Below are 55,750 nucleotides of genomic sequence, written 5' to 3'. Positions count from 1 at the left end.
CTTCGCCCGCGCGGCCGAGCGGTGTCGTGGCGCCGAGGCGGGCCGCACGGCCCGGCTGGCCGCCGCTCGCGTGAATGTCGGTCTCGATCAGGCCGGGTCGGACCGCGTTGACGCGTACGCCGTGCGCGCCGAGTTCCTTCGCGAGACCGATCGTCAGCGAGTCGACCGCGCCTTTCGACCCCGCATAGTCGACGTATTCGTTCGGCGAGCCGAGCCGGGAGGCGATCGACGAGACGTTGACGATCGCGCCGCCGCGGCCGCCGCGGTCGGTGGAGAGCCGGCGCGCGGCTTCGCGCGCACACAGATACGCGCCGAGCACGTTGGTGTCGAACATCCGCCGCAGCCGGTCGGCCGGCATGTCGGCGAGCGGCATCGACGGCGCGACGATGCCCGCGTTGTTGACGAGCGCGTCGACGCGGCCGAATGCGGCCGTGACGGTGTCGAACATCGCGACGACATCGGCTTCGTTCGCGACGTCGCCCGCGACGACGCACGCCCGGCCGCCCGCGTCGCGGACGGCCTGCGCGGTGAGTTCGGCCGCCGCCGCGTCGCGCGCGTAGTTGATGCCAACGTCCCAGCCGCGCTCGGCCGCGAGCACGGCGGTCGCGCGGCCGATGCCGCGGCTCGCGCCGGTGATGAGGACGGCCTTGCGCTCGGACGGTGCGGTCATCGCGTGCGGGTTCCGGTGACGGTTACTTGGCCGCGTCGGGCGCCCACTTGTCGCGGGCGGGCGGCTGGTAGCGGCGCAGTCGCTCGATCAGCTCGACGGGTTCCAATTCGACGCACAGTGCGTCGAAATAGGCCGGACGCATGAAGCCCTCGTCGACCGTATGGCGCAGCAGCGCGATCAGCGGATCGTAGAACGAATCGATGTTGTAGAGCGCGACGGGCTTGCGGTGATAGCCGAGCTGCGCCCACGTGTAGACCTCGAAGAGCTCCTCGAGCGTGCCGGCGCCGCCGGGCATCGCGACGAACGCATCGGACAGGTCGGCCATCATTTTCTTGCGGTGGTGCATGTCGGGCACGACGTGCAGTTCCGACAGCCCCGTATGGCCGACTTCCTTGTCGACGAGCAGTTCGGGGATCACGCCGACCGCACGGCCGCCGGCCGCCATCACTTCGTCGGCGATCACGCCCATCAGGCCGACCCGGCCGCCGCCGTAGACGAGCGTGAGGCCTGCGTCGACGAGCGCGCGGCCGAATGCGCGCGCGGCGTCGGTATAGACGGGCCGCACGCCGGACGACGAGCCGCAGTAAACACAAACAGCCTTCATTGCTTGGCATCCTTGGCGGGTGCCTGCCCGGTGACGACGGGGCTGTCGGCGGGGCGCGGCGAGCCGTCGCGCGGCGGCAGGTAGTCGGTGAACTGGCGCTTCGGCAGCTTGCCGGAAACCAGGTCGTCGAACAGCTGGCGCGAACGGCCGCGCAGGTACGGCGCCATCACGGAGATCACGTGCATGCTGACCTGGTGCAGTTCCTCGCGGATCGCGTCCTGGTCGTTGTATTTGCGCGGATGCATCACGTACTGATACGACAGCCAGTACGTCGAAATGACGGCCATGTTGGTGGCGATGACCTCGATCTCGGCGGGCGTCGCGACCATCTCGGCGTCGGACACGAGCAGCTCGCACATGTCGCGCGCGAAGCGCACCTTGTGGCTGATGATCTGCTTGAAGTGCGTCTCGAGCGTGCGGTTGCGGGCGAGCAGGTCGTTGAGGTCGCGATACAGGAACCGGTAGGTCCACATGAAATCGGCCATGTACTGCAGGTACGACCAGGTTTCGTCGATCGTCGGACGGTGATCTTCGGGAAAGCGCAGCCGCCGTTCGATCTGCTGCTCGAACTGCGCGAAGATGCTGTTGATGATGTCGTCCTTGTTGCGGAAATGGTAGTACAGGTTGCCTGGACTGATTTCCATTTCCTCGGCGATCGTCGTGGTCGTGACGTTCGGCTCGCCGATCTCGTTGAAGAGTTTCAACGACAACTCGAGAATCCGTTCGCGGGTGCGGCGGGGAGGTTTCGCTTCCATGTCGTCCGGCCCTGTGTGTGCCGGACTGGCGGGCGCTGCAATCGATGCTGCGTGATTCGTCCGGCGCGGGTTGCTGTTCTATGTCTAGCGGACGATTATAAACCGGGGTTTCGCCACATCGGGGCATTTCGTGATCGCCGCCCCGCGCAGCGCATGGTGCAGCGCCGCACGCGGGCGGTGCGCCAGGTACCCGCAGGGCAGTTCTCTAGAAGCCGAGCCAGCGTGCGACGACTGGGCCGAGCACGAAGCCCCACGTCGTCACGCACGCGAACAGCGCGACGGTCACGGCTGCGCTGCCGAGATCCTTCGCGCGCTTCGAGAGTTCGTGACGCTCGAGCGAGATGCGGTCGATCGCGGCCTCGACGCTCGAGTTCAGCAGCTCGACGATCAGCACGAGCAGCACCGACGCGATCAGCAGCGCACGCGATGCCGCCGGCACCGGTGCGAACGCGCCGATCGGGAGCATCAGCGCAGCGAGCGTGAGCTCCTGGCGAAACGCGCTCTCCTCGCGAATCGCCACGCGAAAGCCGTTCAGCGAATGCTTGAGGGCGTACCAGGCGCGCGTGATGCCGCGATGGCGCTTGTACGGGTTCGGCGGCAGCGGCGCGAGCCGATCGTCGGGGCCGAGCGGCTCGTGCGCGTGCACGTCCGCGTCGGCGTGCGGCTCTTCCTCGTCGAACGGGCGGTGCCGTTGCGGCGTTGCGTCGGGGGGCGGGATTTTGTCGTTCAGGTCTCGTTTCAAACGGCGGCACCTTCTGCTGGCGAGTACGCGGTCTTCGGCAGCGGCTTCAGATGCGACGCGAACTGCTCGGATGCCGCGCGCCACGAGAAGCGTTCGGCCCACGCGCGCGCAGTGGTGCGTTCGATCTTAAGCGCCTCGAGGCAGGCTTCCTGCAGGTCTTCGTGCATCGCGCCGGCGTCGCCTTCGCCGAGCACGTCGATCGGGCCCGTCACGGGATACGCGGCTACCGGCGTGCCGCAGGCGAGCGCCTCGAGCAGCACGAGGCCGAACGTGTCGGTGCGACTCGGGAACACGAACACGTCGGCCGCAGCATACACCTTGGCGAGCTCGGCCTGTGACAGCACGCCGAGATAGTTTGCTTCCGGATAGCGCGACTTCAGCTCAGCGAGCGCGGGCCCTTCGCCCGCGACCCATTTCGAGCCGGGCAGGTCGAGGCGCAGGAATGCCTCGACGTTCTTCTCGATCGCGACGCGGCCCACGTACAGGAAGATCGGCCGCGCGGTGTTGAGCACCTTCGATTCCATCGGCCGGAACACGTCGAGATCGACGCCGCGCGTCCACAGCACGACGTTCGTGAAGCCGAATTTCTCGAGGTCCTGCTTGACGACCGGCGTCGGCGCCATCACCGCGAGCGACGGGCCGTGGAACCAGTGCAGGAAGCGGTAGGTCGCGGCGAGCGGGATGCCGAAGCGCGCCTGCACGTATTCCGGAAAGCGCGTGTGGTACGCGGTCGTGTACGGCAGCTTGCGCGATCGCGCGTAGCGTCGCGCGGCGAGGCCGAGCGGGCCTTCGGTCGCGATGTGCAGCGCGTCGGGGGCGAACGCATCGATTCGCGCGCGCAGCTTGCGGTACGGCAGGATCGACAGGCGGATCTCCGGGTAGGTCGGGCAGGGCACCGTACGGAATTCCAGCGGCGTCAGCAGTTCGACGCGGTGGCCGAGCGCGGTGAGTTCGCGCGACGTGCTCTTCAGCGTGCGCACGACGCCGTTGACCTGCGGTTCCCACGCGTCGGTGACGATCATGATCTTCATCGCGGCTTTGTCCTGTAAGTAGGGGGGTGTCAGGCAGTGGCCTTGGCCTTGCGCGACGTGGTCTCCGTCGGTGCGGTGCGCATCACCGTCCAGTAGACGATCTTCAGTTCGCCTTCCATCGTTTCGACGAGTGCGGACAGGCTTTCGACCCAGTCGCCGTCGTTGCAGTACAGCACGCCGTCGATGTCGCGGATCTCCGCCTTGTGGATGTGGCCGCACACGACGCCGTCGCAGCCGCGGCGGCGCGCCTCGTCGGTCATCACGGTCTCGAACTGGGAGATGAAGTTGACGGCGTTCTTGACCTGGTGCTTCAGGTACTGCGACAGCGACCAGTACTGGAAGCCGAGCCGGCTGCGGATCCGGTTGAACCAGCGGTTGAGCACGAGGATCAGCGTGTAGAGCGTGTCGCCGAGGTACGCGAGCCATTTCGCGTGCTGGATCACGCCGTCGAACAGATCGCCGTGCACGATCCACAAACGTTTGCCCGCGAGCGTCGTGTGGAACGCCTCGCCGCGCACCTGGATGTCGCCGAACGCGAGATCGCAGAACTGCCGCGCGCCTTCGTCGTGGTTGCCGGGGATGTAGACGACCTGCGTCCCCTTGCGTGCCTTGCGCAGGATCTTCTGCACGACGTCGTTGTGCGCCTGCGGCCAGTACCAGCCCTTCTTCAGCTGCCAGCCGTCGATGATGTCGCCGACGAGGTACAGGTACTCCGAATCGTTGTGGCGCAGGAAGTCGAGCAGGTACGGCGCCTGGCAGCCGCTCGAGCCGAGGTGGATGTCGGACAGCCAGATGGTGCGGTAGCGGTGGGCCGACGAGTCGGGGTCGTCATGCTGCGCGGCGTGCCCGGCAGGCGGGTCTTGCGATACTAGCCCATCGGTTGCGGCAGAACCGGACAGGAATGCTGTGGCGGCGCGGGCGCCGATGGGGTGACGGAACAGGGAGGTCGCGGACGTTTTCTGGCCCATGCATGACTCGCGCCGGTTGACATTACCGGCATTCCGCCATGCGGGCGTGACTGTGCCATGACAGTCACGAGACGTTCTTATTACGACCGCTGCAGGGTGTTTAGCAGTGAATGACCGGGCGTTGCGTAATGTGCCGTACGGAACGGCTCGCCATTGTCGGGCAAGGCTGCCGGGCCGGGCGGAAGTCGCCTCGGCGAGGTGTTTTCATCAGGCGAATGCCGTGCGTCAGCGCGGTATCGCGACGACGCGCGTGCGGGCGATCCGGTCGTGCGGAAACTGGCGCTCGGCATGCAGTCGCGCGGCGCCTGCCCATACGGCGATCCATGCGGCGGTGAGCGCGAGCGTGACGGGTACCGACAGGCCGAGGAGTGGATGCAGCGCGAGCGGCGGCAGGAACCACAGCCAGCCGAGCACATAGCGGACGAGCGCGTGGCCCGCGCTCAGCGGCCGGCCGCTCGACGATTCGAGCCGCAGCCGCCAGGTCTTCATCGGCAGCGTTTGGCCGCCGTGGGTCCAGAACCAGACGAAGTACGCGCCGACCACGAGCGCGATCCAGGCGGCGAGCAGATTGTGATGGACGAGGCCGTTGCGTTGCTGCGTCGCGAGGCTGAACGCGAGCCCGGCGAAGAACACCACGCCGAACAGCAGCACACCTTCGTAGAGCAGCGCGGCGAGACGCCGTCGCACGGACGGCGCGGCGGTCGGAGTTTCAGGTGCGTGGGCGTTCGCCACGGGCGCTCAGGAGCCCTTGAACAGCGAGGGCGCGTCGGCGGGCGACACCGGCGCCACGGCAGCCGGCGCGGATGCGGTGCCGGCCGTCGACGATGCGGGTACCGGCGGCGCGACGGCAGCCGAGACGGGCGCCGGTACGGTGGCCGGGCCGCTTGCTGGGTGTTCGTGCGAATTGACGAGGCGGCGCACGTCCCGGTCGGCGACGGTCGGCGGCGCACTGACGACGCTCGGCCGGCGGCGGCGCTCGGCGGCCGCGAGCCGTTCCTTCTGCTCTTCCGGGAGTTGCTGGTATGCCTTCCACGCCCGCTCGCGCGCCTGTGCGGAAAGCTCCTTCGCACTCTGGTAGTTCTCGCGCGCGACGCGGCGCTGCTCGGGCGTCATCTTGGCCCATTCGGTCATCCGGTCCTGCAGGCGCTTCTGGTCATCGGGCGTCAACTTCGCGAAACGCGATGCGATCTTCAGCCATTTACGCTTGCGGGCATCGCTGAAGCCGTCCCACTGGTCGGCGAACGGCGCGAGCGCCGCGTGCTGCGCCGGCGTGAGGCGCGCCCACGACAACGGGCCGGTAGCGGCCGGCAGCGGCAGGGGTAGGGGCAGCGGGGGGAGTTCGGTGCTCAGCCCGGTCGCGGCCGATGCTGGCGCGGCAGGGCTGCTGACCGCGGCGGCGGTCGTCGCGGGGGCCGGGTGGAATCGTGGGTAAGTGGCGACGTAGGAAACGGCGATCGCGATTACGCATCCGAAAAATACGGCCAGGCCGCGCTTCTGACTCACCCGTGCGATCCCCTCGTTATTGTCTGTTAGTGAGCGCGCGACAGATACGCGTTGAACCCGTGATCGAGATACGCATTGAGCGGCAGGTCGTCGCTGAGCATCGCCGCGTCGATGTCGGCGAGTTCGGCGGTGCGCTGCATGTCTTCCCAGTAGGCGATGCCGACGAGCCCCGCGAGCAGCAGCGCCAGCGGCCACGCGCGCAGCAGGCGGCGCGCGAGCGACGCCTGCGGGCGGCTCGCGGGCGCCGTGCCGTACGCACCGGCCGCGCCGGCGAAGGCCGGCACGAACACCGGCACGGTCGCGGCTTCGGGCTTCTTGCGCGCGAGCGCGGCCCGGCGGGCGACGGCCAGACGGTCGGTGGTCGCGGCAGGCAGGTCGGCCGCGCACTCGTCCAGCGCGCGGCGCACCTTCAACGCGAATTCGTGTTCTCGATTTGCGGGAGCGGAGCTCATAGCGTGATTCCTTTGGCCTTGAGCGCATGCGCCAGCGTGTGGGTGGCCCGTGAGCAGTGCGTCTTCACGCTGCCCTCGGAGCACCCCATCGCGGCGGCAGTCTCGGCGACATCCATATCTTCCCAATAACGCATCAGGAACGCTTCCCGTTGACGCGCCGGAAGCTTCTGGATTTCTTCGTCGATCAGGGCCAGAACCTGCTCTCGTTCGAGGCGGTGCTCGCTGCTTTCGACGCCCGCGTTGTCGTCCGCGGATTCGAGTGTTTCGAGCGGGTCGAAGTCGTCGTCGTCGCCGCTGTTCAGCGACGAGAAGAGCGTGACCCACGTGTTGCGGACTTTCTGCCGACGGAACCAGTCGTGGATCGCGTTCTGCAGGATCCGCTGAAAAAGCAGCGGCAACTCGGCCGCCGGCCGGTCGCCGTACTTCTCCGCAAGCTTGATCATCGCGTCCTGCACGATGTCGAGCGACGCATCGTCGTCACGCACGGCGTACGCAGCCTGCTTGAACGCGCGCCTTTCGACGCCCGCCAGAAAGTCGGCGAGTTCCTTGTCTGATGCCATTCCGTGAAGGTATGCGCTGCGGGCCGCTGCGTGGTGTAAAAGGGCGAAAAATTTCGTAAAACCCGCGGATGCTATCAAATTTTCGCGCCGCTTGGCACCGGGTTGGCCGCCGCACGTTGCGCGCGAGCCGCGGCGGCGGGTGCCGGGCGGCGCCCATGATGCGCTGCGGGATATTTTGCTTGACGACCCCCTCGCGACCCGCTATCGTCAATGATTCGCAACATGAAGTGATGGTCTCATTTGAGGCTGGCCCAAGAAGCCTGCCCTTCAAACTGGACGCGCCGCTTGAACCCGAGCCACAAGCCCGGCAGAGAGCACCCGATCAATTTTTTGCCGAAAATTCGAAAGGTCAAAATGAACATGCCCAGCGCGGAATTCTCCACGTCGGAACCCCTTTCCCCTCCCGATAGCGACTCCATCGGCGGTACCGTGCTCATGAAGGCACTGGCCGATGAAAACGTCGAATTCATCTGGGGCTACCCCGGCGGCTCGGTACTTTACATCTACGACGAGCTTTACAAGCAGGACAAGATTCAGCACGTGCTGGTGCGCCATGAACAAGCGGCCGTGCACGCAGCCGATGCGTATGCGCGTTCCACCGGCAATGTCGGCGTCTGCCTCGTGACGTCGGGCCCCGGTGTCACCAACGCGGTGACCGGCATCGCCACGGCGTACATGGATTCGATCCCGATGGTCGTGATCAGCGGCCAGGTGCCCACGGCCGCGATCGGCCAGGATGCCTTCCAGGAGTGCGACACCGTCGGCATCACGCGTCCGTGCGTGAAGCACAACTTCCTCGTGAAGGACGTGCGCGACCTCGCGGAAACCGTCAAGAAGGCGTTCTATATCGCCCGCACCGGCCGTCCGGGCCCGGTGCTGATCGACATCCCGAAGGACATCTCGAAGACGCCGTGCGAATACGAGCCCGTCAAGAGCGTGTCGCTGCGTTCGTACAACCCGGTCACGAAGGGCCATTCGGGCCAGATCCGCAAGGCCGTGTCGCTGCTGCTGACGGCGAAGCGTCCGTACATCTACACGGGTGGCGGCATCATCCTCGCCGACGCGTCGCGCGAACTGAACCAGTTCGCGGATCTCCTCGGCTACCCGGTCACGAACACGCTGATGGGCCTGGGCGGCTATCGCGCGTCGGACAAGAAATTCCTCGGCATGCTCGGCATGCACGGCACCTACGAAGCGAACATGGCGATGCAGCACTGCGACGTGCTGATCGCGATCGGTGCCCGCTTCGACGACCGCGTGATCGGCGACCCGGCGCACTTCGCGTCGCGTCCGCGCAAGATCATCCACATCGACATCGACCCGTCGTCGATCTCGAAGCGTGTGAAGGTCGACATCCCGATCGTCGGCGACGTGAAGGAGGTGCTGAAGGAGCTGATCGAGCAGCTGCAGACGGCCGAGCATGGCCCCGACACCGAGGCGCTCGCGCAATGGTGGAAGGACATCGAGGGCTGGCGCTCGAAGGATTGCCTGAAGTACGACCGCGAGAGCGAGATCATCAAGCCGCAGTACGTGGTCGAGAAGGCGTGGGAGCTGACGGACGGCAATGCGTTCGTGTGCTCGGACGTCGGCCAGCACCAGATGTGGGCGGCGCAGTTCTACCGTTTCAACAAGCCGCGTCGCTGGATCAACTCCGGCGGCCTCGGCACGATGGGCTTCGGCCTGCCGGCAGCGATGGGCGTCAAGATGGCGCACCCGGACGACGACGTGCTGTGCATCACGGGCGAAGGCTCGATCCAGATGTGCATCCAGGAACTGTCGACCTGCCTGCAGTACGACACGCCCGTGAAGATCATTTCGCTGAACAACCGCTATCTCGGCATGGTTCGCCAGTGGCAGCAGATCGAATACAGCAAGCGCTATTCGCATTCGTACATGGATGCGCTGCCTGATTTCGTGAAGCTCGCCGAAGCGTACGGCCATGTCGGCTTGCGGATCGAAAAGACCTCGGATGTGGAGCCGGCGCTGAAGGAAGCGTTGCGCCTGAAGGACCGCACCGTGTTTCTCGACTTCCAGACCGATCCGACCGAAAACGTCTGGCCGATGGTACAGGCCGGCAAGGGCATCACCGAGATGCTGCTCGGATCGGAAGATCTGTAACGGCGCGACGCGCGCCTGAGCCCGATGCGGCCGCCTTCACGAAGGGCGGCGCGGCACGCGGCAGCGCGCGGCGCGAGAGAATCGACACGGACACATTCTGGAAGAAGCGAACATGAGACACATCATTTCCGTCCTGCTGGAGAACGAACCGGGCGCGCTGTCGCGCGTGGTCGGTCTGTTTTCCGCACGCGGCTACAACATCGAAACCTTGACGGTGGCGCCGACCGAAGACCAATCGCTGTCGCGGCTCACCATCGTTTCCATTGGCTCCGACGACGTGATCGAACAGATCACGAAGCATCTGAACCGCCTGATCGAGGTGGTGAAAGTGGTGGACCTGACCGACGGTGCACACATCGAACGCGAGCTGATGCTGATCAAGGTACGTGCAGTGGGCAAGGAGCGCGAAGAAATGAAGCGGATGGCGGACATTTTCCGCGGCCGCATCATCGACGTGACCGAAAAGACCTACACGATCGAATTGACGGGCGCGAGCGACAAGCTCGACGCATTCATCCAGGGGCTGGACGCGGGCGCGATCTTAGAGACCGTGCGCACCGGCAGCTCCGGCATCGGACGCGGCGAGCGCATCCTGAAGGTGTGATGCCAGACAGGCACGCCGGGTGCGCCGTCATGTCCCGGCCCGCAGTACTCCATCCGAACGAATTGTTGAATTTTTGAATTAGCGAAGGAACCATCATGAACGTTTTCTACGACAAAGACGCTGACCTCTCCCTCATCAAGGGCAAGCAAGTCACGATCATCGGCTACGGCTCGCAAGGCCATGCACACGCGCTGAACCTGAAGGACAGCGGCGTGAACGTGACGGTCGGCCTGCGCAAGGGCGGCGCGTCGTGGAGCAAGGCCGAAAACGCAGGCCTGTCGGTCAAGGAAGTCGCGGAAGCGGTGAAGAGCGCCGACGTCGTGATGATGCTGCTGCCGGACGAGCAGATCGCCGACGTGTACGCGAAGGAAGTCCACGCGAACATCAAGCAGGGCGCGGCGCTGGCATTCGCGCACGGCTTCAACGTCCACTACGGCGCGGTGATCCCGCGCGCCGACCTCGACGTGATCATGATCGCGCCGAAGGCACCGGGCCACACGGTTCGCGGCACGTACTCGCAAGGTGGCGGCGTGCCGCACCTGATCGCGGTTGCGCAGAACAAGTCGGGCGCGGCACGCGACATCGCGCTGTCGTACGCGGCAGCGAACGGCGGCGGCCGTGCGGGCATCATCGAAACCAACTTCCGTGAAGAAACCGAAACCGACCTGTTCGGCGAGCAGGCCGTGCTGTGCGGCGGTACCGTCGAGCTGATCAAGGCCGGCTTCGAGACGCTGGTCGAAGCAGGCTACGCGCCGGAAATGGCGTACTTCGAGTGCCTGCACGAACTGAAGCTGATCGTCGACCTGATCTACGAAGGCGGCATCGCGAACATGAACTACTCGATCTCGAACAACGCCGAGTACGGCGAGTACGTGACGGGCCCGCGCATCGTCACGGAAGAGACGAAGAAGGCGATGAAGCAGTGCCTGACCGACATCCAGACGGGCGAGTACGCGAAGAGCTTCATTCTCGAGAACAAGGCAGGCGCACCGACGCTGCAGTCGCGCCGCCGCCTGACGGCCGAGCACCAGATCGAGCAAGTCGGCTCGAAGCTGCGCGCGATGATGCCGTGGATCGCGAAGAACAAGCTCGTCGACCAGTCGAAGAACTAAGCACCGCGTGCTGTTCCGGCCCTTCGAATAGAGGGCCGGTACCAAAAAGCCGCCCGAAGGCAGCAGTGCCCCGGGCGGCTTTTGCTATCCTACGGGCTTTGCAATTCACCGAACACAGAACGAATCCATGAACTATCCTCATCCGATCATCGCGCGCGAAGGCTGGCCGTTCATCGCGATTGCAGCCGTCATCGCGCTGTTGATCCATGCTGTCGGGGGCTTCGGCTTCGCGTGGCCGTTCTGGCTGCTGCTCGTCTTCGTCGTCCAGTTCTTCCGCGACCCGCAGCGTCCGATCCCGGCGCAGCCGAACGCGGTGCTGTGCCCGGCGGACGGCCGCATCGTCGCGGTCGAGACCACGCAGGACCCGTACGCGAACCGCGAAGCGCTGAAGATCAGCGTGTTCATGAATGTCTTCAACGTCCATTCGCAGCGTTCGCCGGTCGATGGCGCGATCTCCAAGGTCGAATACTTCCCGGGCGCGTTCCTGAACGCGGCGATCGACAAGGCGTCGACCGAGAACGAGCGTAATGCGGTCGTGATCCAGACGGCGAGCGGCAAGACCGTGACCGCGGTGCAGATCGCCGGCCTCGTTGCGCGCCGGATCCTCTGCTACGTGCGCGCGGGCGAACCGCTGTCGCGCGGCCAGCGCTACGGTTTCATCCGCTTCGGTTCGCGCGTCGACGTGTACCTGCCGCTCGGCAGCCGCGCGAAGGTGTCGATCGGCGAGAAGGTCTACGCGTCGTCGACGATCCTCGCCGAACTCGAACAGTAAGCGGCGAGGCGCACGATGGCCGCATTCAAACCGCGTCGGCCGCGCAACGGCGCCGGCCAGACGCCACGCCCGTTCCGGCGCAACAAGGTGATGGCACAGGATCCGGTGCCTATCGAGAGCCGCCGCGCCGCGCGCCAGCGGTTCCTGAAGACGCGCGGCATCTACCTGCTGCCGAACGCGTTCACGACCGCCGCGCTGTTCTGCGGCTTCTTCGCGGTCGTGCAGGCGATGAACGTGCGCTTCGAGATCGCCGCGATCGCGATTTTCGTCGCGATGGTGCTCGACGGAATGGACGGACGCGTGGCACGCATGACGCATACGCAGAGCGCGTTCGGCGAGCAGTTCGACAGCCTGTCGGACATGGTGTCGTTCGGCGTCGCGCCCGCGCTCGTGATGTACGAGTGGGTGCTGAAGGATCTCGGCCGCTGGGGCTGGCTCGCCGCGTTCGTGTACTGCTCGGGCGCCGCGCTGCGCCTTGCGCGCTTCAATACGAACATCGGCGTCGTCGACAAGCGCTTCTTCCAGGGGCTGCCGAGCCCGGCCGCGGCCGCACTGATCGCGGGCTTCGTGTGGCTTGCCACTGACAACCGCGTGCCGATGAAGCTCGGCTGGCTGCCGTGGGTCGCGTTCGTGCTGACGATCTACGCGGGCGTGACGATGGTGTCGAACGCGCCGTTCTACAGCGGCAAGGCGCTCGACGTGCGGCACCGCGTGCCGTTCGCGGCGATCCTGCTGGTCGTCGTCGCGTTCGTGCTCGTGTCGTCCGATCCGCCGCTGATGCTGTTCTGCCTGTTCGTGCTGTACGGGCTGTCCGGCTACGTGTTCTGGGGCTACATGGCCATCCGCGGGCGCGCGAATCCGGCACGCTCGTCGCAGCGCGATCACTGACGCACGCGCATGCTTTGCCCGGAAACGGCGGCCCCAGGGTCGCCGTTTTCATTTGTCCCTGGTTCGGCCCGTGCGGCCGGAAACCCCGGGTGCCGTCCGATTGCGCACCCAACGGAATGCCGCTATAGTCTTTGGCATGACTGCATTTTCCCGCCTCTCCCTCCTTCTAGCCGGTGCGCCGCTACGCGCGCTAGCTTCGGCGCGCCTGCCGCGCTGACCGTTCTCGCCCCCCGTCAAGCTTCGTCTGTTGTCGAGCGTCGCCAGCGGTGGCGCGATCTCGTTACGTTTGACTTCCGTATAAAGAGCCCTGGAGCCCCCCATGACAGACAAGCTGATCATTTTCGATACGACGTTGCGTGACGGCGAACAATCGCCCGGTGCGTCGATGACGAAGGAAGAGAAAATCCGCATCGCGAAGCACCTCGAGCGGATGAAGGTCGACGTGATCGAGGCCGGCTTCGCAGCCAGCTCGAACGGCGATTTCGACGCGATCCACACGATCGCCGGTCTCGTGAAGGACAGCACGATCTGCTCGCTGGCGCGCGCCAACGACAAGGACATCCAGCGCGCCGCTGATGCGCTGAAGCCGGCCAACAGCGCGCGGATCCACACGTTCATCGCGACGTCGCCGCTGCACATGGAGAAGAAGCTGCGGATGACGCCCGACCAGGTGTTCGAGCAGGCGCGTCTCGCGGTGCGTTTCGCGCGCAAGTTCACCGACAACGTCGAATTCTCGCCGGAAGACGGCAGCCGCTCGGATCTCGACTTCCTGTGCCGCGTGCTGGAAGCCGTGATCGCGGAAGGCGCGACGACGATCAACATTGCGGACACGGTCGGCTACGGCGTGCCGGAGCTGTACGGCAACCTCGTGAAGACGCTGCGGGAGCGCATTCCGAACTCGGACAAGGCGATCTTCTCGGTGCATTGCCACAACGATCTCGGGATGGCGGTGGCGAACTCGCTCGCCGGCGTGAAGATCGGCGGTGCGCGCCAGATCGAGTGCACGATCAACGGCCTCGGCGAGCGCGCGGGCAACACGTCGCTCGAAGAAATCGTGATGGCCGTGAAGACCCGCAAGGACTACTTCGGCCTCGACGTCGGCATCGACACGACGCAGATCGTACCGACGTCGAAGCTCGTGTCGCAGATCACCGGCTTCGTCGTGCAGCCGAACAAGGCGGTGGTCGGCGCGAACGCGTTCGCGCATGCGTCGGGCATTCACCAGGACGGCGTGCTGAAGGCGCGCGACACCTACGAGATCATGCGCGCGGAAGACGTGGGCTGGACCGCGAACAAGATCGTGCTCGGCAAGCTGTCGGGCCGCAACGCGTTCAAGCAGCGCCTGCAGGAGCTCGGCGTGGCGCTCGACAGCGAGAGCGAACTCAATGCCGCGTTCATGCGCTTCAAGGATCTGGCCGATCGCAAGGCCGAGATCTTCGACGAAGACATCATCGCGATCGTGTCCGAGGAATCGGCGCTCGCGCACGAGCAGGAGCACTTCAAGTTCGTGTCGCTGTCGCAGCGTTCGGAGACGGGCGAGCAACCGCAGGCGAAAATCGTGTTCGCGGTCGAAGGCAAGGAAGTGACCGGTGAAGCGCGCGGCAACGGCCCGGTCGATGCTACGTTCAATGCGATCGAGGGCGAAGTCGGCAGCGGGTCCGAGCTGCTGCTGTATTCGGTGAACGCGATCACGACCGGCACGCAGGCGCAGGGCGAAGTGACCGTCCGGCTGTCGAAGAGCGGGCGGATCGTCAACGGCGTCGGCACCGATCCGGACATCGTCGCCGCATCCGCGAAGGCGTACATCTCCGCACTGAACAAGCTGCATTCGAAGGACGACAAGGTCAATCCGCAGCGCTCATAAGCGCAGCGCGCTGCGCGTCACCGAAACGCCCCGTGCGGCCCTGCGCCGCCGGGGCGTTTTTTCATTTACCCACTCATCCACTGCTCATTCGGCGGCCGGCGCGCGGAACAGCCAGCGGCGCGCGGCCGTGCGCGGCGCCGGGCTGCGCCGCCGGAACTCGACCGCGATGCCGCGTCTCGGCGCATCGGCGACGAACGCATCGAGCAGCTCGAGCACGTCGTGATCGATATAGTCGGCACGCGTCGCGTCGATGATCACCGCGGCCCGGTCGGGAATGTGCCGCAGGTGATGCTTGACCTGCACCTTGCCGAGAAACGACACGTCCTTGCGGAACGACAGCAGGAAGTGATCGTCGTGCTGCGCGAGCGTGACGGGGCTCTTCAGGTTCGCGACGGCGACCGCCAGCACGCTGCACGCGAGGCCGAGCGCGATGCCGAACAGCAGGTCGACCGCGAGCACGCCGGCGATCGTCGCGGCGAACGGCACGAATGCGGCCGGCCCCTGTTTCATCACCGAGCGGAACAGCGCCGGTTTCGCGAGCTTGAAGCCGGTGTGGATCAGGATCGCGGCCAGGCTCGCGAGCGGGGTCAGGTTGATCAGGCCGGTGAGCGCGAACACGCTCGCGAGCAGCAGCATCCCGTGCACGATCGCCGACATCCGGCTTTGCGCGCCCGCATTGACGTTCACCGAGCTGCGCACGATCACCGACGTGATCGGCAATCCGCCGACCGCGCCCGCGACGAGATTGCCGACGCCCTGGGCCTTGAGTTCGCGGTCAGGCTGGGTCGGCCGGCGCTTCGGGTCGATCTGCTCGACCGCTTCGAGGCTCAGCAGCGTCTCGAGGCTTGCGACGACCGCGAGCGTGATCGCAACCCGCCACACGTCAGGATTGACGAGCTGCGCGAAGTTCGGGCCGAGTTCCGCATGCTTGAGCGACGCCGCGAAGGCCGCGAACGATCCGAGTTCGGGCAGTGTCACGCGATGGGCGGCGCCCGGCGCAACGGACGGTGCGACGACGCTCAACACGAGCGTGGCGCCGATCCCCAGCACGACCACCGCAAGCGGGGCCGGCACCGCGCGCACCAGCGCGAAGCGGCGCAGCACGGGCGTGTCCCACGCGACCAGCAGCGCGAGCGAGGCGAGCGCGGTGGCCGTCGCGGCCCACGCGACCGGCAGGCCCGGCCAGTTCGCAAACGATTGCGCCGCCGAGCCGCCGATACCGAAGGCGAACGGAATCTGCTTCACGATCAGCAGCAGGCCGATCGCGGCGAGCATGCCCTTGATGACGGGCGACGGCACATAGGCGGCGAAGCGGCCGGCGCGCAGCATGCCGAACCCGAACTGCAGCACGCCGGACAGCAGCACCGCGAGCAGGAACGCGGAGAAGCTGCCGAGTTGCGCGATGCCTTCGACGACGATCACGACGAGGCCGGCGGCCGGCCCGCTGACGGACAGCGACGAGCCGCTCAGCAGCGCGACGACGATGCCGCCGACGATCCCGGACACGAGCCCGGCGAACGGTTCGACGCCGGATGCATTGGCGATGCCGAGACACAGCGGCAGCGCGACGAGGAACACGACGACGCCGGCGACGATGTCGCGCGGCAGGGTGGACAGGCGCTCGTTCAGTTTCATGGTTGGGGCGATTTCATTGGCTTGGGGGCGGGGTAGGTCAGCCGAGCGCGCCGGCCGTCGCGGCCTGCACGGGTTCGACGTCGGCGGGCGGCGTGGTGTAGCCGGAATCGAGTTCCTGCAGGCGGCCGTCGGCGAGCGAAAAGATCCAGCCGTGCACGAGCGGCGGTCGTTCGCGGCCCTGCACGATCGGGGACGCGCGCAGCAGCCTCACCTGTTCGAGCACGTTGAGTTCGGCGAGGCGGTCGGCGGCGGCCGTGTCGTCAAGCCCGTCCAGCGTGTCGCGATGGCGCCGCGCGAGCGCACAGAGCGGCGCGATGCGGCGCGCGACGTGCGGCAGGTCGGACGGCGGCGGCAGCAGCGACGCGCGTACGCCGCCGCATCCGTAGTGCCCGCACACGATCACGTGGTCGACCTGCAGCACGCGCACCGCGTACTCGAGGACGCTGGCGGAATTGTCGTCGTCGGGATGGAACAGGTTCGCGATGTTGCGATGGACGAACAGCTCGCCGGGCGCGCAGTGCGTGATGGTCTCGGCCGGCACGCGGCTGTCGGCGCAGCCGATCCACAGCACGCGCGGATTCTGGCCGCGCGCGAGCGCGTCGAAGAAGCCGGGCGTGTATTCACGCGTTTCGCGGGCCCAGGCGATGTTGGCAACCAGCATGCTCTTGGGGCGATTCATGAGGACTCCTTTGTGATAAAGGCAAACGAATATCGGCAAAAATGTCGCAATGGCATTCTTTCTAAATTGAAAGGTTGGTTTTCGACTGATATTAGGGGTATGCCCTAGCACTTCGGGGGTGCTGAAACAATTTGTTTCAAATTGATTTGGCGTAGTGCATGGCGTGCACCAATTCGCCGCATGACATGCGCTGCGCATGCCTGTTTCCGCGCAAAGGCCCGCATGACGGGGATGTCAGCGAGGTGCCATCGGAATGTCATCGAACGGAAAAGATTTCCGTCGCATTTTCCGAATTAATCGGGAAGCGGAAAAAAGGAAATGGCCATTCACGCAATGATTCGTGAATGGCCATGCTGAAAATTGCGCGTAAATGCGTAATCGGTCAGAACAGGTTGCGGCGGTCGGGGTCGTGCAGCGGGTCGGGCGTTTTCTGCGTGATGCGCAGGATGCCCTGCGGATCGAAGTAGAAGCTGTACATCATGTACCAGACGTTGTCCTCGAGATACCGGTAAGTCCACACCTCGCGCTTCATCAGCGGGAAGTAGGACGTCTCGACGGGGCGTCCGAAGTTCACGAGGACGTCGGTCTTCGTCCACTTGCCGATCTCCGCGCGATAGAACTCGTTCGGCTGCAGGACCTGGCGCACGTTGACGATCTTGTGGGCCGCGTCGACGTCGGCCGCGATGGTGATTTCGCCCATCGGCTGGGTCGGCCACATCAGGCGCTTGCCGCCGCCGGGCAGGTCGTAGATTTCGCGCGGCGGGCCCATGCGTGCGACGATCGCCGACTCGTCCTGGCCGGCCTGGTATTGCTGCCACGGTTGCGCGCAACCGGCCAGCAGCGCGGCGGCGCTGGCGACCAGCACCGGCAGGCGCGCGGAAATGCGAATGCGCATGGGGATTCTCCAGAACACGGAAACAAGTCCCGTTTTATCACGGACGGCGTGCGACGGCGCATCGCGCGGAAAAAATCGGTGCGGATCGCCGGGCGCGTCGCGCTTGCGGGCGGCGTGGGCGCCGGCCTATGATCCGCGCTTCTCGGGCAGATTGAAGGGCAGGTGGCCGATGCAGGGGTGGAAGCGTTGTGCGCTCGCGTTGAGCGCGGGATGGATGCTGGTGTCGTCGGCGTTTGCCGGCGGCGAGCCGGTGCGGATCGCGCTGATCGAAGGGATGTCGGGCCCGTTCGCGAATGCGGGTGCGGCGGTCGAACGCAACCTGCGCTTCGGCGTCGAGCAGGTCAACGCGGCGGGCGGCGTGAAGCTGCGCGACGGTGCGCATCCGCTCGAACTGGTGGTGCTCGACAGCAAAGGGAGCCCCGAGGAGGCGCTCGTGCAGTTGCGCGCGGCCGCGGACCGCCATATCGGGTTCGTCACGCAAGGCAACAGTTCGGCCGTCGCCGCCGCGCTCGTCGCGGCGCTCGACAAGCTGAACGCGCGCGATCCGGACAACCGGATGCTGTTCCTCAACTATTCGGCCGACGATCCGGCGCTGACCGGTGCGCGCTGCAGTTTCTGGCATTTCCGTTTCGATGCCCACGCGGGCATGCGGATGGCCGCGCTCGCGGACGTGATGGCGCGCGACCGCGCGCTCCGCAAAGTCTATCTGCTCAACCAGGACTACAGCTTCGGCCGCGACGTCAGCGCGCTCGCCCGACAGGCGCTGGCCACGCGGCGTCCGGAGGTGACGATCGCCGGCGACGAATTCCACCCGATCGGCCGGATCAAGGATTTCTCGCCGTACATCGCGAAGATCCGCGCGAGCGGCGCCGACGCCGTCGTGACCGGCAACTGGGGCAACGACCTCACGCTGCTCGTGAAGGCGGCACGCGAGCAGGGGCTGAATGCGAAGTTCTATACCTTCTACGGCAACAGCCTCGGCGCGCCGGCGGCGCTCGGCGATGCCGGTGTCGGACGGGTCGTGGCCGTGGCGGACTGGCACCCGAACGCGGGCGGCGCGAAATCGGATGCGTTTTACCGCGCGTTCCGGAGCCGTTTTCCGGCCGCCCAGGACGACTATCCGGTGCGACGGATGAGCCTGATGATCGAGATGCTGGCCGCCGCGATGAATCGCGCGGGGTCGGCCGACCCCGTCGCGGTCGCACGCGCGCTCGAGGGCCTGTCGTTCGACGACGGCTTCCACGCATCGAAGATGCGCGCGCAGGATCACCAGCTGATCCAGCCCCTTTACGTGATGGAGATGGATAAGGTCGGCACGCCGGGCGTGCGCTTCGACAACGAGGGCTCGGGCTACGGTTTCCGGACGGTGCTCGCGGTGCCGGCGCCGCGCACGGAGATGCCGTCCGCCTGTTCGATGACGCGCCCGTGACAGGAGGCGGTAAGAACGGCGCGGAGTTGTGCTACAATGCGCGCCGGTTGTAAGTCACGGCACGGCCATTCTTCCGTGTCCGCCTGTTCAGTTAGAAAGGAAATCACATGTCTGTTGCAGATATCAAGAAGTCGGAAGTTGTTGCTCAGTTCGCCCGCGGTACCAACGACACGGGGAGCCCCGAAGTCCAGGTCGCACTGCTGACCGCGCGTATCGTCGAACTGACGGGTCACTTCAAGACCCACGCGAAGGATCACCACAGCCGCCGCGGTCTGCTGCGCATGGTGAGCCGCCGCCGCAAGCTGCTCGACTACCTCAAGGGCAAGGATGCCGACCGTTACCGCGCACTGATCGAGAAGCTGGGTCTGCGTAAGTAATCGAGGCGATTGCCGCCAGCAAGATGCCTGTGTCAGTCCGCTGATACAGGCATTTTGTTTTTGCGCGGTGCGTAGCGTCACGCGCACCGCAGGCCGTCCGGCACGGTTGTGCCGGGCTGCCGCAACGACTGATACCGGGGCAGGATTTGTGTCATTCCAGCGCGTCGCTGCGCGAGCGCCGCGCTGGAATGGCATAAAAAACACACCTTGCTCCGGGTGATTCGGTCGGGACGCCGCCGCGCGGGATGGCCGGCGCGGCGAATGAAATGCATGAATTCAAAGGAGCAACCATGTCCATGTTCAACAAGGTCGTGAAGGAATTCCAGTGGGGCCAGCACAAGGTGCGCCTCGAAACCGGTGAAGTCGCCCGCCAGGCAAGCGGCGCCGTGATCGTCGACGTCGAAGACACCGTCGTGCTGGCAACCGTCGTCGGCGCGAAGTCGGCGAAGCCGGGTCAGGATTTCTTCCCGCTGACCGTCGACTACCTCGAAAAGACCTACTCGGCCGGCAAGATCCCGGGCGGCTTCTTCCGTCGCGAAGGCCGTCCGTCGGAGCACGAGACGCTGACGTCGCGCCTGATCGACCGTCCGCTGCGCCCGCTGTTCCCGGAAGGCTTCTACAACGAAGTCCAGGTCGTGATCCACGTGCTGTCCGTGAACCCGGAAATCCCGGCGGACATCCCCGCGCTGATCGGCGCATCGGCTGCGCTCGCCGTGTCGGGCCTGCCGTTCAACGGCCCGGTCGGTGCCGCACGCGTGGCGTACATCGACAACGCATACGTGCTGAACCCGACGCGTGACCAGATCAAGGCGTCGAGCCTCGACCTCGTCGTCGCAGGTACGGAGCGTGCCGTGCTGATGGTCGAATCGGAAGCCGATCAGCTGTCGGAAGACGTGATGCTGGGCGCCGTGGTGTTCGGCCACGAGCAAATGCAGGTCGCGATCGACGCGATCCACGAACTGGTCCGCGAAGGCGGCAAGCCCGAATGGGACTGGCAGCCGGCGCCGAAGAACGAAGCGCTGATCGCACGCGTGACCGAGCTGGCACAGAACGACCTGCTCGCTGCTTACCAGCTCCGCGACAAGCAGGCACGCTCGACCAAGCTGAAGGAAGTCTACGCGGCAACCTCGGCGAAGCTCGAGGAAGATGCGCAGGCAGCCGGTACGGTCGCAGCCGACAAGGCAACGGTCGGCAACGTGCTGTTCGACATCGAAGCCAAGATCGTCCGTTCGCAGATCCTGAATGGCGAGCCGCGCATCGACGGCCGCGACACGCGCACCGTGCGCCCGATCGAAATCCGTACCGGCGTGCTGCCGCGTACCCACGGCTCGGCGCTGTTCACGCGCGGCGAGACGCAGGCGCTGGTCGTCGCGACGCTCGGCACGAAGGGTGACGAGCAGATCATCGACGCGCTCGAAGGCGAGTACCGCGAGCGCTTCATGCTCCACTACAACATGCCCCCGTTCGCGACCGGCGAAACGGGCCGCGTCGGCTCGCCGAAGCGCCGCGAAATCGGCCACGGCCGCCTCGCGAAGCGCGCACTGGTCAAGTGCCTGCCGAGCGCCGACGAATTCGGCTACTCGATCCGCGTCGTGTCGGAAATCACCGAATCGAACGGCTCGTCGTCGATGGCATCGGTGTGCGGCGGCTGCCTCGCGCTGATGGACGCCGGCGTGCCGATGAAGGCGCACGTCGCGGGTATCGCGATGGGCCTGATCCTCGAAGGCAACAAGTTCGCGGTGCTGACCGACATCCTCGGCGACGAAGATCACCTCGGCGACATGGACTTCAAGGTGGCCGGCACGGAACAAGGCGTGACGGCACTGCAGATGGACATCAAGATCCAGGGCATCACGAAGGAAATCATGCAGGTCGCGCTCGCGCAGGCGAAGGAAGGCCGCATGCACATCCTCGGCAAGATGACGTCGGCGGTTTCGGGTGCGAACACGCAATTGTCGGAATTCGCGCCGCGCATGATCACGATCAAGATCAACCCGGAAAAGATCCGCGACGTGATCGGCAAGGGCGGTTCGGTGATCCGCGCGCTGACGGAAGAAACCGGCACGACCATCGACATCTCCGACGACGGCGTCGTGACGATCGCGAGCACGAACAGCGACGGCATGGCCGAAGCGAAGAAGCGCATCGAGCAGATCACGGCCGAGATCGAAGTCGGTCAGGTGTACGAAGGCACGGTTCTGAAGCTGCTCGATTTCGGCGCGATCGTGAACCTGCTGCCGGGCAAGGATGGCCTGCTGCACATCTCGGAAATCGTCAACGAGCGTGTGAAGGACATCAACGACTACCTGAAGGAAGGCCAGCAAGTGAAGGTCAAGGTCATCCAGACGGACGAAAAGGGTCGCGTGCGTTTGTCGGCGAAGGCGCTGCTGAACGAAGCGGCGGCAGCGTCGCAGTCGGACACGCCGCCGCAGCAGTAAGCGGATAGGCGGATCAACGGCCGGCAGTGCGAAAGCGTGCCGGCCGTTTTTTCTGTAGCATCGTTGTGCGGCGCAGCAGCGCCGCAAGGCGCCCGTGCCGCGTGCGGGCGCGCCATCCGATTCCGATCCTGATCCTGGAGCGACCCTCACCATGAAAGCCATCGAAATCACCGAGTTCGGCGCCCCCGACGTGCTGAAGCTTGCGGAGCGTCCGCGCCCCGAACCGAAGCGCGGCGAAGTGCTGATCAAGGTGGCGGCTTCCGGCGTGAACCGGCCCGACGTGTTCCAGCGCAAGGGCGCCTATGCGCCGCCGCCGGGTGCGTCGGATCTGCCGGGCCTCGAGGTCGCGGGCGAGATCGTCGGCGGCGACCTGTCCGACGCCGCTCAGAACCCGTTCGGCCTGAAGCTCGGCGATCGCGTATGTGCGCTGCTCGCGGGCGGCGGCTATGCGGAATATGCGGTCGCGCCGCTGCCGCAATGCCTGCCGGTGCCCGACGGGCTCACCGATATCGAGGCCGCATCGCTGCCCGAAACGTTTTTCACGGTGTGGAGCAACGTATTCGACCGCGCGCAGCTCGGCGCGGGCGAGGGCGGCGAGCAGGAAACGCTGCTCGTGCAGGGCGGCTCGAGCGGCATCGGCGTGACGGCGATCCAGATCGCGCATGCGCTCGGCTTTCGCGTGTTCGCGACGGCCGGTACTGCCGACAAGTGCCGCGCGTGCGAGGCGCTCGGCGCGGAGCGTGCGATCAATTACAAGACGGAAGACTTCGTCGAGGTCGTGAAGTCGCTGACGCACGACCGCGGTGTCGACGTGATCCTCGACATGGTGGCGGGCTCGTACGTGCCGCGCGAACTGTCCGCGCTCGCGGATGGGGGCCGCCTCGTGCTGATCGCGCTGCTCGGCGGCGCGAAGGCCGACGTCAACCTGGGCGAGATCCTGCGTCGCCGGCTGACCATCACGGGTTCGACGCTGCGCCCGCGTCCGGTCGAATTCAAGGCGCAGATCGCCGCGCAATTGAAGGCGCGCGTGTGGCCGCTGCTCGCCGACGGCCGCATCAAGCCGGTGATCTATCGCGTATTGCCGGCGGCGGATGCCGCGCAGGCGCATGCGCTGATGGAAAGCAGCGAGCACACCGGCAAGATCGTGCTCGATTGGGGTACGAACGCCTGACGGCCCATGCGGCCGGGCTTGACATGCGCGGTTTGACCGGTTCAAGCCGCGCGCAGTAAAATCGCCGGTTTGCTTCGCCAGATCAAACCTGACGGCCGGTTTCCGGCGCGTTAATGACCAAGCGGTGACGAGACAGACACGATGTCGAAACAGAGAACTAAGCGTGTGATCGGCAACTGGAAGATGCACGGCCGGCTGGCCGGCAACCAGGGGTTGCTGAACGAAGTGGTGCAGGGCGCGGGCGCGGTGGCGGCCGAAACGTCGGTCGGCGTGTGCGTGCCGTTCCCGTATCTCGCGCAGGTTCAGGCGCAGCTCGACGGCGGCCGTGTTGCCTGGGGCGCGCAGGACGTGTCGGCGCACGAGCAGGGCGCATTCACCGGTGAAGTCGCGGCTGCGATGGTCGCGGAGTTCGGCGCACGCTATGCGATCGTCGGTCACTCGGAGCGCCGCGCGTATCACGGCGAACGCAACGAGACGGTCGCGGCGAAGACGCAGCGCGCGCTCGCGGCGGGGCTCACGCCTGTCGTGTGCGTCGGCGAGACGCTCGACGAGCGTGAGTCGGGCGCGACCGAGCAGGTGGTCGGCGCGCAGCTCGACGCAGTGCTGGCCGTGCTGACGGCCGACGAGGCTGCGCGCATCGTCGTCGCGTACGAGCCGGTCTGGGCGATCGGCACGGGCAAGAGCGCGACGTCGGCGCAGGCGCAGGACGTGCACGCGTTCCTGCGTGCGCGTCTCGCGGCAAAGGGTGCGGCGGACGTGTCCGTGCTGTACGGCGGCAGCGTGAAGCCGGACAACGCGGAAGAGCTGTTTGCGCAGCCGGACATCGACGGTGGCCTGATCGGCGGCGCGTCGCTGAAGGCGGAAGATTTCCTGGCGATCTGCCGGGCCGCGCGCTGAGCGGTCCGAGATCGAATTGAACCATGACGGCGGCCGGTCGGTCCGGTCGCCTGATCCATTCGGGTGGGTGTGATGCTGTTATTCAAGACGCTGATTATTGTGGTGCAGGTGCTGTCTGCACTGGGTGTGATTGGTCTCGTGCTGTTGCAGCACGGCAAGGGTGCCGACATGGGCGCTGCATTCGGCAGCGGCGCGTCGGGCAGCCTGTTTGGTGCAACGGGCTCGGCGAACTTCCTGTCGCGTACGACGGGCATTCTCGCGACGATCTTCTTCGTCGCGACGCTCGCGCTGACGTACCTCGGTTCGTACAAGTCGACGCCGTCGGCGGGCGTGCTGGGTGGGGTCGCGACCGCACCGGCATCGGCGCCTGCGGCATCGGCGCCGGCCGTCGCGGCATCCGCTGCCGCAGGTTCGGCTGCAAGCGCGCCGGGCCAGGACGTCCCGAAATAAAAAGTTAAATTTTTTGCGATTGTGCGTTGAACAAATCTCGAAGTCGGGTTAGAATTTAATTCTTGAAGCGATTCGCGGGAAACAAGTAGTTACAACCCCGGTTGCATGCAGTGCCGACGTGGTGAAATTGGTAGACACGCTATCTTGAGGGGGTAGTGGCGAAAGCTGTGCGAGTTCGAGTCTCGCCGTCGGCACCAAAGTTACTCAATGCCAGCCGCTTCTAGTGGCTGGCATTTTTCATTTCTGGGGTGTGCTTGCGGTTGTCTTGCGATCGCCTGCACTCCGAAATGATTCCTTCCGCCGGAAGTGGTATTCTCCGGACGCTCAGAACCAACCGATAGAGGATTGCCTTGAACCTCGCAGCCTATTACCCCGTCTTGTTGTTCCTCCTCGTGGGCACTGGTTTAGGTATAGCGCTGGTCAGCATCGGCAAGCTCCTTGGTCCCAACAAGCCGGACGTCGAGAAGAACGCACCGTACGAGTGCGGCTTCGAAGCCTTTGAAGACGCCCGGATGAAATTCGACGTCCGGTACTACCTCGTCGCCATCCTGTTCATCATCTTCGATCTCGAAACCGCATTCCTGTTTCCGTGGGGCGTCGCGCTCCGGGATATCGGCTGGCCGGGTTTCATCGCAATGATGATTTTTCTGCTCGAATTCCTGCTGGGCTTTGCCTATATCTGGAAGAAAGGCGGCCTCGACTGGGAGTGATGGGTTAATCGCCGGTTTGCATGGGCGGCCACGCTCGGTCGCTCGTCTGGAGTGGAAAGCAAATGAGTATCGAAGGGGTCTTGAAGGAAGGGTTTGTCACCACGACGGCTGACAAGCTGATCAACTGGACGCGTACCGGCTCGCTGTGGCCGATGACGTTCGGGCTCGCGTGTTGCGCCGTCGAAATGATGCATGCGGGCGCGGCCCGTTACGACCTGGACCGGTTCGGCGTCGTGTTCCGCCCGAGCCCGCGCCAGTCGGACGTGATGATCGTCGCCGGCACGCTCTGCAACAAGATGGCGCCCGCGCTGCGCCGCGTGTACGACCAGATGGCCGAGCCGCGCTGGGTGATCTCGATGGGGTCGTGCGCGAACGGCGGTGGCTACTACCACTACTCGTACTCGGTGGTCCGCGGCTGCGACCGGATCGTGCCGGTCGACGTCTACGTGCCGGGCTGTCCGCCCACGGCCGAGGCGCTGGTCTACGGCGTGATCCAGCTTCAGGCGAAGATCCGCCGCACCAATACCATCGCCCGTCAATAAAGCCCCGAGCGTCCCCTCAATATGGCAAGCAAAATCGAGACCCTCAAGGCAAACCTCGAAGCCGCGCTCGGCGCGCGCGTGGTGAGCCTCACCGAAGCGATCGGTGAACTGACGCTCGTCGTGAAGGCGAGCGATTACCTCGAAGTCGCAAAGATGCTGCGCGACGATCCGAAGCTCCGTTTCGAGCAACTGATCGACCTGTGCGGCGTCGACTACCAGACCTTCGGCGACGGCGCCTACGACGGCCCGCGTTTCGCGGCCGTGTCGCACCTGCTGTCGGTCACGAACAACTGGCGCCTGCGCCTGCGTGCATTCGCGCCGGACGACGACCTGCCGATCGTGGCATCGCTGGTCGACATCTGGACCTCCGCGAACTGGTACGAGCGCGAAGCGTTCGACCTGTACGGCATCGTGTTCGAAGGCCACCCCGACCTGCGCCGCATCCTCACCGACTACGGCTTCATCGGCCACCCGTTCCGCAAGGACTTCCCGGTGTCGGGCTATGTCGAAATGCGTTACGACCCGGAAGAGAAGCGGGTCGTGTATCAGCCGGTGACGATCGAGCCGCGCGAAATCACGCCGCGCGTGATCCGCGAGGATCGCTATGGCGGTCTGAAACATTAAGGGGGCGTCATGGCAGAAATCAAGAACTACACGCTCAACTTCGGCCCGCAGCACCCGGCAGCGCACGGCGTGCTGCGCCTCGTGCTCGAGCTCGACGGCGAAGTCATCCAGCGTGCCGATCCGCACATCGGCCTGCTGCACCGCGCGACGGAAAAGCTCGCGGAATCCAAAACGTTCATCCAGTCCGTGCCGTACATGGACCGTCTCGACTATGTGTCGATGATGGTCAACGAGCACGGCTACGTGCTCGCGATCGAAAAGCTGCTCGGCATCGAAGTGCCGGAGCGCGCGCAGTACATTCGCGTGCTGTTCGACGAAATCACGCGCGTGCTGAACCACCTGATGTGGATCGGCGCGCACGCGCTCGACGTTGGCGCGATGGCCGTGTTCCTGTACGCGTTCCGCGAGCGTGAAGACCTGATGGACGTGTACGAAGCGGTGTCCGGCGCCCGGATGCACGCGGCGTACTATCGTCCGGGCGGCGTCTATCGCGATCTGCCTGATGCAATGCCGCAATACAAGGCGTCGAAGATTCGCAACGAGAAGGCGCTCGCGAAGATGAACGAAGCGCGCAGCGGCTCGGTGCTCGACTTCATCGACGACTTCTTCACGCGCTTCCCGAAGTGCGTCGACGAATACGAAACGCTGCTCACCGACAACCGGATCTGGAAACAGCGTCTGGTCGGGATCGGCGTGGTCAGCCCGGAACGTGCGCTGCAGATGGGCCTGACGGGCCCGATGCTGCGCGGCTCGGGTATCGCCTGGGACCTGCGCAAGAAGCAGCCGTACGAAGTGTACGATCGCATGGATTTCGACGTGCCGGTCGGCGTAAACGGCGATTGCTACGACCGCTATCTGGTGCGCGTCGAAGAAATGCGCCAGTCGATCCGCATCGCGAAACAGTGTATTGAGTGGCTCCGCAAGAATCCGGGCCCCGTGATGACGGACAATCACAAGGTTGCACCGCCGTCGCGCGTCGGCATGAAGACCAACATGGAAGACTTGATTCACCACTTCAAGCTCTTCACCGAAGGTTTCCATGTGCCGGAAGGCGAAGCGTACGCGGCGGTCGAGCATCCGAAGGGTGAGTTCGGCATCTACCTCGTGTCGGATGGTGCCAACAAGCCGTATCGCCTCAAGATTCGCGCACCGGGTTTCGCGCACCTGGCGTCGCTCGACGAAATGGCGCGCGGTCACATGATCGCCGACGCCGTCACGATCATCGGTACGCAGGACATCGTGTTCGGCGAAATCGATCGCTAATGGTTAGCGCCGCCCGCGAGAGCGGGCGGCGAGCAGCAAGTCACACGCGATGCGCGCTGAACCGGCGCGGCTTCGCAAGCTGTCAACAGAGTGAGCGCCAGGTCTGCCGTCCATGCACCCCAGTGTGCGGCAGGTTGTTCGTTCGGTAGGAATTGAAAGAGTCGTGTCTGAAAATGATCTCAGCTGAAGGCCTGAAGGAAATCGATCGAGCGTTGACGAAGTATCCCGCCGATCAGAAACAGTCCGCCGTGATGTCGGCATTGGCCGTTGCTCAGGAAGAGCACGGCTGGCTGTCGCCCGAACTGATGCAGTTCGTCGCGGACTATCTCGGCATGCCGGCCGTTGCCGTGCAGGAAGTCGCGACGTTCTACACGATGTACGAGCTCAACCCGGTCGGCAAGCACAAGATCACGCTCTGCACGAACCTGCCGTGCCAGCTCGGCCCGGACGGTGGCGCGGAAGCGACTGCCGACTACCTGAAACAGAAGCTGGGCATCGGCTTCGGCGAGACCACGCCCGACGGCAAGTTCACGCTGAAGGAAGGCGAATGCATGGGCTCGTGCGGCGATGCGCCGGTGCTGCTGGTGAACAATCACAGAATGTGCAGCTTCATGAGCCGCGAGAAGATCGACCAGCTGCTTGAGGAGCTCTCGAAATGACGTCCCTCCACGACCGTCACATCAAACCGCTGATCCTCGCTGGTCTGAACGGCGAGAACTGGCATCTCGAAGATTACGTCGCGCGCGGCGGCTACAAGCAGCTGCGCCGCATTCTCGAAGAAAAGATTCCGCCCGAGCAGGTGATCGCCGACGTCAAGGCGTCGGGCCTGCGTGGCCGTGGCGGTGCGGGCTTCCCGACCGGCCTGAAGTGGAGCTTCATGCCGCGCCAGTTCCCGGGGCAGAAGTACCTCGTCTGCAACTCGGACGAAGGCGAGCCGGGCACGTTCAAGGATCGCGACATCCTGCGCTGGAACCCGCACGCGCTGATCGAAGGCATGGCCATCGGCGCGTACGCGATGGGCATCACCGTCGGCTACAACTACATCCACGGCGAAATCTTCGAAGTGTATCGACGCTTCGAAGCCGCGCTCGATGAAGCGCGCGCCGCGGGGTTCCTCGGCGACAACATCATGGGCTCGGAATTCTCATTCCAGCTGCACGCGCACCACGGTTACGGCGCGTACATCTGCGGCGAGGAAACGGCGCTGCTCGAGTCGCTCGAAGGCAAGAAGGGCCAGCCGCGCTTCAAGCCGCCGTTCCCGGCGAGCTTCGGCGTGTACGGCAAGCCCACCACGATCAACAACACCGAGACGTTCGCCGCGGTGCCGTTCCTGCTGTCCATCGGGCCGCAGAATTACCTCGAGATCGGCAAGCCGAACAACGGCGGCACGAAGATTTTCTCGGTGTCGGGCGACGTCGAGCGTCCTGGCAACTATGAAGTGCCGCTCGGCACGCCGTTCGCGACGCTGATGGAGCTCGCCGGCGGGATGCGCGGCGGCAAGAAGATCAAGGCCGTGATTCCAGGCGGTTCGTCGGCGCCGGTGATCCCGGGCGACATCATGATGCAGACGGATCTCGACTACGATTCGATCGCGAAGGCGGGCTCGATGCTCGGGTCCGGCGCGGTGATCGTGATGGACGAGACGCGCTGCATGGTGCGCTCGCTGCTGCGCCTGTCGTACTTCTACTACGAGGAATCGTGCGGCCAGTGCACGCCGTGCCGTGAAGGCACCGGCTGGCTGTATCGCGTCGTGAACCGTATCGAGCACGGCGAAGGCCGCCAGGAAGATCTGGACCTGCTGAACTCGGTGGCCGAGAACATCATGGGCCGCACGATCTGTGCGCTCGGCGATGCGGCGGCGATGCCGGTACGCGGGATGCTCAAGCACTACTGGGACGAATTCGCGTACCACGTCGAGCACAAGCACTGCATGGTCGGCGGCCACGCGCACGCGGCGGCAGCCTGAAGCGAACCCGGTTGCGGAATTTGAGCGCACGGTCGGGCGAAGGCGCGAACGGGCGGAAATAGGTTAAGGACCATTCACCATCATGGTTGAACTTGAAATAGACGGCAAGAAGGTCGAGGTGCCCGAAGGCAGCATGGTGATCCAGGCTGCGCACAAGGCGGACAAGTACATTCCTCACTTCTGCTATCACAAGAAACTGTCGGTTGCGGCCAACTGCCGGATGTGTCTCGTCGAAGTCGAGAAGATGCCGAAGGCCGTGCCTGCCTGCGCGACCCCCGTGTCGGCCGGCATGATCGTCCATACGCAATCCGACAAGGCCGTGAAGGCGCAGCAGTCGGTGATGGAATTCCTCCTCATCAACCACCCGCTCGACTGCCCGATCTGCGATCAGGGCGGCGAATGCCAGCTGCAGGATCTGGCGGTCGGTTACGGCAAGTCGTCGTCGCGTTACGCGGAAGAGAAGCGCGTGGTGTTCCACAAGAACGTGGGCCCGCTGATCTCGATGGAAGAAATGTCGCGCTGCATCCACTGCACGCGCTGCGTCCGCTTCGGCCAGGAAATCGCCGGCGTGATGGAGTTCGGCATGCTGGGCCGCGGCGAGCACTCGGAAATCACGACGTTCGTCGGCAAGACGGTCGATTCCGAAATGTCGGGCAACATGATCGACCTGTGCCCGGTCGGCGCGCTGACCAGCAAGCCGTTCCGCTACAGCGCCCGTACGTGGGAGCTGTCGCGCCGCAAGTCGGTGAGCCCGCACGATTCCGTCGGCGCGAACCTCGTCGTTCAAGTGAAGAACAATCGCGTGATGCGCGTGCTGCCGTTCGAGAACGAAGCCATCAACGAATGCTGGATCTCGGACAAGGATCGCTTCTCGTATGAAGGCCTCAACAGCGAAGAGCGCCTGACGAAGCCGATGCTGAAGCAGGGCGGCCAGTGGATCGAGACCGACTGGCAGACCGCACTCGAATACGTCGCGAAGGGCCTGAAGGGCATCGCCGCGGATCACGGCGCGAACGCGCTGGCGATGCTCGCGAGCGCGCACAGCACGGCCGAAGAGCTGTTCCTCGTGAAGCAGCTCGCCAACGAACTGAAGACGCCGAACGTCGACTTCCGTCTGCGTCAGCAGGATTTCTCGGCGCCGGTTCAGGGCGCACCGTGGCTCGGCATGCCGATCGCCGACCTGTCGAACGTGGACGCCGCGTTCGTCGTCGGTTCGTTCCTGCGCCGCGACCACCCGCTGTTCGCCGCCCGCCTGCGTCAGGCCGCGAAGAACGGCGCGAAGCTGCATTTCCTGCACGCAACCGGTGACGACGCCCTGATCCCGACCGCGCAGCGCATCGTTGCCGCACCGTCGGCATGGCTCGACCAGCTGGCCGGCATCGCCGCGGCCGTCGCGCAACTGCGCGGCGTCGCACTGCCCGACACGCTCGCGGGCGTCACGGCATCGCCGGCCGCGCAGGCTGTCGCCCAGTCGCTCGCGAACGGCGAACGCCGCGCGGTGCTGCTCGGCAACGTCGCGGTCCGCCATCCGGAATTCGCGAAGCTGCACGCCGTTGCCAAGTGGATCGCCGACAACACCGGCGCCACGTTCGGCTTCCTGACGGAAGCGTCGAACACGGTCGGCGCGCACGTCGTCGGCGCACTGCCGGGCGAAGGCGGCCTGAACGCACGCGAAGCGTTCGAGCAGCCGCGCAAGGGGTACGTGCTGCTGAACGTCGAGCCGGAATTCGACACCGCCGATCCGGCGCAGGCGCTTGCCGCGCTGAACCAGGCCGAGATGGTCGTCGTGATGTCGCCGTTCAAGCACGGCCTCGACTACGCCGACGTGCTGCTGCCGGTTGCGCCGTTCACGGAAACGGCCGGTACATACGTGAATGCGGAAGGCACCGTGCAGAGTTTCAACGGCGTCGTGCGCCCGCTCGGCGACACGCGTCCGGGCTGGAAGGTGCTGCGCGTGCTCGGCAGCCTGCTCGGCCTGCCGAACTTCGAATACGAGACCGCGGAAGAAGTGCGTCTCGCCGCGCTCGGCGACGCCGGCGTCGCGAGCCGCCTGTCGAACCAGACGTCGGTCGCGCCGGGGCGCGTCGCGGCGAATGCCGCGAACGGCGGCTTCGAGCGCCTGGCCGATGTGCCGATCTATCACGCCGACGCACTCGTGCGCCGCGCAGGGGCACTGCACCTGACGGCCGCCGCGAAGGCGGCGAATGCCGCAGCGCTGCCGGCCGCGCTGTTCGACAAGCTGGGCTTGAAGGAAGGCGACGCGGTGCGCGTGCGCCAGGGCGAGCGTGCGGTGCAGTTGCCGGCCGTGCGCGACGCGAATCTTGCGGAGACCGTCGTTCGCGTGTCGGCGGCGACGCCTGCCGGCGCAGCGCTCGGCAGCCTGTCCGGTGAACTGGTGGTGGAGAAGGCGTAAATGAGCTTGTTCGATACGATCAACGCGGGCGGGTCCCAGCTTCTCGGCTTCGCATGGCCGACGGTGTGGGCAATCGTGCGCATCCTCGTCGTCTCCGTCGTCATCCTGCTGTGCGTCGCGTACCTGATTCTGTGGGAACGCAAGCTGATCGGCTGGATGCACGTGCGTCTCGGCCCGAACCGCGTCGGCCCCGGCGGCTTGCTGCAGCCGATCGCCGACGTGCTGAAGCTGCTGCTGAAGGAAGTCATTCAGCCGAGCGCCGCCAGCCGCTGGCTGTACCTGATCGCACCGGTGATGACCGTCGTGCCGGCGTTCGCCGTGTGGGCCGTGATCCCGTTCCAGGCCGAAGCGGTCCTCGCGAACGTGAACGCGGGCCTGCTGTACGCGATGGCGATCTCGTCGATCGGCGTGTACGCGGTGATTCTCGCCGGCTGGGCATCGAACTCGAAGTACGCGTTCCTCGGCGCGATGCGCGCCGCGGCACAGATGGTGTCGTACGAAATCTCGATGGGCTTCGCGCTGGTGCTGGTGCTGATGACGGCCGGCAGCCTGAACCTGTCGGAAATCGTCGGTTCGCAGCAGCACGGCTTCTTCGCGGGCCACGGCGTGAACTTCCTGTCGTGGAACTGGCTGCCGCTGCTGCCGGCGTTCGTCGTGTACTTCATCTCGGGCATCGCCGAAACGAACCGCCACCCGTTCGACGTGGTGGAAGGGGAGTCGGAAATCGTCGCGGGTCACATGATCGATTACTCGGGCATGGCGTTCGCGCTGTTCTTCCTCGCCGAGTACATCAACATGATCGTGATCTCGGCGCTGACCGCGACGCTGTTCCTCGGCGGCTGGGATGCACCGTTCGAATTCCTGTCGTTCATTCCGGGCATCTTCTGGCTGGTGCTGAAGATATTCGCGCTGCTGTCGGTGTTCATCTGGGTTCGCGCGACGTTCCCGCGTTTCCGTTACGACCAGATCATGCGCTTGGGCTGGAAGGTGTTCCTGCCCGTCACGGTGGTCTGGGTGGTCGTGGTCGGCTTCTGGATGATGTCGCCGCTCAACATCTGGGTGAAGTAATCGGACGAAATCATGAGCGCAATCCAACACTTCTTTAAGACCTTCTTCCTGACCGAGCTGCTGCAGGGGCTCGCGCTGACCGGCCGTTACACGTTCAAGCGCAAGGTCACCGTGCAGTTCCCGGAAGAAAAGACGCCGATTTCGCCGCGTTTCCGCGGGCTGCACGCACTGCGCCGCTACGAAAACGGCGAAGAGCGCTGCATCGCGTGCAAGCTGTGCGAGGCCGTGTGCCCCGCGATGGCGATCACGATCGAATCGGAAACGCGCGCGGACAACACGCGCCGCACGACGCGCTACGACATCGACCTGACGAAGTGCATCTTCTGCGGTTTCTGCGAAGAGAGCTGCCCGGTCGATTCGATCGTCGAGACGCAGATTCTCGAGTACCACGGCGAAAAGCGCGGCGACCTGTATTTCACGAAGGAAATGCTGCTCGCGGTGGGCGATCGCTACGAGAAGGACATCGCCGCGGCGAAGGCTGCCGACGCGCCGTATCGTTGATTGTGTTTGCAGTGCCGGCCCGAAGCCAGGGCCGAGCCGCCGCGACGGGTGCGGCACGCGAGAGCGTCCCGCAAGCCGCGCCTGACTATGGCCTAACGATGAACCGGTAATCATGGAATTCACGACCGTACTGTTCTACATCTTCGCGCTGCTCCTGGTGGTATCAGGGCTGAAGGTGATCACTTCGCGCAACCCGGTGGCGTCTGCGCTTTTCCTTGTGCTGGCGTTCTTCAACGCCGCCGCGATCTGGATGCTGCTGGAAGCGGAGTTCCTCGCGATCCTGCTGGTGCTGGTCTACGTGGGCGCGGTGATGGTGCTGTTCCTGTTCGTCGTGATGATGCTGGACATCAACATCGACTACCTGCGCCGCGACTTCAAGCGCTTCGTCCCGATGGCGACCGTGGTCGGCGCGATCATCGTGATCGAAACCGCGCTGATCCTGTGGCGCGGCTACGGCGACACGCAGACGGTGCATGCGATGGCGACGGGCGAGATGGCCAACTGGTCGAACACGCGCCTGATCGGCAAGGTGATCTACACCGACTACATCTTCGCGTTTGAAATCGCCGGCCTGGTGCTGCTGGTCGCGATCATTGCCGCGATCGGGCTGACCGAGCGCAAGGGCAAGGACAGCAAGCGCCAGCGCGTGTCGGATCAGGTCAAGGTGCGCCGCAACGATCGCGTGCGCCTCGTGAAGATGGACGCGGAAAAGCCGCAGCCGGAAACGGCGCAGAGCGAAGCCGGTTCGGGCACCAACGGCTAAGCGGAGGAAAAGAAAACATGCTGACTCTTGCTCATTACCTCGTGCTCGGCGCGATCCTCTTTGCGATCGCGATCGTCGGGATTTTCCTGAACCGCCGCAACGTCATCATCATCCTGATGTCGATCGAACTGATGCTGCTGGCGGTGAACACCAACTTCGTCGCGTTTTCGCATTACCTCGGCGACGTGCACGGCCAGATCTTCGTGTTCTTCGTGCTGACCGTCGCCGCAGCGGAAGCCGCGATCGGCCTCGCGATTCTGGTGACCCTGTTCCGTAAGCTCGACACGATCAATGTCGAGGATCTCGATCAGCTCAAAGGTTAATTTCAGGCAACGCTGTTATGTCAACGACACTCAATGAAAACCTGCTGCTGGCGATTCCGCTCGCTCCGCTGGCCGGCTCGCTGATTGCGGGGCTGTTCGGGAACGCAGTCGGGCGCAAGGGCGCACACCGGATCACGATCCTCGGCGTAATGATCGCGTTCCTCCTGTCGGCGAAAGTCTTCTTCGACGTGATGGGCGGCGCAAGCTTCAACGCGACCGTCTACGAATGGATGAACGTCGGCTCGCTGAAGCTCGAAGTCGGCTTCCTCGTCGATTCGCTGACCGCGATGATGATGGTCGTCGTGACCTTCGTCTCGCTGATGGTGCACGTGTACACGATCGGCTACATGGCGGAAGAAGACGGCTACCAGCGCTTCTTCTCGTACATCTCGCTGTTCACGTTCTCGATGCTGATGCTCGTGATGAGCAACAACTTCCTGCAGCTGTTCTTCGGCTGGGAAGCGGTGGGTCTGGTGTCGTACCTGCTGATCGGCTTCTACTTCACGCGTGAGAGCGCGATCTACGCGAACATGAAGGCGTTCCTCGTGAACCGCGTGGGCGACTTCGGCTTCCTGCTCGGCATCGGCCTGCTGCTCGCATTCGCCGGCTCGATGAACTACGGCGAAGTGTTCGCGAAGCGCGCGGAACTCGCGAGCCTGCACTTCCCGGGCACCGACTGGGGCCTGCTGACCGTTGCCTGTATCTGCCTGTTCATCGGCGCGATGGGTAAGTCGGCACAGTTCCCGCTGCACGTGTGGCTGCCGGACTCGATGGAAGGCCCGACGCCGATCTCCGCGCTGATTCACGCGGCGACGATGGTGACCGCCGGCATCTTCATGGTGTCGCGCATGTCGCCGCTGTTCGAGCTGTCGGATACCGCGCTGTCGTTCATCACGGTGATCGGCGCGATCACGGCGCTCTTCATGGGCTTCCTCGGCATCGTCCAGAACGACATCAAGCGCGTGGTCGCGTACTCGACGCTGTCGCAGCTCGGCTACATGACCGTCGCGCTCGGCGTGTCCGCTTACCCGGTCGCCGTGTTCCACCTGATGACGCACGCGTTCTTCAAGGCGCTGCTGTTCCTCGGCGCAGGCTCGGTCATCATGGGCATGCACCACGACCAGGACATGCGCAACATGGGCGGCCTGCGCAAGTACATGCCGATCACGTGGATCACGTCGCTCGTCGGTTCGCTCGCGCTGATCGGCACGCCGTTCTTCTCGGGCTTCTACTCGAAGGACTCGATCATCGACGCGGTGAAGCTGTCGCACCTGCCGGGTTCGGGCTTCGCGTACTTCGCGGTCGTCGCGAGCGTGTTCGTCACGGCGCTGTACTCGTTCCGCATGTACTTCCTGGTGTTCCACGGCGAAGAGCGCTTCCGCAAGCCGAAGCATCCGGAATCGCCGATGGGCATGGCGGCTGCGCACGGCCACGACGACCACGGCCATGGCCACGGTCATGACGACCACGCGCACGAACCGCACGAGACCCCGTGGGTCGTGTGGGTGCCGCTGGTCCTGCTGGCGATCCCGTCGGTCATCATCGGCGCGTTCGCGATCAGCCCGATGCTGTTCGGAGACTTCTTCCAGCACGGCGTTGCATTCGACAAGGTGATCTTCATCGGCGAAAACCATCCGGCCCTGGCCGAGATGGCCGAGGAGTTCCACGGCTGGGTGGGCATGGGCCTGCACTCGGTGTCGGGCCTGCCGGTCTGGCTCGCGCTCGCCGGTGTCGTTGTCGCGTGGTTCCTGTACCTGAAGCGTCCGGAACTGCCGGCGTCGATCCGCCGCGCGTTCGGCCCGATCTACACGCTGCTGGACAACAAGTACTACATGGACAAGATCAACGAAGTGGTGTTCGCCCGTGGTTCGGTGGCGATCGGCCGCGGCCTGTGGAAGGAAGGTGACGTCGTGGTGATCGACGGCCTCGTCAACGGCAGCGCCCGGTTCATCGGCTGGTTCGCCGGCGTGATCCGCTTCCTCCAATCCGGTTACATCTATCACTACGCGTTCGCCATGATCATCGGCATGCTGGGGCTCCTGACCCTGTTTGTAACGCTCGGCGGCAAATAAGGCGGGGGACAACTTAATGCACGCTTTTCCGATTCTCAGTACCGCGATCTGGCTGCCGATCGTTTTCGGCCTCCTCGTGCTTGCGGTGGGTAACGACAAAAATCCGGGGACGGCCCGCTGGATCGCGCTGATCGGTTCGCTGCTCGGCCTGGCGGTCACGATCCCGCTGATCACGGGCTTCGACTCGAGCACGGCTGCGCTGCAGTTCGTCGAGAAGTCGACCTGGATCGAACGCTTCGACATCGCGTATCACCTCGGCGTCGACGGCATCTCGATGTGGTTCGTCGTGCTGACCGCGCTGATCACGGTGATCGTCGTGATCGCCGCATGGGAAGTGATCACCGAGAACGTCGCGCAGTACCTCGCGGCGTTCCTGATCCTGTCCGGGATCATGATCGGCGTCTTCTCGGCGGCCGATGGCCTGCTGTTCTACGTGTTCTTCGAAGCGACCCTGATCCCGATGTACATCATCATCGGCGTGTGGGGTGGCCCGAACCGCGTGTATGCGGCATTCAAATTCTTCCTGTACACGCTGGCCGGCTCGCTGCTGATGCTGGTCGCGCTGATCTACCTGTACACGGAAACGCATTCGTTCGACCTCGCGACGTGGCAGAACGCCAAGATCGCGATGACGCCGCAGATACTGTTGTTCATTGCGTTCTTCCTCGCGTTCGCGGTGAAGGTGCCGATGTGGCCGGTCCATACCTGGCTGCCGGACGCGCACGTGGAAGCGCCGACGGGCGGCTCGGTCGTGCTGGCTGCGATCATGCTGAAGCTCGGCGCATACGGTTTCCTGCGCTTCTCGCTGCCGATCACGCCTGACGCGAGCCACTTCCTGGCACCCGTCGTGATCACGCTGTCGCTGATCGCGGTGATCTACATCGGCCTCGTCGCGATGGTGCAGGCCGACATGAAGAAGCTGGTCGCGTATTCGTCGATCGCACACATGGGCTTCGTCACGCTCGGCTTCTTCATCTTCAACCAGCTCGGCGTCGAAGGCGCGATCATCCAGATGATCTCGCACGGCTTCGTGTCGGGCGCGATGTTCCTCTGTATCGGCGTGCTGTACGACCGCGTGCACTCGCGCCAGATCGCCGATTACGGTGGCGTCGTCAACGTGATGCCGAAGTTCGCGGCCTTCGCGATGCTGTTCTCGATGGCCAACTGCGGCCTGCCGGGCACGTCGGGTTTCGTCGGCGAGTTCATGGTGATTCTCGCGGCCGTCCAGTACAACTTCTGGATCGCATTCGGCGCGGCATTCACGCTGATCCTCGGTGCTGCCTACACGCTGTGGATGTACAAGCGCGTGTACTTCGGCGCGGTGGCGAACGATCACGTTGCCAAGCTGAAGGACATCGGCCGTCGCGAATTCCTGATGCTGGCCGTGCTTGCCGCGTTCACGCTGCTGATGGGCCTGTATCCGAAGCCTTTCACCGACGTGATGCACGTTTCCGTGGAAAACCTCCTCTCCCACGTCGCGCAGTCGAAGCTGCCGCTGGCCCAGTAATCGCGAGCGGAGGAACTCAAGATCATGCAAAACGCCCCTATGAATGTCCTGTTGCCTGACGCGCTGGTGCTGGCCGCCATCGTCGTCGCATGGCTGAACGACACCTTTACCGGCGCCTCCGGCCGCCGCCTGACTTATCTGATCGCGGTCGTCTCGTCGGTCGTCGCCGGCGTGTGGTTCGCGGTGCAGGCACTCGACCCGCAGCAGTACTACTTCTTCTCGAAGATGGTCGTCGTCGACTCGTTCGCGAGCATGATGAAGGCTGTCGTGTCGTTCGGTTTCGCGGTCTCGCTCGTCTATTCGCGCAAGTACCTCGAAGATCGCGACATGTTCCGCGGCGACGTGTTCCTGCTCGGCATGTTCTCGCTGCTCGGTCAGCTGGTCATGGTGTCGGGCAACAACTTCCTGACGCTGTACCTCGGTCTCGAACTGATGTCGCTGTCGCTGTACGCCGTCATCGCGCTGCGCCGCGATGCCGCGCAGTCGAGCGAAGCCGCGATGAAGTACTACGTGCTGGGCGCGCTCGCATCGGGCTTCGTGCTGTACGGCATCTCGATGCTGTACGGCGCGACCGGCTCGCTCGAGCTGGGCGAGGTGTACAAGGCGGTCGGCGGCAACACCGACGCAGCCGTGCTGATGTTCGGCGTGGTCTTCATCGTCGCCGGTATCGCGTTCAAGCTCGGCGCCGTGCCGTTCCACATGTGGGTGCCGGACGTCTACCAGGGTGCGCCGACCGCGATGACGCTGTTCGTCGGCGGCGGCCCGAAGGTTGCCGCGTTCGCGTGGGGCCTGCGCTTCCTGGTGATGGGTCTGCTGCCGCTCGCACAGAACTGGCAGACCGCGCTCGTGATCCTGGCCGCGCTGTCGCTGATCGTCGGCAACATCACGGGTATCGTCCAGCGCAACATCAAGCGGATGCTTGCGTACTCGGCGATCTCGAACATGGGCTTCGTGCTGCTCGGCCTGCTCGCGGGCATCGTGAAGGGCGACGCGACGGCACCGGCGAATGCATACAGCTCGGCGATGTTCTACGCGATCGTCTACCTGATCACGACGCTCGGCTCGTTCGGCGTGGTGATGCTGCTCGCACGCCGCGATTTCGAAGCCGAAACGATCGACGACTTCAAGGGCCTCAACAAGCGCAGCCCGGTGTTCGCGTTCGTGATGATGGTCATGATGTTCTCGCTGGCCGGTATTCCTCCGACCGTCGGCTTCTACGCGAAGCTCGCCGTGCTCGAGGCGACCGTCAACGCGGGCCTCACGTGGCTGGCCGTGCTGGCCGTGATCACGTCGCTGTTCGGCGCGTTCTACTACCTGCGCATCGTGAAGCTGATGTACTTCGATGCACCGCAGGATACGACGCCGATCTCGGGCGATTTCTGCAAGCGCACGATCCTCGTGCTGAACGGCCTCGCGGTCGTCGCGCTCGGCCTGATCCCGAGCCCGCTGCTGACGGCCTGCCTGCAGGCAATTCGTCACACGCTGCCGCTGTAATGTCGGCAGCCGGCTGGTTTATCGTGCTGTTGGCGCTCGTCTGCGCCAACCTGCCGTTCCTGAACCAACGCCTCTTCGCCGTCGTGCCGTTCGGCACGGCGAAGAAGAGCGGGTGGGTGCGGATCGGCGAGCTGATCGTGCTGTACTTCATCGTTGGCGCGCTCGGCTTCTGGCTCGAGTCGCGCGCCGGCAACCGCTTCGAACAGGGCTGGCAGTTCTACGCGATCACGTTCAGTCTCTTCATCGTGTTCGCGTTTCCCGGCTTCACGTTCCAGTATCTCGTCAAACGACGCTGACGGCTCCGGCCGTCCGTCGCGCTCAATTTTGGAGCCGCCGATGGCCGAACTACCCAATCACGACGCCGCACTGACCGAAACCTGCCTCGAAAGCGAGGCGATCTTCGACGGCGCGTTCCTCAAGCTCAAGCGCGATACCGTCCGTCTGCCGGATGGCAAGAAAGCCACGCGCGAATACGTCCAGCATCCGGGCGCGGTGATGGTGATCCCGCTGTTCGACGACGGCCGCGTGCTGATGGAAAGCCAGTATCGCTACCCGATCGGCAAGGTGATGGCCGAATTCCCGGCCGGCAAGCTCGATCCGAACGAAGGCGCGCTCGCATGCGCGGTGCGCGAACTGCGCGAGGAAACCGGCTACACGGCACGCGAGTACGTGTTCCTGGCCCGGATTCATCCGATCATTTCCTATTCGACCGAATTCATCGACCTGTACCTGGCGCGCGGGCTGACGGCCGGCGAACGCAAGCTCGATGAAGGCGAATTCCTCGAGACCTTCATTGCGACGCAGGCCGACCTTCAGGAATGGGTGCGCACGGGCCAGATCTCCGACGTGAAGACGATCATCGGCACGATGTGGCTCGACAAGGTGCTGTCCGGGACGTGGCCGCTCGGGCCGGTCCTGACGCCCTGAGCGCAGCGTCAGCGGCGGGTGGGGCGCCGCGTTACAATCCGGTGACGCGGCGCCACGCCGTCGCGCGATCGATATTTAGCACGACCGTTCACAAAACCGCTTTTTGCGCTACACTCGCCACACGCCCTGATTCAGCATGAAGGTCCTCGATTTACAGTGCCCGCACGGTCATCGGTTCGAAGGCTGGTTCGCTTCCGCCGATGAATTCGAAGCGCAGTTGTCCCGCAAGCTGGTCGAATGTCCGGTGTGCGGAACGACCGAGGTCAACCGTCTGCCGTCGGCGCCGCGCCTGAACCTGTCGGGCGCGACGCAGGCCCAGCCGGTCGATTCGCGTGCACTGCAGGCGCAGGTAATGCGTGCGCTGCGCGAGGTGCTGGAGAAAACCGAGAATGTGGGCGAGCGCTTCGCCGAGGAAGCGCGGCGCATCCATTACAACGAGGCGCCGGCACGCAGCATTCGTGGCGTCACGACGCCTGAAGATGCGCAATCCTTGGCCGAAGAAGGCATCGACGTGATGCCGCTGCCGATTCCTGCCGCGCTCAAAGAACCGCTGCAATGACATTGCAGTGAGTCCTTGCCGGGCCGGACGGCTGCGGACAGCCTTGCATGGGACCGGACTAACCGCTGAAGCGCTAACTCCGGTCGACAGGAGACACTGCGCATGGATCTGGATTATTCCCCCTCGGACGACGCGTTCCGCGTCGACGTCCGCGCCTGGCTCGAGGCCAACCTGCCTCACGCACTGCGCGCCAAAGTACTCGATCACAAACGACTCGATCGCGAGGATTTCGCGAGCTGGCACCGGATTCTCGGCCAGCGCGGCTGGTCTGCGCCCGCGTGGCCGGTCGAATATGGCGGCCCGGGCTGGAACGCGACGCAACGACACATCTGGGAAGAGGAGTGCGCGCGGATCGGTGCGCCGACCGTGCTGCCGTTTGGCGTATCGATGGTCGCGCCGGTGCTGATGAAATACGGCAGCGAAGCGCAGAAACGTCATTATCTGCCGCGCATTCTCGATGGCACCGACTGGTGGTGCCAGGGCTATTCGGAGCCGGGTTCGGGATCCGACCTCGCGTCGTTGCGCACGCGCGCGGAGCGCCAGGGCGACCACTACGTCGTCAATGGCCAGAAGACCTGGACGACGCTCGGCCAGTACGCCGACATGATGTTCTGCCTCGTGCGCACCGATCCGGCCGCGAAGAAACAGGAGGGCATCTCGTTCCTGCTGATCGACATGAAGACGCCCGGCATCACGGTGCGCCCGATCGTCATGCTCGACGAGGACCACGAGGTCAACGAGGTGTTCTTCGAGGACGTGAAGGTGCCGGTCGAGAATCTCGTCGGCGACGAGAACCGCGGCTGGACCTACGCGAAATACCTGCTTGGCCATGAGCGCACCGGCATCGCGCGCGTCGGCGGGTCGAAGCGCGAGCTCGCGTTCCTGAAGCGTGTGGCCTCGAAGCAGCGCAAGAACGGCAAGCCGTTGCTCGCCGATCCCGTGTTCGCCGCGAAGGTCGCGGCGCTCGAGGTTGAGCTGATGGCGCTCGAGGTGACGGTGCTGCGCGTCGTCAGCCGCGAGACGAGCGGCAAGGGGCCCGGCCCCGAGGCGTCGATGCTGAAGATCAAGGGCACGGAAGTGCAGCAGGCGCTCACCGAGTTGATGGTCGACGCGATCGGCCCGCTCGCCGCACCGTTCGACGTACCGTTCCTCGACGGCCAGCGCGAGCACAGCATCGCGGGCGACGACGATGCGGCACCCCTTGCCGCGTACTACTTCAATTATCGGAAGACGTCGATCTACGGCGGCTCGAACGAGATCCAGAAGAACATCATCGCGCAGATGATTCTGGGGCTGTGATCAGGGAACGGAGACAACCATGGATTTCAGCTTTACCGATGAGCAGCAGCAGTTTGCCGACGCGCTGCGCCGTTATCTCGGCGAGCAATACGGCTTCGAAGCGCGCCAGGCAATCGTGCGCAGCGATGCGGGTGTGTCGGACACGCAATGGAGTGCGTTCGCGGAACTGGGGTTGACCGCGCTGCCCGTGCCGGACGCGCAGGGTGGCTTCGGCGGCGGCCCGGTCGACATGCTGGTCGTGATGCAGGAACTCGGCCGTGCGCTCGTGATCGAGCCGTACTGGGCAACGGCGGTGGGCGTCGAGGCCTTGCGCATTGCCGGTTCCGGCGCGGGTGAGGATGCGGCGCTGCTGGAAGCCGTCGCGCAGGGGCAGAAGCGTGTGGCAGTCGCATTCCACGAACCGCATGCGCGCTACGACCTGTTCGAACTCGACACGCACGCGCGCGAGCAGGGCGGCACGTACCGGCTGACCGGCACGAAGTCGGTCGTCCAGCATGGCGTACAGGCGGATGCGTGGATCGTGCCCGCACGCGTCGACGGTGGCGGCATCGGCCTCTTCGTCGTCGAACGGGATGCCGCGAACGCGAAGGTGGTCGACTACCGGACGATCGACGGCCAGCGGGCCGCGACGATCGAGTTCAATGAAACGCCGGCGCGACTGCTGACGGGCGGTGCGCGCGACGCTGCGGCCCTCGAGCAGGTGGCCGATTACGCGACGTTCCTGCTGTGCGCGGAAGCGGTCGGCGTGCTCGACGAACTGAATCGCGCGACGGTCGAATACACGAAGACGCGCGAACAGTTCGGTGTGCCGATCGCGCGCTTCCAGGCGCTGCAGCACCGGATGGTCGACATGCTGATCCATGCCGAGCAGGCGCGTTCGCTGACCTACCTGGCAGCCGTACGCTACGCGAGCGGCGATGCCGATGCGCGGCGCAAGGCCGTGTCGGCCGCGAAAGCGCGTGTCGGCGCCGCCGCGCGCTTCGTCGGCCAGCAGGCCGTCCAGCTGCACGGCGGCATGGGCGTGACCAACGAGGTCGCCGCCGCGCACTTGTTCAAGCGGCTGACGATCATCGAGACGACGCTCGGCGACACCGATCATCATCTTGCCCGCATCGCGGCGCTGCCCGATTTCGCGCAGACCGACGCAGCATGACGGCGACGCGCGAGCGCACCAGACAAGGAGACACCGAGTGGGCATCAGTTATGAAGACCTGGTGGTCGGCAGTACCACCGAAGTGGGCCGTTACACGTTCGAAGCGGACGACATCAAGGCGTTCGCACAACGCTATGACCCGCAGCCGTTCCACCTCGACGAAGAAGCCGGAAAAGCATCGCATTTCGGCGGGCTCGTCGCGAGCGGCTGGCATACGTGTTCGGTGTTCATGAGCCTGCTCATCAAGAAGCTCGGGGCGGACTCGACGAGCATGGGCTCGCCGGGCATCGATTCGATCCGCTGGCTCAAGCCGGTGCGCGCCGGCGACACGATCACGATGTATCAGAAGGTCCACGACAAACGCGTATCGGAGAGCAAGCCCGATCGCGGCATCGTGTCGACGGAATGGGTCGGCGTGAACGGCGCCGGCGAGACGGTGATCACCGTGCATACCAAGGTGATCTTCGGGCTGCGCCATCCGGGAGGTACGCAGGCATGACCGACGTGACCTTGCCGCTGATCGCGTCGGCGCAGGCGCTGCAGGCGCGAGTCGGCGCGGAGCCGCTCGCGAGCGGCTGGATCGCGATCGACCAGCGTCGTGTCGATGGCTTTGCCGATGCGACCGGCGATCATCAATGGATTCACGTCGATCCCGAACGCGCGCGGCGCGAGTCGCCGTTCGGCGGCCCGATCGCGCACGGGTTCCTGACGCTGTCGCTGATTCCGGCGTTGATGGCCGATGCGATGCGTTTCGAGCAGAAGATGGGGGTGAACTACGGGCTGAACCGCGTGCGGTTCCTGAAGCCGGTGCCGGTCGGTGCGCGTGTGCGTGCGCTGTTTGCGGTAAAGGAAACCGCCGAGGCCGCGCGGGACGGTGTGCAGGTGACGTGGTCGGTGACGATGCAGGTCGAGCGTCCCGATGTGCCGCTGCCCGTCTGCGCGGCGGAATTCATCACGCTGCATTACTTCTGAAGCGGGGAGCGGCATGCACGGATGCCGCTCCGCCCGTCACATGCGTGTCAGTGCTTCGCGTATTGCGTCGCACCGAACAGCACCTCGCGTGCCTTGTCGTCCTGCAGCGCCTTGCGCATCGACGCGAGCACTTCGACACCGCGTTGCACGGCCGGTCGCGCGGCGATCGCGTCGTGCCAACGTTTCACGTTCGGCAATTCGTCGAGCACGATGCCCTGGTTCTGCCACGAGCGCGTCCACGGGAACGTCGCAATGTCCGCGATCGTGTACGCGTCGCCTGCGAGATATTCGGATTCGCCGAGGCGCTTGTCCATCACGTTGTACAGGCGTTTTGCCTCGTTCGTGTAGCGGTTGACCGCATACTCGATCTTCTCCGGCGCATACAGGCGGAAGTGGTGCGCCTGCCCGAGCATCGGGCCGACGCCGCCCATCTGGAACATCAGCCATTCGAGCGTCGCGTAGCGTGCGGCCGGATCGGTCGGCAGGAACTTGCCGGTCTTCTCCGCGAGGTAGATCAGGATCGCACCCGATTCGAACAGCGAGATCGGCTGGCCGCCGGGGCCGTCCGGATCGACGATCGCGGGGATCTTGTTGTTCGGGCTGATCTTCAGGAATGCCGGCTTGAACTGGTCGCCCGCACCGATATCGACCGGAAGGGCACGATAGGCGAGGCCCGTTTCCTCGAGCATGATGTGCACCTTGTGGCCGTTCGGGGTCGCCCAGCTATAGACGTCGATCATCGTGAACTCCTTTGTTGCATGCGGAAACGGCGCAGGCAGCGCCGCGACAGGCGGTCATTAGAGCATGGATCGATGCGGGCTGCTGGCGACGGGAACGTGCGTGCCGATGCGTGTGCTTGCGTGTTGCGCTAAGTGGTGCCGGGGGCGATTGCGTGTCGTCCCGAGTCGTCGAGATGGCGGCGTCGCCGTGCCGCATCGGGTCGATGCGGTGGCAACAGGTCAATTCGAAAGCGCGCGACCGCTCAGCGCTTGTAGCGGGGCGGGCGTTTCTCGAGAAATGCGGTGATGCCTTCGAGCCCGTCCGCATGATGCAGCGATGCGACGAAATGATCGCGCTCCGTGGCGAGATGCGCGTCGAGCGGTTGCGTCGTCGCGTCGTCGAGCAGCGACTTGATGCGCGTGAGTGCGTTCGGCGAGATGCCGGCGAGCGCGTCGGCCCATGCCACGGCATCGGTCAGTGCCGCGCCGGGCACGGCGAGCCGGTTGACGACGCCGAGCGCGTGCAGACGTTCGGCCGCAACAGGCTTGCCTTCGAACAGGATCTCGGCCGCGATCGCACGCGGCAGCGCGCGGGCGATGAACCACGAACCGCCTCCATCGGGCGTCAGGCCGACGCGCGCGTACGACATCACGAACTTCGCATCGTGCGCGGCGACGACCAGGTCGCACGCGAGCGCGAGCGAGAAGCCCGCGCCGGCCGCGGCGCCTTCCACCGCTGCGATCACCGGCTTCGTCGAAGCGTGGATCGCCGTTACCCATGCGGCGAGCTGATCGATGCTGTCGGCCTGGTAGGACGGATCCTTCGAGCGGTTGTCGAGCAGCCGGTTCAGATTGCCGCCCGCGCAGAAGAAGCGATCGGCGCCGGTGAGCACGACCGCGCGAATCCCGGGATCCCGTTCGGCGGTGGCGAGCGCTTCGATGCCGGCCGCGTACATGTCGGGATGCAGCGCATTGCGCGCGCCGGGGTTGGATAGCGTGAGGACGAGCGTCGATTCGCTCTCGGGCGGACGCGAGGCCAGCAGTTCAGCACTCATGCGAGCGTGTCTCCATCGGATGGCAGGGCTGCGGCAGCGGACACATAGCGCGTGCTGATGCGGGCGATGTCGCAGCAGAGGTATTGTTGTCGTGACGGACGCGAAACTTGCTTTAGACTAGCACGAACGTGCTTTTCAGCACGATGAATCCCGATGCGGCCGACACCGATGCGGCCGCGCTTCAGCAAGGAAGGAGACTCCGATGCTACAGCTGTGCGGTATTCCGTTGTCCAACTATTACAACAAGGTGAAGTTCGTCCTGCTCGAGCACGACATTCCGTTCGAGGAGTCGGTTTGCGGATTGCCGGTCAGCGATCCGGCACAGCTCGCCGATTCGCCGCTCGGCAAGATTCCCTTTCTGAAGACCGAAGAAGGCGCGCTGTTCGAGTCGCAGGTGATCATCGAGTACCTGGCGGCGCGCTATCCCGAAAAAGGCATTTTCCCGGCGAGCCCGTTCGCGGCCGCGAAGCTGCGCGAACTCATCGAGACGCTCGAACTGTATCTCGAATGGATGGCGCGCGAGGTCTACACCGAAGCGTTTTTCGGCGGCAAGGTTAGCGACGGGATGAAGGCACACGTCGAGAAGCGCCTGCCGCGCGCGATTGATGCATTCAAGCAGATGACGCGGTTTTCGCCGTATGTGCTCGGCGAGTCGTTCGGCCTCGCGGACATCGCCGCGTGGGTCCATCTGCCGGTCATCGGCATGGCGACGAAAGCCGTATTCGGGCGCGATTTCCTGCTCGATGCGGGCATCGACTGGAAGGCGCATGCTAAGAAGGTGGGCGAGCGCCCTGCCGCGCAGCGCGTGGCGGCCGAGCGCAAGGCGTATATCGACGCGACGAGCGCCGCGCGTTCGTAAGCGCGGTTCCCGCAGGGCGGCGTGCGACCGCCCGTGCGGGCCTTACAGGCGGGCGAGCCGTTCGAGCGCGGACGCGAGCGTGCTTTCCTGCTTCGCGAAGCAGAATCGGACGACGCCCGATTCGTGCGGCTCGTGATAGAACGCCGACACCGGAATGGCGGCCACGCCGATCTCCGACGTGAGCCACTTCGAGAATTCCGCTTCCGGCAGGTCGCTGATCGCCGAATAATCGACGCACTGGAAGTACGTGCCCGTGCAGGGCAGCAACTTGAAGCGCGTGCGCTCGAGGCCGGCCCGGAAGAAGTCGCGCTTCTTCTGGTAGAAGTCGGCAAGCGTCAGGTACGGCGCCGGGTCGCGCAGGTAGTCGGCGAGCCCGATCTGCATCGGCGTGTTCACCGTGAACACGTTGAACTGGTGGACCTTGCGGAATTCCGCGGTCAGCGCGGCAGGCGCCGCGACATAGCCGACCTTCCAGCCCGTCACGTGATAGGTCTTGCCGAAGCTCGACACGATGAAGCTGCGCGCGGCGAGTTCCGGATAGCGCGCGACGCTCTCGTGGCGCGCGCCGTCGTAGACCATGTGCTCGTAGACCTCGTCGGACAGGATCAGCACGTTGGTGCCGCGCACGATCTCCTCGAGCTTGCGCATGTCCGACTCGCGCCACACGGTACCCGTCGGGTTATGTGGCGTGTTGATCAGGATCATGCGCGTTTTCGGCGTGATCGCGGCCGCCAGACGGTCGAACGGGATCGTGTAGTCGGGCGCCTCCAGCGTGACGAACACGGGCTTGCCGCCCGCGAGTTCGATCGACGGCAGGTAGCTGTCGTAGGTCGGTTCGACGACGATCACTTCATCACCCGGATGCACCGTGCACATGATCGCGGTCAGCAACGCCTGCGTCGCGCCGGCCGTCACGGTGATTTCGGTCGCCGGATCGTAACGCCGGCCGTAGACCTGTGCGATCTTGTCCGCGATCGCGTCGCGTAGCGGCGCGACACCGGCCATCGGCGGATACTGGTTGTGCCCGTTGCGCATCGCGGCGGCAACCGCATCGACGATGCGCGGATCGCAGTCGAAATCCGGAAAGCCCTGGCCGAGGTTCACCGCGCCTTTTTCTGCGGCAAGCGCGCTCATGACCGTGAAGATCGTCGTGCCGACGTTCGGCAGGCGCGAGGGGAAAACGGGAGTCGTTGGCATGTCTGAAGGAGCGTTCATCGATACGGTCGAAATCGGGTGGTGCGGCGTAGGTCAGGCCGGCGTGGTCGTCGTGTCCGGCGCGGCGTCGAGCGAGCAGGCCTCGGTAAATGGCGCGGGCTGCGCGATCCGGAAGCCGAAGTCGCGTGCGGTGCGCTTCGCGAGCTTCAGCAGCGCGCGGTCTTTCGACACGAGCCACTCGGCCTGGGCGGCGCGGGCGAGTTCGAGAAACTTCTGGTCATCGCGGTCCTTGCACTTCGGCAGCGGCGGCGCGTCGGCGTCGACGGGCGGCGGCTCGACGAGGCTCGCGAGCCGTGCGACGGTCGCGAGTGCGGCCGCCTTGTCGATGGCGCGAGACCGAAACTGCGGATAGTCGAGCACGTATTCGAGCTCGGTCAGGCAGCGGCCGTCGATCACGGCGGCAAGCGCGCCGCGTTCCAGCGCGGCCCGGATCGGGCGCGTAGCGGGGTCGTCGAATACGAGGATGTCGATCCAGACGTTCGAGTCGAGCACGACGCGATGCGCGGCGTGCGGGGCGAGAGAGCGGGTCATTCGTTACAATCGGTGGTTTTCGTCTGACCGCAAGGCACGGCGTGCCAGCGAGCCTCTATGATAATCGTTCTCTCTCCAGCCAAATCCCTCGACTACGATACGCCCGCGCACGTCCAGTCTTACACGAAGCCTGCATTCGTCGACGACGCGTCCGAGCTGATCGACGGCCTGCGCAAGCTGTCGCCGCAGGACATCGCAACGTTGATGGATATCTCCGATCCGCTCGCGCGCCTGAATTTCCAGCGCTATGCCGACTGGTCGTCGACCTTTACGCCGGCCAACGCGAAGCAGGCCGTGCTCGCGTTCAACGGCGACGTCTATGAAGGTTTCGACGCGAAATCGCTGTCGTCCGCCGATCTCGACTATGCGCAGCAGCACGTGCGCGTGCTGTCGGGCCTGTACGGGCTGCTCCGTCCGCTCGACCTGCTGCAGCCATACCGGCTCGAGATGGGCACGCGCTTCGCGAACGCGCGCGGCAAGGATCTGTACGCGTTCTGGGGCGACCGCATCACGCGGGCGCTGAACGAACAGCTCGAGACGCGCAGCGGCACGGCGCGCGTGCTGGTCAACTGCGCGTCGACCGAATACTTCAAGTCGGTCAAGCCGAAACTGCTGGCCGCACCGGTCATCACGCCGGTGTTCGAGGACTGGAAGGGCGGCCGCTACAAGATCATCAGCTTCCATGCGAAGCGTGCGCGCGGCCTGATGGCGCGTTTTATCGTCGAAAACCGTATTACCGACCCGAAGGCGTTGAAGGATTTCGCGACGGAAGGCTATGCGTTCGATGCGGCCGCGTCGAACGATTCGACTTACGTATATCGCCGGCGAGTCGGCGAGTGACCCTGCCGGCCGTTCACGAGACGGCCGGCGCATGCATGAGGCCGGGCAAGGGCTACACCGCCTGTTCCGGTCGCCCCAGGAGAGACAGATGGCCCTTTCGATCACCAGCAATTTCGACGCAGGCGCAATCGACGTCGTGTCGTGCGACAGTCCAGATGCGATTCGGCTGCGCGTGCGCGGCGACACCCGCTCGGAATTCGCGCAATGGTTTTACTACCGCTTGACGGGCGCGCGCGGCGAGCGCTGCGTGATGACGTTCGAGAATGCTGCCGAATGCGCGTATCCGTCGGGCTGGCGCAATTACAGCGCGGTGGCGAGCTATGACCGGGTCGACTGGTTCCGCGTGCCGACGACGTTCGACGGCAAGACGATGACCATCGACCATACGCCGGAATTCGACAGCATCTACTACGCGTATTTCGAGCCATACTCGGAAGAGCGTCACGCGGCGTTTCTCGGCGCGGTCCAGCAGTTGCCGCAGGCGAGCGTCGTCGAACTCGGCCGCACGGTTGAAGGTCGCCCGATGTCGCTGCTGACGCTCGGTACGCCGGAATCCGGCGGCGCGCCGAAGAAGAAGGTGTGGATCATCGCGCGCCAGCATCCCGGCGAGTCGATGGCCGAATGGTTCGTCGAAGGTCTCGTCAAGCGGCTGGCCGGATGGGGCGACTGGGCCGGCGATCCGGTCGCGCGCAAGCTGTATGATCGTGCGACGTTCTATATCGTCCCGAACATGAACCCGGACGGCAGCGTGCATGGCAACCTGCGCACCAATGCCGCAGGCGCGAACCTGAACCGCGAGTGGATGGCGCCCGATGCCGAGCGCAGTCCCGAGGTGCTGGCTGTGCGCGATGCAATCCATGCGATTGGTTGCGACATGTTCTTCGACATCCACGGCGACGAGGATCTGCCGTATGTGTTCGTTGCCGGGTCCGAGATGCTGCCGAGCTTTACCGAGCAGCAGGGCAAGGAGCAGACCGCGTTCATCGAAGCGTTCAAGGTCGCGAGCCCGGACTTCCAGACTGAACACGGCTATGCCGCGAGCAAGTACAAGGAGGACGCGCTCAAGCTCGCATCGAAGTACATCGGCCATCAGTTCGGCTGTCTGTCGCTGACGCTCGAGATGCCGTTCAAGGACAACGCGAACCTGCCCGACGAACGCGTCGGCTGGAACGGCGAGCGAAGCGCGGCGCTCGGCGCGGCGATGCTGGCGGCGATCCTGGTGCACGTCGACACGTTCGCGTAAGCGTAGCGTCGCCGTATGAAAAAGCCGGGGCATCTCAGGATGCCCCGGCTTTTTTACTTCTGTGGATGTCGTTTCGGCGGATCAGGACTTCTTCGCGGTCTTCTTCACGACTTTTTTCTGGCCGCTCGACTTTTTCGTTGCGACGGCCTTCTTGCTGCCGGTACGGCCTGATGCCTTTGCCTTGCCCTTGCCTCGGTGCGACTTGCCCTTGAATTTCTTCGTCGAGGATGAGGAGCGCTCGACGCGCGGCTTAAGCGGCGGAACCGGGTCGTTCCAGCTGAACGCGAGCATTTGCTGACCGACATAGCCGCATCGGAATTTCAGCGGCGTCGGGTCGCTGCCGTCGCTGTGGATGCCGAGGCCGTCGACCGTGACGATATTGTCGACCTTCACGCGCTGCTTGCCCTGGTCGAACGAGTCGTTCCATGGCGTGATCGTCGCGTTGCCGCTGTCGAATGCGTTCGGCGCGAAGTCCACGCGGTCGAAGGCCGACGACGTGCTGGCGATGAAGCTGCCGTGCGCTGCACAATCGGCGGCGAGCGGATCGGCATGCATTTCGTTGACGAATTTGTTGATCAGTTCGGAGCGCTGGTCGAGCAGATCGGCGAATGCCGGTGTCGGAAGCGCAAGCGACAGGCCCGCAATGCAGGCTGCCAGCTTGCCGAGCGCCCGGAAAATCCGGAGCGACGCAGGAGAGCTGTCCATCTGGTTATTGGTGAGGAGCGAATGAGACATCGGGCACGTATAGATGCCCGATGAAGAACCGGAGTTCAATCTTAGCGTAAAAAAGTTGTGCGGCAGTAGATGTCGCATCCTGCCGTACTGAGCGAGGGAGTGCCGGCGCGTGATGACGGCGCCGCCGCCGGAGGACAATTCAGGCGCGCGGGCCGCCGAGACGATAGCGCCGGACGTCGAAGGTCGTGACCCACGTGGGACGATAGACAGCGATGAGTGCGGTCGCCATGCCGGTGAACCACGCTTCGCCGAGTGCGAGCAGCGCGGTGTTCAGCAGATAGCCGGCAGGAATCACGACGGGAACGCCATCCGCGAGCGCGAGCTGAACCCCGGCTGCGGCAGCGGCGACCGCGATGATCGCGATGGCGGGCGACAGGAATCCCTGGCCGGTAATGAACGACGCGAGATTGTGCGGCAACCATGCGAGTGCGGCGCGCTGCAGCAATGCCGACACGGCGACCGGCAGCGCGCCGTAGATCAGATAGGTCAGGCCAATGCCCTGCCAGGGCGCATCGAAGATGATCGCGGCGACCGCCGTGACGGCGCCCATCGCGATCAGTGCGAGTGTCCAGTCGAACAGCGTGACGAGCAGCGTCGCGCCAAGCAGATGCATGACGATGCCATCGTCGAGCCACGCATTCGAGGCCCAGAGGACCGCAATGGCGGTGACGAGCGCGAGCCATACGTGCTGGAGCGTGGCGTCCTGCAGGCGCACGAAGGGACGATTCCAGATCGCGAGCGCGAGCAGAGCCGCGGCGGCGATCCAGCCACCGACGCCAACCCAGAGCGGAAGCGGTGTGAAAAGAAAACCCATGCGTCCATATTACTCGTTGAGCATCAAAGGTGGGAATCCGCACACACCGACCGTCGCAATATCGAGACTGTTTGGCTAGCGTTCGCGCCGGAACCGCGCCGGCGGCTCGGCGGCGATCGGCAGGTCCTGCGCGCTATCGATCGAGGCCGGCAACGGGTACGGGCGTTCACTCCGTTGCGTACGCAGCGGAACCGGGCCCTGTTCGCCGATGGGCGGCTTGCGCGCACGACTGCGGTTCGCCAACAGCACCTCGAGGTGGGGCGACAGCCACCCGTTGTAGATTGCGACCGCGGCGGCCCGGTTGGCGGCACCAAGCTGCTGGAAGATGCTGGCGAGGTGGATCTTGACGGTGCCTTCGCTGATGCCGAGTGTGCGAGCGATCATCTTGTTGGTGCTGCCCATGTGGACGAAGCGCATGATCTGCGCTTGCCGCGGCGACAGGAGGCCGCTCGGCGGCCGCCGGGGAAGCGACCCGGCGAGCGTCTGGAAATGGGCATCGTAGCGCGCCGCAGCAGTGGAAGGCAGCAGGCGGAGCGCGATCGGCGGAATGTAGTGTCCGCCCAGCAGCACGATCTCGAGCGCACGCACGATCAGGTGTGGCCGCGTGGAATGTGGGATCACGCCGGCGACACCGTAGTTGAAGAAGCGCTGGATGGCCTCCGGCGATGTTTCGTCGACGAGGACGGCGACAGGTGTCGGCGAGCACGCGCTGCAGAGCGCCTGAAGCTCGCTGAGCCGGCCGACGTCGAGCCAGTCGATCGCGACCAGGTCGAAACGCTGGTTGCGCAGCAGCCTGCGCGCCTGAAAACTGTCGGGCACATCGTTGATGCCGGCGTGACGGTCGATCTGTCGCAACAGGGCCTTCAGTCCGTCACGCCGCTCGGCGTCTGAATTGAGCATCAGGAACCGCATATTCAACCTCCGTAATGTGAGCCATTGATCTGCCGTCTGGCATGCCTTGGGTCTGATGATGACAAAGACCTTACACGATGTCTGCTTGGCTGAAAGGCTTAGGAAAAGTATGAAATTTCGGGCGGCGGGAGGACAGACAAGTAAAAAGCCGCTCCGGCGGGAACCGTGAGCGGCTTCAGGTGGGCAGGCCGTTGGGCCTGTTGTGCTGCGGATTAGTGGAAGTGCGGCTGGGCGGGGGACGCGTCTTCCGGCATTTCGGCGTGGACGATTTCACCGAGCGGATCTGCGTAGAGCGGCACGCCGCAGTCATCGCAATATTCGGGTTCGAAGCGGCCCGCGTGCCGCCGGACGTCGGTTACGCCGCATTCCTTCAGCAGACTTACGATTTCCTCGACCGGGCCTTCGATCGGCGCTTCGCCTTCGAGCGTCGCACTGTCGATCGACATATCGCCGTTTTCACGGCCGTAGAGCGGCCATACGACGCCGTAGATTACGTCGTTGTTCGCACGCCGCGTGAAGCCGACACGGTACTCGTCGATACGGCGTTCGCCGAAGCCGGCGACCACCGCGCGCAGCTCTTGCGGTGCCGCACCAAGTGTGTCGAATAGATAACGAATGGCCGTTCGGACCGTATGTGGACGGATACGTTCGTCCGCATCCCGGCAGGCCGAATAGTACGCGTCCGGAAGTAGGCATTCGAATTCGCAGCCGGGCAGCGCGATCGACAGGTTCGGGCCGCCTTGGGCCGTCCATTGCTCGAGGCACTGGCCGCGTTCGATCCGGCTGCCGTTTTCTTCTTCCTGCCAGCGGAACAGCGGTGCGCCGGCGGGGGCCGCGACGACGGCGAGCAGGAAGCGCGGGTCGGCCAGGATCGGCGAGGTTTCCGGCAGGTCGCCGAAGCTGAGCTTGGGCGTGTGCTGGCTGATCGCCCCATGTGCGAGCTGCTGGGCGAGCCGGTAGGTCTCGACGTGGTGCCGCGGCAACTGGTCGATACTGTAGAGGAACGGGGCAAGCCCGACGAGGGTACCGTTCGCAAGGACGTGCGCCTGCAGGTGCGTTCGAAGTGCGTCGGCAACGTCGCCCTTGAGCGGGCCCGATGGAATCATGTAGCGCGTCCATGCGAGAACCGGGACGGCGACCAGCAGCGCATCGAACGGTTGGCCGTCGTGCTCGATCACCATCGACTCGCTGTGCGTCTCGGCCATGTCGGCGAGCGCGCCGTAGGCGTCGGGATGATTCTGCTGCAGATGGTCGAGCGCTGCGTCGAGCGTGGTCTGGTTGCCGTTGCGGACAATCTTGGAGAGCAGCGCATCGAGCTTCGCTTCCCAGAAGCGGTCCTCGATGCGGCTGCCCGAGGCGAAGAGCGCAAGCGACAGGCCGACCAGTTTGTCGGCATCGGGGGGGAGGCGTTTGGCGATTCGCTGGCGCATATTAAAGACGTATATAGAAAGAGGCGAAGAGCCTCACATTCTAGTCCGTTCTTTGCACCATAAGCGGTCTCGTGCCGACACATGGCCGGCTGGCCAAATCGCAGCGTTTGTAAAAAAGTTGCTTCAAACCCCTTGCGCGAATGTCGCGAGCTACCTACAATCACGCCTCTTTCGCGCTAACGGAAACGCAGCGCGGAAGAGGGAAGCAGGGTTGGCGGTGTGCTGGAGTCAGGAGCGCACAACTGGCCTGGAAGTTGAGCCCCGCAGTCGCAACGATGTAGTGTAAAAAGTTGTTGACGAGCTGCGAAACACGGTTCATAATCTCGCTTCTCTGCTGCTGAAAACGCAGCGCTGCCGGGAAACACGAAGTTCCTCGCAGAATGCTCTTTAAAAATTAACAGCCGATAAGTGTGGGCGCTTGATGAAAGCGAGCTGATCCTCGGATCAGATAGCGAAAGTATCAAGAGTCTCACACTAAAGTAAGTCAGGTTTATGAAGTAATTCATATTCCTGTCAGCTTTGAGTGAGCGACCGGTTCTTAACTGAACCGAAAACAGTAACAGGTTTAAACTGAAGAGTTTGATCCTGGCTCAGATTGAACGCTGGCGGCATGCCTTACACATGCAA

Annotated in this window: 57 protein-coding genes and 1 tRNA gene (1 of these 58 cut by a window edge); 37 read left to right on the top strand and 21 right to left on the bottom strand. The window is 64.7% G+C overall.

The window, feature by feature from the left end; translation table 11 throughout:
• From LGM89_RS10555 to LGM89_RS10510, 10 genes are all read right to left on the bottom strand, one after another.
• Window positions 1–670 carry the 5' portion of an SDR family oxidoreductase gene (locus LGM89_RS10555; RefSeq protein ID WP_226273034.1) on the bottom strand. Its footprint begins 92 nt before the window's first position, so 670 of the gene's 762 nt are visible here — the first part of the coding sequence; it begins with the start codon at window positions 668–670; its stop codon lies beyond the left edge, outside the window.
• A 22-nt stretch (window positions 671–692) separates the two neighbouring features.
• Window positions 693–1,274, bottom strand: coding sequence for a TIGR00730 family Rossman fold protein (locus LGM89_RS10550; protein WP_226273033.1), 582 nt, complete (start codon window positions 1,272–1,274; stop codon window positions 693–695).
• Window positions 1,271–2,029 (bottom strand): TetR/AcrR family transcriptional regulator, encoded by a 759-nt coding sequence (locus LGM89_RS10545; RefSeq protein WP_089495339.1) that lies wholly within the window; start codon window positions 2,027–2,029, stop codon window positions 1,271–1,273. Before LGM89_RS10545 ends, LGM89_RS10550 begins: the two co-directional genes overlap by 4 nt.
• Window positions 2,030–2,234: 205 nt before the next feature.
• On the bottom strand, window positions 2,235–2,771 hold the full coding sequence (locus tag LGM89_RS10540) for a diacylglycerol kinase (protein WP_039370536.1): 537 nt from the start codon (window positions 2,769–2,771) through the stop codon (window positions 2,235–2,237).
• Window positions 2,768–3,802 (bottom strand): glycosyltransferase family 4 protein, encoded by a 1,035-nt coding sequence (locus tag LGM89_RS10535; RefSeq protein ID WP_059531147.1) that lies wholly within the window; start codon window positions 3,800–3,802, stop codon window positions 2,768–2,770. The genes LGM89_RS10540 and LGM89_RS10535 overlap by 4 nt, the downstream gene beginning before the upstream one ends.
• Window positions 3,803–3,831: 29 nt before the next feature.
• Window positions 3,832–4,770 (bottom strand): UDP-2,3-diacylglucosamine diphosphatase, encoded by a 939-nt coding sequence (locus tag LGM89_RS10530; RefSeq protein ID WP_041492905.1) that lies wholly within the window; start codon window positions 4,768–4,770, stop codon window positions 3,832–3,834.
• Window positions 4,771–4,995: 225 nt separating this feature from the next.
• On the bottom strand, window positions 4,996–5,502 hold the full coding sequence (locus LGM89_RS10525) for an RDD family protein (RefSeq protein ID WP_089495338.1): 507 nt from the start codon (window positions 5,500–5,502) through the stop codon (window positions 4,996–4,998).
• Between the two features lie 6 nt (window positions 5,503–5,508).
• Window positions 5,509–6,273, bottom strand: coding sequence for a DUF3106 domain-containing protein (locus tag LGM89_RS10520; protein WP_089495337.1), 765 nt, complete (start codon window positions 6,271–6,273; stop codon window positions 5,509–5,511).
• Window positions 6,274–6,299: 26 nt separating this feature from the next.
• Complete coding sequence (locus LGM89_RS10515) at window positions 6,300–6,725, bottom strand: DUF3619 family protein (protein WP_089495336.1); 426 nt, start codon at window positions 6,723–6,725, stop codon at window positions 6,300–6,302.
• Window positions 6,722–7,285, bottom strand: coding sequence for an RNA polymerase sigma factor (locus tag LGM89_RS10510; protein ID WP_089495335.1), 564 nt, complete (start codon window positions 7,283–7,285; stop codon window positions 6,722–6,724). The genes LGM89_RS10515 and LGM89_RS10510 overlap by 4 nt, the downstream gene beginning before the upstream one ends.
• Before the next feature lie 354 nt (window positions 7,286–7,639).
• Between LGM89_RS10510 and LGM89_RS10505 the strand changes: the two genes are divergently transcribed.
• The 6 genes from LGM89_RS10505 (at window position 7,640) to LGM89_RS10480 (ending at window position 14,643) form a co-directional block, all read left to right on the top strand.
• Complete coding sequence (locus tag LGM89_RS10505; RefSeq protein ID WP_011352713.1) at window positions 7,640–9,403, top strand: acetolactate synthase 3 catalytic subunit; 1,764 nt, start codon at window positions 7,640–7,642, stop codon at window positions 9,401–9,403.
• Window positions 9,404–9,515: 112 nt separating this feature from the next.
• Window positions 9,516–10,007 (top strand): acetolactate synthase small subunit, encoded by a 492-nt coding sequence (gene ilvN / locus LGM89_RS10500; RefSeq protein WP_011352712.1) that lies wholly within the window; start codon window positions 9,516–9,518, stop codon window positions 10,005–10,007.
• Between the two features lie 95 nt (window positions 10,008–10,102).
• Window positions 10,103–11,119 carry a ketol-acid reductoisomerase gene (gene ilvC / locus LGM89_RS10495; RefSeq protein ID WP_039370562.1) on the top strand — a complete coding sequence of 339 codons (1,017 nt, stop codon included), beginning with the start codon at window positions 10,103–10,105 and terminating at the stop codon, window positions 11,117–11,119.
• Window positions 11,120–11,246: 127 nt separating this feature from the next.
• Entirely contained in the window at window positions 11,247–11,891 is a 645-nt protein-coding gene (locus LGM89_RS10490; RefSeq protein WP_039370565.1) for a phosphatidylserine decarboxylase, read from the top strand.
• 15 nt (window positions 11,892–11,906) lie between these two features.
• Window positions 11,907–12,779, top strand: a complete 873-nt coding sequence (gene pssA, locus LGM89_RS10485; RefSeq protein ID WP_069248477.1) for a CDP-diacylglycerol--serine O-phosphatidyltransferase — start codon at window positions 11,907–11,909, stop codon at window positions 12,777–12,779.
• A 319-nt stretch (window positions 12,780–13,098) separates the two neighbouring features.
• Window positions 13,099–14,643 carry a 2-isopropylmalate synthase gene (locus LGM89_RS10480; RefSeq protein WP_226207071.1) on the top strand — a complete coding sequence of 515 codons (1,545 nt, stop codon included), beginning with the start codon at window positions 13,099–13,101 and terminating at the stop codon, window positions 14,641–14,643.
• A gap of 84 nt (window positions 14,644–14,727) precedes the next feature.
• Here LGM89_RS10480 and LGM89_RS10475 read toward each other — a convergent pair whose 3' ends face one another.
• From LGM89_RS10475 to LGM89_RS10465, 3 genes are all read right to left on the bottom strand, one after another.
• Window positions 14,728–16,278, bottom strand: coding sequence for a SulP family inorganic anion transporter (locus tag LGM89_RS10475; RefSeq protein WP_226273032.1), 1,551 nt, complete (start codon window positions 16,276–16,278; stop codon window positions 14,728–14,730).
• 37 nt (window positions 16,279–16,315) lie between these two features.
• Window positions 16,316–16,957: a carbonic anhydrase gene (locus LGM89_RS10470; protein WP_226273031.1), complete on the bottom strand. Its 642-nt coding sequence runs from the start codon at window positions 16,955–16,957 to the stop codon at window positions 16,316–16,318.
• 382 nt (window positions 16,958–17,339) lie between these two features.
• Window positions 17,340–17,852 carry a hypothetical protein gene (locus tag LGM89_RS10465; RefSeq protein WP_069248473.1) on the bottom strand — a complete coding sequence of 171 codons (513 nt, stop codon included), beginning with the start codon at window positions 17,850–17,852 and terminating at the stop codon, window positions 17,340–17,342.
• A 169-nt stretch (window positions 17,853–18,021) separates the two neighbouring features.
• Between LGM89_RS10465 and LGM89_RS10460 the strand changes: the two genes are divergently transcribed.
• The 28 genes from LGM89_RS10460 to LGM89_RS10325 all read left to right on the top strand — a co-directional run bounded on the left by LGM89_RS10460 (window position 18,022) and on the right by LGM89_RS10325 (window position 44,770).
• Window positions 18,022–19,281, top strand: coding sequence for a branched-chain amino acid ABC transporter substrate-binding protein (locus LGM89_RS10460; RefSeq protein ID WP_089495331.1), 1,260 nt, complete (start codon window positions 18,022–18,024; stop codon window positions 19,279–19,281).
• Between the two features lie 107 nt (window positions 19,282–19,388).
• Window positions 19,389–19,658 (top strand): 30S ribosomal protein S15, encoded by a 270-nt coding sequence (gene rpsO, locus LGM89_RS10455; protein ID WP_006398792.1) that lies wholly within the window; start codon window positions 19,389–19,391, stop codon window positions 19,656–19,658.
• 290 nt (window positions 19,659–19,948) lie between these two features.
• A complete protein-coding gene (gene pnp, locus LGM89_RS10450) occupies window positions 19,949–22,096 on the top strand; it encodes a polyribonucleotide nucleotidyltransferase (protein ID WP_124582744.1) in 2,148 nt (715 codons plus the stop codon).
• A 151-nt stretch (window positions 22,097–22,247) separates the two neighbouring features.
• Window positions 22,248–23,267 carry an NAD(P)H-quinone oxidoreductase gene (locus LGM89_RS10445; protein WP_089495330.1) on the top strand — a complete coding sequence of 340 codons (1,020 nt, stop codon included), beginning with the start codon at window positions 22,248–22,250 and terminating at the stop codon, window positions 23,265–23,267.
• Window positions 23,268–23,408: 141 nt separating this feature from the next.
• A complete protein-coding gene (gene tpiA, locus LGM89_RS10440) occupies window positions 23,409–24,164 on the top strand; it encodes a triose-phosphate isomerase (RefSeq protein WP_089495329.1) in 756 nt (251 codons plus the stop codon).
• A gap of 72 nt (window positions 24,165–24,236) precedes the next feature.
• The gene (gene secG / locus LGM89_RS10435; protein ID WP_011352700.1) at window positions 24,237–24,614 is read left to right on the top strand and encodes a preprotein translocase subunit SecG; all 378 of its coding nucleotides are present in this window, start codon (window positions 24,237–24,239) and stop codon (window positions 24,612–24,614) included.
• Window positions 24,615–24,726: 112 nt separating this feature from the next.
• Window positions 24,727–24,811 (top strand) — tRNA-Leu (locus LGM89_RS10430).
• Window positions 24,812–24,964: 153 nt separating this feature from the next.
• Window positions 24,965–25,324, top strand: a complete 360-nt coding sequence (locus tag LGM89_RS10425; RefSeq protein WP_006398798.1) for an NADH-quinone oxidoreductase subunit A — start codon at window positions 24,965–24,967, stop codon at window positions 25,322–25,324.
• A 62-nt stretch (window positions 25,325–25,386) separates the two neighbouring features.
• Entirely contained in the window at window positions 25,387–25,866 is a 480-nt protein-coding gene (locus LGM89_RS10420; protein WP_006398799.1) for a NuoB/complex I 20 kDa subunit family protein, read from the top strand.
• 21 nt (window positions 25,867–25,887) lie between these two features.
• Window positions 25,888–26,490: an NADH-quinone oxidoreductase subunit C gene (locus LGM89_RS10415; RefSeq protein WP_043188849.1), complete on the top strand. Its 603-nt coding sequence runs from the start codon at window positions 25,888–25,890 to the stop codon at window positions 26,488–26,490.
• Window positions 26,491–26,499: 9 nt separating this feature from the next.
• Entirely contained in the window at window positions 26,500–27,753 is a 1,254-nt protein-coding gene (locus LGM89_RS10410) for an NADH-quinone oxidoreductase subunit D (protein WP_006478265.1), read from the top strand.
• Between the two features lie 173 nt (window positions 27,754–27,926).
• The gene (gene nuoE / locus LGM89_RS10405; RefSeq protein WP_006750460.1) at window positions 27,927–28,412 is read left to right on the top strand and encodes an NADH-quinone oxidoreductase subunit NuoE; all 486 of its coding nucleotides are present in this window, start codon (window positions 27,927–27,929) and stop codon (window positions 28,410–28,412) included.
• Entirely contained in the window at window positions 28,409–29,719 is a 1,311-nt protein-coding gene (nuoF, locus tag LGM89_RS10400; protein ID WP_006478267.1) for an NADH-quinone oxidoreductase subunit NuoF, read from the top strand. Before nuoE ends, nuoF begins: the two co-directional genes overlap by 4 nt.
• 82 nt (window positions 29,720–29,801) lie before the next feature.
• The gene (nuoG, locus tag LGM89_RS10395) at window positions 29,802–32,132 is read left to right on the top strand and encodes an NADH-quinone oxidoreductase subunit NuoG (protein WP_226273030.1); all 2,331 of its coding nucleotides are present in this window, start codon (window positions 29,802–29,804) and stop codon (window positions 32,130–32,132) included.
• Window positions 32,133–33,200 carry an NADH-quinone oxidoreductase subunit NuoH gene (gene nuoH, locus LGM89_RS10390; protein WP_011352696.1) on the top strand — a complete coding sequence of 356 codons (1,068 nt, stop codon included), beginning with the start codon at window positions 32,133–32,135 and terminating at the stop codon, window positions 33,198–33,200.
• A gap of 12 nt (window positions 33,201–33,212) precedes the next feature.
• Window positions 33,213–33,701, top strand: a complete 489-nt coding sequence (gene nuoI / locus LGM89_RS10385; RefSeq protein ID WP_011352695.1) for an NADH-quinone oxidoreductase subunit NuoI — start codon at window positions 33,213–33,215, stop codon at window positions 33,699–33,701.
• A gap of 112 nt (window positions 33,702–33,813) precedes the next feature.
• Entirely contained in the window at window positions 33,814–34,464 is a 651-nt protein-coding gene (locus LGM89_RS10380) for an NADH-quinone oxidoreductase subunit J (RefSeq protein WP_089425978.1), read from the top strand.
• A 17-nt stretch (window positions 34,465–34,481) separates the two neighbouring features.
• Window positions 34,482–34,787, top strand: a complete 306-nt coding sequence (gene nuoK, locus LGM89_RS10375) for an NADH-quinone oxidoreductase subunit NuoK (protein WP_006478272.1) — start codon at window positions 34,482–34,484, stop codon at window positions 34,785–34,787.
• 17 nt (window positions 34,788–34,804) lie between these two features.
• Window positions 34,805–36,859, top strand: a complete 2,055-nt coding sequence (gene nuoL, locus LGM89_RS10370) for an NADH-quinone oxidoreductase subunit L (protein WP_011352693.1) — start codon at window positions 34,805–34,807, stop codon at window positions 36,857–36,859.
• A gap of 16 nt (window positions 36,860–36,875) precedes the next feature.
• Window positions 36,876–38,366: an NADH-quinone oxidoreductase subunit M gene (locus LGM89_RS10365; protein ID WP_021162817.1), complete on the top strand. Its 1,491-nt coding sequence runs from the start codon at window positions 36,876–36,878 to the stop codon at window positions 38,364–38,366.
• A 39-nt stretch (window positions 38,367–38,405) separates the two neighbouring features.
• Window positions 38,406–39,860 carry an NADH-quinone oxidoreductase subunit NuoN gene (gene nuoN / locus LGM89_RS10360; RefSeq protein WP_039370611.1) on the top strand — a complete coding sequence of 485 codons (1,455 nt, stop codon included), beginning with the start codon at window positions 38,406–38,408 and terminating at the stop codon, window positions 39,858–39,860.
• Window positions 39,860–40,156: a DUF2818 family protein gene (locus tag LGM89_RS10355; RefSeq protein ID WP_011352690.1), complete on the top strand. Its 297-nt coding sequence runs from the start codon at window positions 39,860–39,862 to the stop codon at window positions 40,154–40,156. The genes nuoN and LGM89_RS10355 overlap by 1 nt, the downstream gene beginning before the upstream one ends.
• Before the next feature lie 40 nt (window positions 40,157–40,196).
• A complete protein-coding gene (locus tag LGM89_RS10350; protein ID WP_089495327.1) occupies window positions 40,197–40,787 on the top strand; it encodes an NUDIX domain-containing protein in 591 nt (196 codons plus the stop codon).
• Window positions 40,788–40,923: 136 nt separating this feature from the next.
• Complete coding sequence (locus LGM89_RS10345; RefSeq protein WP_046544753.1) at window positions 40,924–41,346, top strand: DUF1178 family protein; 423 nt, start codon at window positions 40,924–40,926, stop codon at window positions 41,344–41,346.
• A 102-nt stretch (window positions 41,347–41,448) separates the two neighbouring features.
• Window positions 41,449–42,645 carry an acyl-CoA dehydrogenase family protein gene (locus tag LGM89_RS10340; RefSeq protein WP_226273029.1) on the top strand — a complete coding sequence of 399 codons (1,197 nt, stop codon included), beginning with the start codon at window positions 41,449–41,451 and terminating at the stop codon, window positions 42,643–42,645.
• Between the two features lie 19 nt (window positions 42,646–42,664).
• Window positions 42,665–43,798 carry an acyl-CoA dehydrogenase family protein gene (locus tag LGM89_RS10335; protein WP_226273028.1) on the top strand — a complete coding sequence of 378 codons (1,134 nt, stop codon included), beginning with the start codon at window positions 42,665–42,667 and terminating at the stop codon, window positions 43,796–43,798.
• A gap of 37 nt (window positions 43,799–43,835) precedes the next feature.
• Window positions 43,836–44,297, top strand: coding sequence for a MaoC family dehydratase (locus LGM89_RS10330; protein WP_226273027.1), 462 nt, complete (start codon window positions 43,836–43,838; stop codon window positions 44,295–44,297).
• Complete coding sequence (locus LGM89_RS10325; RefSeq protein ID WP_039370625.1) at window positions 44,294–44,770, top strand: MaoC family dehydratase; 477 nt, start codon at window positions 44,294–44,296, stop codon at window positions 44,768–44,770. The genes LGM89_RS10330 and LGM89_RS10325 overlap by 4 nt, the downstream gene beginning before the upstream one ends.
• A 47-nt stretch (window positions 44,771–44,817) precedes the next feature.
• On the opposite strand, the gene LGM89_RS10320 is transcribed toward LGM89_RS10325, so the two are convergent.
• Both LGM89_RS10320 and LGM89_RS10315 read right to left on the bottom strand, forming a co-directional pair.
• The gene (locus tag LGM89_RS10320; protein ID WP_226273026.1) at window positions 44,818–45,510 is read right to left on the bottom strand and encodes a glutathione binding-like protein; all 693 of its coding nucleotides are present in this window, start codon (window positions 45,508–45,510) and stop codon (window positions 44,818–44,820) included.
• Window positions 45,511–45,752: 242 nt separating this feature from the next.
• Window positions 45,753–46,544: an oxepin-CoA hydrolase, alternative type gene (locus LGM89_RS10315; RefSeq protein WP_226273025.1), complete on the bottom strand. Its 792-nt coding sequence runs from the start codon at window positions 46,542–46,544 to the stop codon at window positions 45,753–45,755.
• Window positions 46,545–46,746: 202 nt separating this feature from the next.
• Here LGM89_RS10315 and LGM89_RS10310 point away from each other — a divergent pair, with 202 nt between their 5' ends.
• Window positions 46,747–47,403, top strand: coding sequence for a glutathione S-transferase (locus LGM89_RS10310; RefSeq protein ID WP_089495322.1), 657 nt, complete (start codon window positions 46,747–46,749; stop codon window positions 47,401–47,403).
• A gap of 42 nt (window positions 47,404–47,445) precedes the next feature.
• Here the strand turns inward: LGM89_RS10310 and LGM89_RS10305 are convergent, their stop codons facing one another.
• Window positions 47,446–48,618: a pyridoxal phosphate-dependent aminotransferase gene (locus LGM89_RS10305; protein ID WP_226273024.1), complete on the bottom strand. Its 1,173-nt coding sequence runs from the start codon at window positions 48,616–48,618 to the stop codon at window positions 47,446–47,448.
• A gap of 33 nt (window positions 48,619–48,651) precedes the next feature.
• Window positions 48,652–49,149, bottom strand: a complete 498-nt coding sequence (locus LGM89_RS10300; protein ID WP_089495320.1) for a putative toxin-antitoxin system toxin component, PIN family — start codon at window positions 49,147–49,149, stop codon at window positions 48,652–48,654.
• A 57-nt stretch (window positions 49,150–49,206) separates the two neighbouring features.
• On the opposite strand from LGM89_RS10300, the gene yaaA reads away from it, so the two are divergent.
• Together yaaA and LGM89_RS10290 are read left to right on the top strand one after the other, a co-directional pair.
• Complete coding sequence (gene yaaA, locus LGM89_RS10295; RefSeq protein WP_089495319.1) at window positions 49,207–49,989, top strand: peroxide stress protein YaaA; 783 nt, start codon at window positions 49,207–49,209, stop codon at window positions 49,987–49,989.
• Window positions 49,990–50,077: 88 nt separating this feature from the next.
• Window positions 50,078–51,232, top strand: coding sequence for a M14-type cytosolic carboxypeptidase (locus LGM89_RS10290; RefSeq protein WP_089495318.1), 1,155 nt, complete (start codon window positions 50,078–50,080; stop codon window positions 51,230–51,232).
• Window positions 51,233–51,313: 81 nt separating this feature from the next.
• Here the strand turns inward: LGM89_RS10290 and LGM89_RS10285 are convergent, their stop codons facing one another.
• The 4 genes from LGM89_RS10285 to LGM89_RS10270 form a co-directional block, all read right to left on the bottom strand.
• Window positions 51,314–51,967, bottom strand: coding sequence for a BspC domain-containing protein (locus LGM89_RS10285; RefSeq protein WP_041492904.1), 654 nt, complete (start codon window positions 51,965–51,967; stop codon window positions 51,314–51,316).
• Between the two features lie 139 nt (window positions 51,968–52,106).
• Window positions 52,107–52,781 carry an energy-coupling factor ABC transporter permease gene (locus tag LGM89_RS10280; protein ID WP_089495317.1) on the bottom strand — a complete coding sequence of 225 codons (675 nt, stop codon included), beginning with the start codon at window positions 52,779–52,781 and terminating at the stop codon, window positions 52,107–52,109.
• A gap of 75 nt (window positions 52,782–52,856) precedes the next feature.
• Window positions 52,857–53,693: a response regulator transcription factor gene (locus LGM89_RS10275; protein WP_089495316.1), complete on the bottom strand. Its 837-nt coding sequence runs from the start codon at window positions 53,691–53,693 to the stop codon at window positions 52,857–52,859.
• Window positions 53,694–53,905: 212 nt separating this feature from the next.
• Window positions 53,906–55,123, bottom strand: a complete 1,218-nt coding sequence (locus LGM89_RS10270) for a DUF2863 family protein (RefSeq protein ID WP_089495315.1) — start codon at window positions 55,121–55,123, stop codon at window positions 53,906–53,908.
• Window positions 55,124–55,750 lie beyond the last annotated feature (627 nt).

This window comes from Burkholderia sp. AU31624, assembly GCF_020420065.1.
GTDB lineage: Bacteria > Pseudomonadota > Gammaproteobacteria > Burkholderiales > Burkholderiaceae > Burkholderia.
The sequence above is the reverse complement of the archived record's forward strand: the minus strand, read 5'-3'. Positions and strand labels throughout refer to the sequence as shown.

Excerpts from the sequence above, each read along its gene's own strand:
- LGM89_RS10510 (WP_089495335.1), bottom strand. The coding sequence starts at position 7,285 with ATGGCATCAGACAAGGAACTCGCCGACTTTCTGGCGGGCGTCGAAAGG.
- pssA (WP_069248477.1), top strand. The coding sequence starts at position 11,907 with ATGGCCGCATTCAAACCGCGTCGGCCGCGCAACGGCGCCGGCCAGACG.
- LGM89_RS10315 (WP_226273025.1), bottom strand. The coding sequence starts at position 46,544 with ATGAGTGCTGAACTGCTGGCCTCGCGTCCGCCCGAGAGCGAATCGACG.
- LGM89_RS10305 (WP_226273024.1), bottom strand. The coding sequence starts at position 48,618 with ATGAACGCTCCTTCAGACATGCCAACGACTCCCGTTTTCCCCTCGCGC.
- LGM89_RS10275 (WP_089495316.1), bottom strand. The coding sequence starts at position 53,693 with ATGCGGTTCCTGATGCTCAATTCAGACGCCGAGCGGCGTGACGGACTG.
- LGM89_RS10535 (WP_059531147.1), bottom strand. The coding sequence starts at position 3,802 with ATGAAGATCATGATCGTCACCGACGCGTGGGAACCGCAGGTCAACGGC.
- LGM89_RS10465 (WP_069248473.1), bottom strand. The coding sequence starts at position 17,852 with ATGCGCATTCGCATTTCCGCGCGCCTGCCGGTGCTGGTCGCCAGCGCC.
- LGM89_RS10545 (WP_089495339.1), bottom strand. The coding sequence starts at position 2,029 with ATGGAAGCGAAACCTCCCCGCCGCACCCGCGAACGGATTCTCGAGTTG.
- LGM89_RS10490 (WP_039370565.1), top strand. The coding sequence starts at position 11,247 with ATGAACTATCCTCATCCGATCATCGCGCGCGAAGGCTGGCCGTTCATC.
- LGM89_RS10470 (WP_226273031.1), bottom strand. The coding sequence starts at position 16,957 with ATGAATCGCCCCAAGAGCATGCTGGTTGCCAACATCGCCTGGGCCCGC.
- LGM89_RS10415 (WP_043188849.1), top strand. The coding sequence starts at position 25,888 with ATGGCAAGCAAAATCGAGACCCTCAAGGCAAACCTCGAAGCCGCGCTC.
- LGM89_RS10320 (WP_226273026.1), bottom strand. The coding sequence starts at position 45,510 with ATGATCGACGTCTATAGCTGGGCGACCCCGAACGGCCACAAGGTGCAC.
- LGM89_RS10530 (WP_041492905.1), bottom strand. The coding sequence starts at position 4,770 with ATGGGCCAGAAAACGTCCGCGACCTCCCTGTTCCGTCACCCCATCGGC.
- LGM89_RS10340 (WP_226273029.1), top strand. The coding sequence starts at position 41,449 with ATGGATCTGGATTATTCCCCCTCGGACGACGCGTTCCGCGTCGACGTC.
- LGM89_RS10515 (WP_089495336.1), bottom strand. The coding sequence starts at position 6,725 with ATGAGCTCCGCTCCCGCAAATCGAGAACACGAATTCGCGTTGAAGGTG.
- LGM89_RS10290 (WP_089495318.1), top strand. The coding sequence starts at position 50,078 with ATGGCCCTTTCGATCACCAGCAATTTCGACGCAGGCGCAATCGACGTC.
- rpsO (WP_006398792.1), top strand. The coding sequence starts at position 19,389 with ATGTCTGTTGCAGATATCAAGAAGTCGGAAGTTGTTGCTCAGTTCGCC.
- LGM89_RS10300 (WP_089495320.1), bottom strand. The coding sequence starts at position 49,149 with ATGACCCGCTCTCTCGCCCCGCACGCCGCGCATCGCGTCGTGCTCGAC.
- nuoN (WP_039370611.1), top strand. The coding sequence starts at position 38,406 with ATGAATGTCCTGTTGCCTGACGCGCTGGTGCTGGCCGCCATCGTCGTC.
- LGM89_RS10410 (WP_006478265.1), top strand. The coding sequence starts at position 26,500 with ATGGCAGAAATCAAGAACTACACGCTCAACTTCGGCCCGCAGCACCCG.
- nuoL (WP_011352693.1), top strand. The coding sequence starts at position 34,805 with ATGTCAACGACACTCAATGAAAACCTGCTGCTGGCGATTCCGCTCGCT.
- LGM89_RS10270 (WP_089495315.1), bottom strand. The coding sequence starts at position 55,123 with ATGCGCCAGCGAATCGCCAAACGCCTCCCCCCCGATGCCGACAAACTG.
- LGM89_RS10285 (WP_041492904.1), bottom strand. The coding sequence starts at position 51,967 with ATGTCTCATTCGCTCCTCACCAATAACCAGATGGACAGCTCTCCTGCG.
- nuoE (WP_006750460.1), top strand. The coding sequence starts at position 27,927 with ATGATCTCAGCTGAAGGCCTGAAGGAAATCGATCGAGCGTTGACGAAG.
- LGM89_RS10480 (WP_226207071.1), top strand. The coding sequence starts at position 13,099 with ATGACAGACAAGCTGATCATTTTCGATACGACGTTGCGTGACGGCGAA.
- LGM89_RS10365 (WP_021162817.1), top strand. The coding sequence starts at position 36,876 with ATGCACGCTTTTCCGATTCTCAGTACCGCGATCTGGCTGCCGATCGTT.
- tpiA (WP_089495329.1), top strand. The coding sequence starts at position 23,409 with ATGTCGAAACAGAGAACTAAGCGTGTGATCGGCAACTGGAAGATGCAC.
- nuoH (WP_011352696.1), top strand. The coding sequence starts at position 32,133 with ATGAGCTTGTTCGATACGATCAACGCGGGCGGGTCCCAGCTTCTCGGC.
- LGM89_RS10420 (WP_006398799.1), top strand. The coding sequence starts at position 25,387 with ATGAGTATCGAAGGGGTCTTGAAGGAAGGGTTTGTCACCACGACGGCT.
- LGM89_RS10505 (WP_011352713.1), top strand. The coding sequence starts at position 7,640 with ATGAACATGCCCAGCGCGGAATTCTCCACGTCGGAACCCCTTTCCCCT.
- LGM89_RS10310 (WP_089495322.1), top strand. The coding sequence starts at position 46,747 with ATGCTACAGCTGTGCGGTATTCCGTTGTCCAACTATTACAACAAGGTG.
- nuoG (WP_226273030.1), top strand. The coding sequence starts at position 29,802 with ATGGTTGAACTTGAAATAGACGGCAAGAAGGTCGAGGTGCCCGAAGGC.
- nuoK (WP_006478272.1), top strand. The coding sequence starts at position 34,482 with ATGCTGACTCTTGCTCATTACCTCGTGCTCGGCGCGATCCTCTTTGCG.
- LGM89_RS10475 (WP_226273032.1), bottom strand. The coding sequence starts at position 16,278 with ATGAAACTGAACGAGCGCCTGTCCACCCTGCCGCGCGACATCGTCGCC.
- nuoF (WP_006478267.1), top strand. The coding sequence starts at position 28,409 with ATGACGTCCCTCCACGACCGTCACATCAAACCGCTGATCCTCGCTGGT.
- LGM89_RS10380 (WP_089425978.1), top strand. The coding sequence starts at position 33,814 with ATGGAATTCACGACCGTACTGTTCTACATCTTCGCGCTGCTCCTGGTG.
- LGM89_RS10460 (WP_089495331.1), top strand. The coding sequence starts at position 18,022 with ATGCAGGGGTGGAAGCGTTGTGCGCTCGCGTTGAGCGCGGGATGGATG.
- LGM89_RS10445 (WP_089495330.1), top strand. The coding sequence starts at position 22,248 with ATGAAAGCCATCGAAATCACCGAGTTCGGCGCCCCCGACGTGCTGAAG.
- LGM89_RS10550 (WP_226273033.1), bottom strand. The coding sequence starts at position 1,274 with ATGAAGGCTGTTTGTGTTTACTGCGGCTCGTCGTCCGGCGTGCGGCCC.
- LGM89_RS10325 (WP_039370625.1), top strand. The coding sequence starts at position 44,294 with ATGACCGACGTGACCTTGCCGCTGATCGCGTCGGCGCAGGCGCTGCAG.
- LGM89_RS10350 (WP_089495327.1), top strand. The coding sequence starts at position 40,197 with ATGGCCGAACTACCCAATCACGACGCCGCACTGACCGAAACCTGCCTC.
- LGM89_RS10355 (WP_011352690.1), top strand. The coding sequence starts at position 39,860 with ATGTCGGCAGCCGGCTGGTTTATCGTGCTGTTGGCGCTCGTCTGCGCC.
- yaaA (WP_089495319.1), top strand. The coding sequence starts at position 49,207 with ATGATAATCGTTCTCTCTCCAGCCAAATCCCTCGACTACGATACGCCC.
- nuoI (WP_011352695.1), top strand. The coding sequence starts at position 33,213 with ATGAGCGCAATCCAACACTTCTTTAAGACCTTCTTCCTGACCGAGCTG.
- LGM89_RS10345 (WP_046544753.1), top strand. The coding sequence starts at position 40,924 with ATGAAGGTCCTCGATTTACAGTGCCCGCACGGTCATCGGTTCGAAGGC.
- LGM89_RS10335 (WP_226273028.1), top strand. The coding sequence starts at position 42,665 with ATGGATTTCAGCTTTACCGATGAGCAGCAGCAGTTTGCCGACGCGCTG.
- ilvC (WP_039370562.1), top strand. The coding sequence starts at position 10,103 with ATGAACGTTTTCTACGACAAAGACGCTGACCTCTCCCTCATCAAGGGC.
- LGM89_RS10280 (WP_089495317.1), bottom strand. The coding sequence starts at position 52,781 with ATGGGTTTTCTTTTCACACCGCTTCCGCTCTGGGTTGGCGTCGGTGGC.
- ilvN (WP_011352712.1), top strand. The coding sequence starts at position 9,516 with ATGAGACACATCATTTCCGTCCTGCTGGAGAACGAACCGGGCGCGCTG.
- pnp (WP_124582744.1), top strand. The coding sequence starts at position 19,949 with ATGTCCATGTTCAACAAGGTCGTGAAGGAATTCCAGTGGGGCCAGCAC.
- secG (WP_011352700.1), top strand. The coding sequence starts at position 24,237 with ATGCTGTTATTCAAGACGCTGATTATTGTGGTGCAGGTGCTGTCTGCA.